The organism is Elusimicrobiota bacterium (assembly GCA_016721625.1).
Taxonomy (GTDB): domain Bacteria; phylum Elusimicrobiota; class Elusimicrobia; order FEN-1173; family FEN-1173; genus JADKHR01.
In genome coordinates, this window is sequence record JADKHR010000001.1 from 2,536,442 (window position 1) to 2,594,112 (window position 57,671).

A 57,671-nucleotide genomic window follows, 5' to 3' on the forward strand; every position below is an offset into this window, starting at 1 on the left:
TGTCCTTGGCGAAGAACCGGTAAACCACCCATTCGGCGACGTGGGCGGCGATGAAAAAAATTCCCAAAACGCGGAGAAGGGAGGGGGCCTCTCCCGCCAAGGCCAGGCCCAGAGGGTGGAGAAATCCTTCCCAGGCCATCCCATTCATGCCCCACAGGGTCCACATCGCCCCTGCCCCCGCGAGGCCGCTTCCCAAAAGGATCAAAGCCAGGGATTCCGTCCACCACGCCCGTTCCGGATGTTCTCGTGAGCCCAGGAAGTAAAGGAGACCGCCGGTGGGATTGTTTTGCCCCGGATTCTCCATCGGTTCGAGCCGCATCAACACCGGGTCGTATCGAAGCGGCCGAACGTTCTTCAGGTGGTTGACCAGGAGGGTTTGAAGTTTTTCAATCCGTTGTTTGTCCGATCCGCCGAAATCAAAACCGGCCTCCGTGCGAATCCCCCAGAGTTCATTTCCGGAACTCAACCCTTTTTCGGGGACATCGATAGGAAGCAAGCCGGCGTTTCCCAAAGCCTCCAGCGGGTAGCCCACGGCGTTGGCGACCAGGTCAATCAGTTCGCCGTCCGTCATTTTTTCAAAATGATCGTCGTAGACCTTAAACCGCGAAAGGCGCCATGGGTAACCCCGCTCTCTCGTCACCCTTTCAGCGGTGGGTTTGATTCGAGTGAGCGAGATAGGACGGGTCACCACGGCCACCCGGGGTTGGGGGTTTGAAGTCACGCGAGCGATGACCGGCTGGCTGTTGATGAAATTCAACTCGGTGTTTCGAGACCCTTCGGTTTCCTGGTGTAGGCGATCGGAGGGAATGCCCTCCCGCGTCAACACGTAACGGAGAAGGAAGGACTCTTCGATTTCATCCGCTGTCCGGGGCGGTGTTCGTCCCCCGGGGGGAACCATGGTCTTTAACTCACCAAGCAACTGTTCACCGCTGATATTGTAGTGGGCCAACACCCGCGCCAGAAGAGGCCGGGTTCCGCTCCCGCGACCGCCGGCCAAAACGATGGGCACGCCCGAATACGAATCGATATAGCGTTTGGCGAATTCCAGGAACGTTTTTAAATCGGGGTTCCCCAACAGGAGAAAGACATCGGGGCGCCCAACCAGAAAATCCGACCGGGAGATCTCTCGGTAAAAAGGGCTGAAACCCCGCCACAGGGCTTCGCGGGTTCTCCTGATGGCCAAAGGACGTCCCTGAAGGGTCTTCCTCTGGTCCGCGGCTTGAGGCGAAAGAGTCACGCGGGCAACGCTGGAGGATCCAAAAGAAAAGGGCAGTCGGTAATAACGGCCAAAATCCACCCGCAAGGGGAGAGACTCTTCGGCCCGATCATCCGCGTGGTTGCGATAAGAAAAAGAAGTTCTCAGTTCCTGCTCCCATTTATCCATCAAAGGCCCTGAACTTTGAGGTCTTTGGACAAGCCAATCTTGGGGAACCGCGACCCACGTGTGCTCAGCGCCTTTCTGCGGGTAAAAATCAAAGACGCGGATTTCGAAACGTCCGTCTTTGGTTTTGACCGCGAAAGAGAAATACCGTTCCCGGTTGTTGTTGTCCAAAATCTCAACGTTCTCGGCGTCTTTGAAAAGGGAGTTGAGTTCAAAAACCAGATTCCGTCTGGGGGATCGGTGGAAAACTCGCCGATAGGCGAGATACCCGCGGCGCGCTTGGCGCAAAAACGGATGCCGAAAATTGTTCCATACCCAATCCTCCCCGCCGGCTTGAGGGAAATTCTGCCCTTCCTCATATGAAAGATCCCGCCATTCCACGAGGAATGGAATTTGTTTTAAGTAGGAATAGGTTAACGCGAGCGCCAGAAAGGCTTCCTGGGGACTTTCGATGGGCTCACCCCGGGAGTCGCGCCGGGCCATGTTTCTCAGAGCGGGGTCGTCGTAATTGGTGGCAAAAAAAGTATGTTGGCCCTTTTTCGTTCCCAACTTCTCCAGGTGACGGTTGAGTTCCTCCAGCGCATGCGGGTCCCCCAACACGATCTTCTCCAACAGCTGATGTGGTTTCTCGTCATAAACGGACTCCATTGGAAAATGTTGCAGAAAGTCATCGCGCCAGTCGAAATGTTCATGTTCCCGGTAGGCCTCCATGAGAAAATGGAATTCAGCGCCTTTGGCCGCGGCGTAGGATTGGATTTCATGGATAAGGCTCGACCATGTTTTCCATTCCGGGTCGCGCTGGGGTGAAATCGCCAGGTGAGCCATGTCGACACGGACGCCATCGACGCCGGCGTCCACGAGACGTTGGAGGTATTCTTTAATGTGGTTTTGATAGTCGGGGTTGGCGAAATCAGGCTTGACCTGGTCCGCGCCGACGCCAAAATTGCCAACGAGAACCCGAACTTTTTTGTCCCCCTCGCTCCAACGCACAAGAGAGTGGCCCGGGTGGTTGAACAGAATCTCTTCGTCGGTCCGATTGGACTCTTCGTCCGGCACTCTCCATCGGCTCTCGGCCCAGGCCCAGTTTTTCGGGGTGATCGCGTCGGGGGACATCCATAACACCAAATCCATCTTGACTTTAATTCCCCAGCGATGCGCCTCCTCCGCAAAATCCTGAATTTCTTTCCAACGTTCACCGTTGTCTTTTCCATCGAAGACGTTCGGGTTTAATTCGGCGGGGTCGTATCGGGAGAAATTAGAACCCTTGGAGTCTTCCATGAGGATCCCTTCCTCGGTGACCATTCTCTTCGGTTGATAGCCGTGAACCAAGGACACGGCGTTTCCCGCGTATCGGAATCGCCATTGCCTGTCTTTCGTGGTATGGACTTCAATTCCCATTTGGCTCGGTGTGGAGACGCCATTGAACAAATAGACCTCCCCGATGCCCAACTCCCTCAGTTCCCTCAGACTCCGTTTCGCTTTCGGAATACCGCGCTTCGTGTTCAGATGGCCGCCATCCAGGTAGCTTCCCGCGTCCAGGACGTTGATAATGACGGTGGTGTGTTTGAACGCCGGTTCTTCGGAGGTTGGCGGGGCCGCCGTGGCGAGGGCGAAAGGGACCAGGCCCAGAGGGCCAATTTCGTTTATCAGGTCGAGGGAAACCCCAGTCAAAAAAACGTCGCCGAAGAGAATAAAAGGCGTGAGAAGGAGAAGCGTGCCTCCCGCCCAGGCGGCGGTTCGGCTCAGACGCGCCCCGCCGGTTTTATTGTCTTGGTGGGATCCGACGAATGTGGCGGCCATCGTCGTTCCGATGAGCGCCAAAGACGCCGCAAAGGCCGCCCCCCCGCGTTTGATTTGGCCGAGGATATTTTCACGGAGGCCCGGGGTCTTTGGATTAAGCGCCAGGGAGGCGTTGGTGATCCCGGATGCCGTTCCGGAAGCCTGCGCGAGGAAAACCGCCCCTCCGGCGGCCAGAGAAACGCTCACGGGTCCCGCGGTTGTCTCGCTCAGATGGGACAGGGCGCCGAGGCCGCCTAACGCGTGAAACGCGTCATTCAGATCCATGATTCCGGCGGTTTGCCCCAGGAGAACAAGCGCCAAAACCGTCACCACGGGTAATAGAATTTGCCGGACGGGAGGCGCTATCGGAGGCTGAGCGAGGAAAAGTTTTTCGCCTTTGAAAAGTTGGTCCAGCGGGGTTTTCTCCTGGGTGAAAACCGATAGATACGTGGAGCCCTGGGCGGTGTCCAATTTTTCTATTTTCGGGACGACGCTGAGGACGGTGGCGCCGGCTTGGGTGAGTTGGGCTGTCAGGCCCGGTGTGTGATATCCTCCCGTCACCAGGATCGACGGAGAGGGGGATTTTCCCTCTCGCATGGCTTTCAGCAGGTTGGCCGCCATGGCGCGGTCTCGGAAATCGGCTTCCCTGTAGAAGGCTTCGAAGACGGATAATTCCTTCATGTCACCGGACAGGGAACGGTATTCCTTCCACTCTTCCGGGGTGAGGCTGAAATCCACCAGTTTTCCCGCGAGATAAGCGAACCGGGCTTTTTGCACGACCGTCCTGGCTTCCGGAGTGTTGGCCAATTGAGCATAGGCGCTTCGTTCCAGCGACATCAAATCTTCAAGGAGGATTTCAGCGTCGATGCCATCGGCCAGAAGGACGTAACGGATGTATTCCCCCATGGCGGGAAACGACTCCAAAGAAAACCCCGCCTTGGAACAGACGTTTTTCAAGTAGCGGTAGAAGTCGGCGTAACTCATTTCGCCGGAACGGTAAGCCACGCTTTGGGCGGTCAAATCCTCCATTTCCAGGCGGTCCATTTTTTGGATCAATTGATGGATCAGGGCGGTGCGCTCGTTCTCCACTTGCCTAAAGTCCATGGTTTTTTCCAAGGACAAGGTTTGCTGGAACAAGCGAATGGAGGGCGGGAGGGGAAGGTGGAAGGAGGGATCGGCTAGAACTTCGACAAAAGCCCCAAAACCCAAACGGTTTTCGTGATAGGATTCAACAGCCGCATCAAAAACTTTAAGTTTGGTTGAGAATACGAGGTTCTTCTCTCGGGCCAGGGTGATTTTTCTCTTCGCCAAATCTTTTTTCAAGGGTTCAATCCGCGGCGCGGTTTGGCGATAGGCTTCCACGTTGGCGTTGTAATGGGCCGGGTCCTCGATCCCGATCAAAGGAGGAAGGAACCCGGTTCCGGTCAACGCCGCGTGGATGGGTCCGGAAATTTTGTTTTGTTTCAACAGGTAGTCGGCGCTCATTTCCACCGCTTTTCGATGGGTGAAGTCACGATAAGGCTGAAGTTGGATGTCCCCCCAGGTTCCCTCCAAGGCGATGAGACCGCTTTGTCGGGCGTCGACAAGGGATCCCACCAGGCGCCCGATATTTTTTTGCGCATCCAGGTTTTGGTGAACGTCTTGGATGTGGACGATCACGGGACTAAGCTTGGAGGGTTTGGGCCCCAGCGACACCTGACGCAGGGTGCCGTAGGCCGGGGAGATGGCCCGGAGGAGTTCCGCGTGGTCTTCCATGAAATTCTTTGGGACCGATCGGACCCTGCTTTGGGAGAACGAGGGAGCGATTTTATTCGGGGAAGGGAACTGGCCTCCCAGTGATTGGGCGGAACCCAGGTCGGGAAGGGAAGCCAAAAGTGTCGGGGCGGACCGCTGTTCCCGGCCCTTCCGCCGTTCCGCCCAAATATTCGTTTCAGGGGAATAGGCCCATAGACAGTTGGTGCTGAAAAAAAGGACCCCAATCGCGGCGGCCACGCATCGGGTGAGGTTGGTTCGGGAACCCATGGATGACAAATTAGCGAATTCGCTTGGAAAATGGCCTTAAAAAGTTGTAACAATTTTGTAACAGGATAAAAGATTTTAATAAGGCGGAGGGATTGGAAAACGTAAAATGCGCCTGTTTAGAGCCTGGCCCAGGGCGTCGGCACAGGAAATCCAGAGAGTGCACCCGGACAGGGAAAAATGAAATACGGGGAAGCCATGAAAAAATTAATCATCATCGGGCACCGCGGGGCCATGGGGCACGCGCCGGAGAACACCGGGGCGTCCTTCGAGGCCGGTCGGCGGCTGGGGGCGGACGCGGTGGAGTGCGATGTCCAATTCTCCAGAGATCGACGGCTCGTGGTGATCCACGACGATATATTGGACCGGACCACCGACGGCCGGGGCCCCGTGGCCCGGAAAATCTGGGCGGAACTCAAAACGTTGGACGCCGGCGGCTGGTTCGGCCATAAGTTTGCGGGGGAACGGTTGTGGCGGTTGGAGGACCTGCTCCGTTGGGCCAAAGTCCAAAGGAGCGCGGCGGGGACGCCGCTCCAGGTGATCGTGGAAATTAAAAACAAAAAATCCTCCTCCGTCCGGATGGCTCCCGGGGTCGTGTCCGCGGTTAAACGCGCGGGAATGGTCCGTCGATCTTTCGTTATTTCGTTTCACCACGGGGAGGTCGCCCGGGTGAAAAGACTTTGCCCGACTCTTCGGTCGGGACTGTTGTTCAGCGCGCCGCTTCGGGATCTTCTCCAACGCATGAGGCGGACCCGGGCGGACGCGATTTTTCCCCGGTTCCATTTGGTGACGAAGGCTTTGATGGAGGAGGCCCGTCGGCGCGGATGGTTTGTGGGAACCTGGACGGTCAACACCCCTGGCGACCTTCGGCGAGCGGCGGCCCTGGGGGTTCAGGCCATCGCGTCCAACTATCCGGAACGGCTCCTCCGGATCCTCGGGGGGCTTCCCCGGCGATGACGAGCGCAGCGGCGGAACGGGTGCGCGCGTTGGCCCAGGACCTCGGGTTTGACCGCGTGTCGTTCACGGGGGCGGAATCCGCGCTGGAAGACGGAGAGCGGTTGGATTCTTGGTCCCGGGAGGGCAAGGGCGCGGGCATGGCCTGGCTCACGCGGGATCCGACCCGGCGCGCGTCCCCGCGGGCGTTTTTAACGGAGGCTCGGTCGGTCATTTCCCTGGCGGTTTCTTATCGCGCGGGGCCCCTGCCTCCCGCCCCGGGCCAGGCCTACGGGCGGGTGGCCCGCTACGCCTGGGGGGCCGACTACCATCCGGTGATTGAAGCCCGTTTGGAGCGGTTCAAAGCGGCGTTGGTTCGGGAGTTCGGCGGCGTGGTCGCCCGACCCAGTGTGGACGCCCAGCCTTTCCTGGAGCGCGCCTTTGCCCGCCGATCGGGTCTCGGCTTCATTGGAAAAAACACCAACCTCATTATCCCCGGGGTTGGATCCGTCCTCTTCTTGGCCAATCTGGTGGTCAACCTGGAGCTCCCCTCGGAACCCGCCCAACCTCAAGGGTGCGGGTCTTGCGCCGCCTGCGCGGAGCGCTGTCCGACGGGGGCGCTGGACACCCCTTTTAGTTTAGATGCCCGCCTCTGCGTCGCCTACCACACCATCGAGAATCGAGGCTGGATCCCCCGGGAACTTCGGGCTCGGTTCGGGGATTGGGTTTTTGGGTGCGACGACTGTCAGGACGTTTGTCCCTTTAACGCGCGGCCCCTGGAGGCTCGATGGCCGGAATTTTCCTCGGATCAGGGGTCCGGTCCTTGGTTGGGTCTTAAGGACATCCTTCGGCTCCGGACCCCCGAGGCCTTTCGCTCCCGTTTCGCCGGCACGCCGTTGTGGAGGGCCAAGCGCGCGGGGCTTGTCCGGAACGCTTGTCTGGCGGCCGCCCATCGCGAGGCGTGGGAGAGTTTGAAGGACGACCTTCTCGGCGTTTTGCGTGAGGACCCCGAGCCCATGGTGCGGGGACATGCCGCCTGGTCTCTGGGGCAATCGCGTGAAGGCTGGGCGAGGGCCGCTCTGAAGTCGGCTCGGAGGAGCGAGACGGACGCTTTGGTTCTCCGGGAAATTGAACTGGGGGTGGAGGGAAAGCCGTGAGTTCCTTGGATGAAATCGTTCGGGCGGAGGTCCGCCGTCGGGGCCGGGTGACCTTTGCCGAATTCATGGGGTGGGCCCTCACCCATCCCACCCACGGTTACTACATGACGAAGATCCGCACGGGCCGCGGCGGTGATTTCGTCACCAACGTCCAGGCGGGCCCGCTTTTCGGGCGGCTTCTGGCGGAAAGTTTCGTTGAAATGTGGGACGCCTTGGGGTCGGAAAAATTCACCCTGGTGGAACTGGGCGGATCCGATGGATCGTTGGCGGAATCGGTTCTTCGGGCCTTGGAAGAAATGGGCCGGGACCGCCGGGTCACTCTTCATGTGGTGGAAGCCAGCCCCGTGGCGCGCCAGGCCGCCCGCCGACGGCTTTCCCGTTACGGTCGCGTTCAACTGCATGCCTGTTTGGAGGAAATGGAACACACGGCCGGGGTGGAAGGCTGTGTTTATTCCAATGAATTTTTTGACGCCCTCCCCTTTCACCGCGTCCGATGGAAAGAGGGCCGTTTGTGGGAACTTTGGGTCGAGGAAGCCGGAGGAAAGCTCTTCGAGCGGCCCGGTCCCCTTTCCCCGGGCGTGGCGGAGGCATTTAATGGGTCGGGCGTGACCTTGGGGGGAAGACCAGGAAGCGGAGGTCTCTCTGGCGATGGAGGACGCGGTGGAGGAAGTTTCCCGGGTTCTCTCTCGGGGTTTTGTTTTCACCGTCGATTATGGGGGAGCGGCCCTGGAACTGGCGGGGGACCTTCGGCCCCGCGGGACCCGGCGAACCTTCGCCCGCCACGACGTGGGGGACGATGCCTTTTCCGAAATCGGAGAGCGGGACATCACCGCCCACGTGGATTTCACCCGGCTGGCGCGGTTGGGGCAAGCGCGGGAGCTGATCCCCTTGGTCTACGCCCGGCAGGGGGCCTATTTTCTAGCGGCCGGGGAGCGGGTGTTGCGGACCGCCGTCGAGGAAGCGGACGAGGAAGAGCGGCCCCGGGTGGCGAAGCAGATTCAACAGTTGGTCCATCCGCACGCTTTCGGCGGCGCTTTCCAGGTTTTGATCCAGGGCAAAAATGCGGGGGGCGTCACGCTGTCCGGCTCACAGGTGAGCCGGGTTCAACGTCTCTTTTTAGAAAACGAGAAAACGGCACCTTTTGACTTTGGCCGGCGACTTTTTGGGGGCAGCCTTTTTGACGGGCGGCCGGGCGATCCAGTCCAAGATTTTTCCTTCGAGGTGCCCGTCGAAAAGCTGGGTGCCGTGGGCGCCCTGGGGGGTTCCCATCACCAGGGGTTTCCAGGTTAAGAGGTCGGGGGGCGCCAGGGTGCGAAGCCGCTCGCCGCTGGTGAAAGCGTAGAGGTCGGGTTCCGCGGCAATGAGGAGGGTGGGGGTGGCGAGCGCCGCCATGGGCCCCTCGGCGTTAATCCCCGCATACTCGAGCCCCGGAGAAAGAAGGACCAGAGCGCGGAAGCCCTTCACGCGCGCCGCCACGTCCAGGGCCACATTGGCTCCTAAACTCGCGCCGACCAATACGATTTGGCCCTGAGCCACCCCGGTCTTTTTTTCCAGGGCGGCAATCACCTGTTCCAGATCTCCCGGAAAAGTTTCCCAGAAGGCGGGGTTGCGTCCGTTTCGGGGTTCTTCGTAATCCACCGTTTTCCCGGCCAGGGTCGCTCGGCTTCGCCCGTGTCCGCGGAGGTCGAAGGCCAGGGCGCCCCACCCCCGGCCCGCGGCTTGGCGGACCAACGGGGCCCATTCGGCCCGGGTGCTCCCCACTCCGTGGATCATGACCAGGACGGGGGCTCCCGACGAGGCGGGCGCGGTGAAGTTTCCTTGTAAAATCAAGGGATCGCCCCGGGTGGGCCCCTCCACGGCGACATCAAAAGGTTCCGCTCCCCGCAGGGTCCATCCCCAAAACGCCAGTGCCGCCGTCCATAGGAATCGTTTCATCGCCGCCTCCTCCAGAGATAATAAATCAACGCGCCCATCACCGCTTCGGCGCTGAGCGCCCCCGCGACGATGGCCAGGGCCGGAGGCGTCGTCGGGGGGTGGAGCACCACCCACCAATTTCGGTCCGCCATGGGCAAGGTGAAATAGGCGTCGTACGCCGGCGTCCGGGCGCGGTCGGCAGGCGTCAGGGTGGAATAGATTTCCCGGCCCTGGCGCTCGTCGATAATGGCGTAGTGGAACCCAAGCCCGACCGACGGTTCGATCAGGTCCATGGCCACCCGCGCGATCTGGACGGGTCCTTCCACCAGGCCTCCCCAGAGGGCGCTCCGGAACACCGGGGCGTACACGAGGATTCCCGCGCCGCCTTGCAAGAGGCTCACCAGTCCCGATGCCGCGGGCCGACCCGTTTCGATGGATCGCTGGGCCGTGGCCGAAGCGTCCGAGTGGGTTTTCATCTCGGTTCCCAGGGTTCCTTGGGTGGCGGAAAAAGGGAACACCCATTCCCGGTTAAATTTTTCGTTTAGAAAGGTGACCGCGGAAAACATCGGGGCGTCCCGCAGAAACCTCACGGCTTTCTCCTGGAAACTGGTTTCGTCCAACCCCGCGTCCTGACCCAATCCCTCCGCCAGATCCCCGAGATTCCCCACCTGTCTTTCGAGGGATTCTTGCAGGCTCGAGTGCGCCCGTTGGGAAACCCCGGCCGAACGAAGAAGGAAGACGTTATTGACAGAGTCCCGAAGATAGCGGGCCGTGGCCGCCATCAACGTGATTACCGCCAGGGCCCAGGCGGAACTCAGCACCCAGCGAGTTCGCCGCTTCATGGACGGGCGGACGTCGGCGGGGGGGGCGTGTAGGGCCGCCGGATCAAGGCCTTCGCTTTGTCGTGCAGTTGCCACACATCGCGGCGTTTTAAGACGGCGCGGTAATCGGCCAGGGCGTCTTCCCGGCGACCCATCTGATCCAGCGCTTTTCCCCGGTTCAAATAGGTCAACGTAATCCAACGGTCCTCAAAGGCGAAATCCGCCAGGATGCGGCTGTAGAGAGCCAAAGCCCTTTCTGTTTCGCCCTTTCCCAAGTAACTGTTGGAAAGGGCGAAAAGACCCCGATGTTCAAAACGCGGGCCGTAATGGGGATGTTGATCATGAACGCGGGCGAGGAAATCCGTCGCCCCGGCTTCCAATCCGTTCCAGTCCCGCGCTTCTTCCAGGATGAGGAGTTCGATGAAATGGAAGAACGGGCTGTCCGGGAATTGTTTCCGCCCGTCGCGGATCAGAACCAGGGCGGCCGCCGGGTCCTTCTCGTTATTGGTGTAAATGTTCACCAGGAAGAGGAGCGCGGCGGTTTTAGAGAATCGGCCCTTGTTCATGGCCAACCGGATCTCCTCCAACCCCTGGGATTTGGAGCCGCCGAAAACCATGCGGGCGAACACCTTGACCGCCGAGGGAAGGACCGCCACGTAGTAATGGAAAATCCCCGGCCCAAGATAGGCGTCGTAAAGCTCGGGGTTGATACGGGCGGCTTCCGTTTGAAGGTCGTAGGCTTGTTTCCCGCTCCGGTAGGCGGCCAGCCAATGGCCTTGGATGGCGTCCCAACGGGCTTTGAGACCCAGGGAGCCTCCCAGGCAGAGGCGCCCCACGCCGGAAGGGTCGCCCCGCTTGACCATCGTTCGGGTCATCTCGATGGTCCGGTCGGCTTCGACCATGAACTCTTTTTCCAGGACGTCGTTCTTTTCGTCGTATTCGTTCGTCAGTTCCCACCAAAGGGCGGTGGTGAGTCCGTAGCGTCCGATGGGGTGGTCGGGATAGAGCTCGGACAATTTTTGGAAAGCGGCTTTGGATCCCGGGTAATCCAAATTGTAGAGGGCGACCAAAGCGTCGTCGATCATCCGGTTCATCCGTTCGTCCACGGTGGCCGGCGGCGCCGCGTGAAGGAGGGATCCCCCGACCATCCAACCGCTCATGAAGAGGGCCGTGATTTTTTTCATTTCTTTGGCCGGAACAATCCGAAACAGCTGGTGTATCCGTGCAGGTAGGTGGTCCCGCCCACGGGCCCGATTTCGCCGTTGCAAAAGAAGCCCCCCAGCGGGACCGGCCCCACGTTCTGACGGAAAAAACCGGAATCGTGGTTCGGCTCTCCGAAAAGCGCTTGCCCCCGCCCCACGCAGGAAAACAGCAGAGCGCCGCGGGTTTCCATTTTTGCCGTTCCGGCCTGATGAAACACGGCCCGGAGGTCCTCCGTGGAGCTCCGCGCGTCGCGCAGGTGGAACTGGACGGTCTGTCCTTGGCGGAGGGGCGATCCCACGGCCAGAGCGCCGGTTTCGTTGTCGACGCCGATGATGTTCCGGATCAGGAAATCTCCCGGCTTTAGTTGTTCTTGGGAGGAGGTCATGGCGATGCCGACAAAGAGCGCTTGTTTCATCAGCTGTCGGTCCCGATCGGGGAGTCCCTTGAAAAGGTCCTGCAGGATTTCCACCGGGGGTTTTCCTTCGACGGAAATCAGCGCGTTTTCTTTGCATTCCGTGATGTGGAGGGGTTTCCCGATGGGGCGGCAACCCTGGGCGACGATGGTTTCCACTTCCAGGTTCCCCGTCATGGCCACGCCCACGAGGCCAGATCTCAGGCAAAGGGTGTTCAGGTAGAGGGCATTCTTTCCCGGTTCCGTGGCTCCGGAGGCCGCTCCGCCCACCTTCGCGGCTTTGGGAAAGGCAAAATCCATTCCCGGAAGAAAATGGTCCAAGCGGATGGAAAAAGGGTCGGCGAGGAAAACGAACTGAGGGTTTTCCGCGGCGCGAACTCCCACCAATTTTTCCCAGGAGCGGGGCGAATCGTCGAGGTCCGGCAGGTCCTCGTCTTGAACGGAAAACGCGCGGAGTTTCACGTCCGGAAGCACGGCGGCGGTCAGGCTGACGCCAGGTTTGGATTCCAGTTCCCTCCCGTCGCCGATGACGCCGGCCGCGCTGGCCCCGATCAGGACCCGGGAGGGGAGGCGATCGGCCAACAGGGCGTTCGCCTCTTCATACCGGCCCGCAAAGGACCGGGAGACAAAAAGGGCCGCGAAGTCCGGCGCCGCCCCGCCCAGCTGTTGCTTGACGGTCGCCGCCGCTTCTTTGATGGCCGATTCCAACCGTCGCTCGGCCGAAAGAGCGGATGCCCATTTCATGGCCCGTCATGATACCACCTTGGGCGGGGCCTGGCCAGGTGCAAAAAGCCGGTTGTGGCTTGGGCTCGATTGCCGTATGATGAGGAAAAAGGGGGCGGGATGGTTCTTCTGGAATTCAGCATGTTTCCTATAGGTCAGGGCGAGAGCGTGGGAAAATACGTCGCGCGGTCTTTGGACATTGTGGATCGGAGCCGCGTTCCCTATCGGTTGAACGCCATGGGCACCGTTTTGGAGGGGGAATGGGATACGGTTTTCAAGGTCGTCAAGAAATGTTTTGAGAGAATGCGCCGGGATTGCCCCCGCCTGGCGGTCACCCTCAAGGTGGACTACCGTCGGGGCCGGCGGGGCGCCCTGGAGGGGAAGACCCGCGCGGTGGAGAAACGGCTCGGTCGGCGGCTCCGGACCGGTTGACGCCGTGGCCCACTTCGTCATCGATGGCTATAATGTGATTTGCCAGTCGGAGGTTCTGGCTTCCGGCGCGCTTCGGGACCGGCGGGAGAAACTTTTGCGTTTTATCGAAGACCGCCGTCCCCAGGGAAGCGCTTCCCACCGCGTCACGGTGGTTTTCGACGGTCGGGCCGACGTTTCCTCCCCGGGTTGGCCGGGAACCACGCGGGTGATCTTTTCGCCGGGCAAGGACGCGGACCAAGTGATCAAAGACTTGGTGGACGAACTGTCGAACCCCGCGGAGGCCGTGGTCGTCACCGACGATCGCGCCATCCAGCGCTGGGTGCGCGGGGTGGGCGCTCGGGTGTTGGCGGTGAAGGATTTCCTTTCCGCCGGGGCGGGCCCGTCCAAACCGCGCTCCGCCGGGCGGCTGGATCCCAAAGACGTGGACGCCATTAACGAGGAGTTGTGGAATCTGTGGAAGCTGAAATAGTTTTCTCGCCTTCGCTGGCGTTTGGGGTTCTCATTAAAAGGTACAAACGGTTCTTGGCCGATGTGCGCCTGGATTCCGGCCGGGTCATCACGGCGCACTGTCCGAACACCGGGAGCATGAAAAGTTGTTCCGAGCCCGGCCGGCCCGTGGCGCTCAGTTACCACCCCGACCCGGGACGAAAACACCGCTACACTTGGGAGATGATCCGGATGGACGCCGGCTGGGTAGGGGTGAATACGGGGATCCCGAACGGTCTGGCCGCTCGGGCGGCCCAATACGGGATGATCCCCGAGTTCATCAGCTATCCCACCGTGCGTCGCGAGGTTCGCACCGGGGTCCACAGCCGCTTGGATCTTTGTCTCGAGGGCCCCCCGGGCCGGTTGTGGGTGGAAATCAAAAGAGTGAGCTGGGCCGAGGGCGACGCCATCCGGTTCCCCGACGCGGTGTCGGAGCGGGGAACGAAACATTTAGAGGAACTGATCCGCGTGGCAGTAAAAGGCGACCGGGCGGCGCTCCTGTTCGTGGTCCAGCGGCCGGACGGAACAATTTTCCGGCCCGCCGACGACATCGACCCGGTTTATGGGGACACTCTCCGCCGGGCCGAAGAGCGGGGGGTTGAAATTTTGGTTTATCGAGCCATCGTCGCGCCCGACCGCGTCCGCTGGGGCGGTCCGGTCCCCAAAGATTTGTCGCCCATTACGAGGAAAGGATGAGCCATGTTTGAAAAAATGAAGCAGTTGATGGACATGCGCAAGATGGCCCAGGAGGCGGAACGGCGCTTGGGGGAAACCCGGGTGGAGAAGTCCGCTTTGGGTGGAAAACTTCGGATCGTGGTAGACGGGAACCACCGGGTCGAAAGCCTTTTCATTGATGACAGTTTATTAAACCCGGCCCAAAAAACGGTGGTCGAAAAGGCTCTGGCGGCCCTCCTCACCGAAACCGCCGAGGCCGTCAAGCGGGAGGCCGCTTCGAAAGCCATGGAAATGATGAAAGGGATGAAACTTCCCGGCATGTAGGAAAACCCGAAACGTCTTCGATCTCCGGAAGGTTTTCCGCTTGGCCGCGACCCTGAATCGGCACAATAAAAACTCTTGCATTTCTAGAGAACTCCCCTTATAGTTGATGGGAAATCCCTCCTTGGATCTTGCGGGGAGGGGGTGATGTTTTTGAGGGGCCCCGATCGCCGGGCTCCCGGGGATTTTCGAACGGGAAGAGCATCGCTCGGCCGAAAGGCGTGGCGGGTGGGGAGGGCGGTGTGAAGGGATTTTGGTCGAAGTTCATCAAGACGCCGGGCTGGGCGAATATGGGCGGTTGGGCCTCCTTGTTCCGAGGGAGAACGCTCAGCCGTCGCCTTCTGGCTCCTGTATTGCCCGCGGTGGTCGTGGTGACGGTTTTTCTCGGCGCTTTCAGTTACAGCTTGGTCCGTCGGCAGATCGTCAACAGTGTCCGCCAAGTCATCAAGGCTGAGGCCGAGAACACGGCCCGGACCCTCGAGGCTTTTTTTCAGCAACGCCTCAACGACCTCGACTCCGTTTCCGAAACGCCTCTCATCTCCGACTACAATAAAAACCGAGGGTTCGGTCTGGGGCAGGAAGCTGAAATTTGTCGCCGGGAGTTGGAACGGTATTTCAAGAGTTTTTCCCAGCGGTCCAAGGTCTATTACGACATTTCCTACATCGGTCCGGACGGCAAGCGGGTTTGTTCCCTCCGTTCCACGATTTCCCCCGAAAGTTACGGGGCCTCCTTTCCGGTGGCCTTCCTGGACCACCTCCGGCGGGGAAAAAGGTTCCCCCCGCTCCTCCAAAATGCCGTTGCCGGCGGGCGGCTGGTGATGCGCTACGCCAAGCCGGTTTTTGACGATTCCAATATTTTCTTGGGAGCCGTCATCACGGATTGCGATATGGAGGCCGTGGAAAATATTTTGCGGGGCGTCCAGGTGGGGAAAAACGGCGGCGCCTTCATCGAGGACTTCGACGGCCAACGCCTCCTGGGGCCGGCGCGGACTCGTTCCGGGTCCGTCATTCGGGGGGAGATGCCGATCCGCGAGGGGGAGGACGGGTGGCGCTGGCGGTTGGTGGTCACCGTGCCGGCGCGGGAGTTCTTGGCCCGTCCGTTGACCAACATCCTCTGGGCCACCATCCTTTTTTCCATCGCCGCCACCCTCTTTCTGATGGGACTGATCGTTCACCGGGTGTCGGACCTCATGGATCCCATCCGGGGCATGGTGGAAGGCACCAAACGTTTCGCTTCGGGAGATTTGACGTTTCGCTTCGCGAGTTTGAAAAGCGTGGAACTGGATGTTCTGGCCGCTTCCTTTAACCGCATGGCCGAGACCTTGGAGATCCGGAACAAAGAGCTGGAACAACGCCTCCGCCAGGCCACGGCGCTCCGCGACATGGAGGAGGCCGTGATCCAGCGGCAGGAGGAGGAAACCGTGCTCCGCACCTGCCTGGAAGCGGTGGCCCGGGGGTTCGGGTTCGATCGTACCGGCATGTACTGGGTGGACCACGTCCACAAAGAAATTGTGGGGCGTTATCTGTTCGGGTCCGACCCGGCCGGATTTTCCGAGATCGCCTTCAAAAAACGCCGCGTTTCCCTCGGGAGCGACGATATCCTGAACGAAGTCATCCGCCACCGCAAAGCCGTGGTGGTCAAGGAGCCTTCCCGGGACCCCCGCGTCAACCCCGTCTTTGTTTCCGAGGCCAAAACACACGAGTTCTGCATGGCGCCCATCTGCGGCAAGGACCGGGTTTTGGGGATCATCACCGCCGATAATTTTTCCACCAACCGCCCCTTTACCGATGCCGACCGGGATGGTCTGATGTTGTATGCCAACGCCGTCGGGTTGGCGCTGGAAAACGCGAACCTCTTCCAAAACTTGGCCGAGAGCGAATCAAAACTCCGCACCGTGTTGGAAAATTCCCCCGAGGCTGTGATCGGTTTGTCGCGCGAACATTGGGTGAGCACCTGGAACCGCGGCGCGGAAAAGATTTTCGGATTTTCGGCGGGAGACGCGCTGGGCAAGCCGCTCACGATCCTCTTCCCGAAAAATGCGGGGGTGGAGTTCAAGCGGCTCTTAAACCAGGTCATGGAAAAGGGGTCCGTGCGGGACTTCTCCATCCCGGGGCAGGGCAAAGACGGGCGGCCGCTGGATCTTTCGGTGTCCTGGGGCGGTCAGCACCAGGACTTTTGGATGAACAAAGAGTGGACCCTCGTGATTCGCGACGTCACGGAATCGCGCCGCCTCCAGCAACAGCTCATCCATTCCGAGAAGCTTTCCGCCGTTGGACAACTGATTTCCGGCATCGCCCACGAACTCAACAACCCCCTGCAGGCCGTGGTGGGCTATTCCGATATATTGAGCGACGACATGCGGGAACGGCTGGAGCGCGCCGACGGCTCCGCCGTGTTGGAGCCGAAGGATGTGTTGAACGATCTCCGGATCATCACGGAGAACGCCATGCGGTGCCAGAAAATTATCGAAAACCTTCTCCTGTTCGTGCGGCAGGGGGACATTGAAAAGCGGCCCGTGGATCTGGCCCACGTGGTCCAGTCTTCCCGGGAGCTCCTGCAATACAAACTGAAGAAAGCCGCCAACGTGGAGGTGGAGGTGGATATTTCGACGCGGGTTCCTCGAGTGCGGGGCAACCTTCAGCAGGTTCAGCAAGTGTTTGTGAATCTCATGAACAACGCCTGCGACGCCATGGGCGTGGGAGCGGGGAAAAAAACCATCCGCCTCTCGGCGCGGGAGCTCCCCACGGGTTTCGTCCGAGTGGAGGTGACGGACAACGGCCCCGGCGTCCCCGAGTCCGCTCGCGATCGGCTCTTCGAGCCTTTTTTTACCACCAAGGCCGAGGGCCGCGGAACGGGGTTGGGCCTTCCGGTGTGTCGTCAAATCGTGGAAGACCACGGGGGAAAAATCGGTTTTACAACAGAACTGGGGTGCGGCACGACGTTTTGGTTTGAACTCCCCGCGTCCCGGGAGGCGCTGGCCCCGGCCGCCGCGGCGGCGCCCCGGCTCCCCTCGGTCCGCGGCAAAGCCATCCTCTTGGTGGACGACGAGCCCGACGTCCTGGGTTTCTTGACCAAGGTGATCCAATCGGAGGGGAATCGTTTGGAGGTGGCCGGCTCGCTCAAAGACGCCATCAGCAAAGCGGCCCAAGCCTCCTTCGATTTGGTGGTCACCGATGTTCGTCTCGGGGAAGGGACCGGGTTTTCTCTCTACGAAAACTGGAGCCTGTGGACGAGTCATCCCCGGCCCGCTTTTCTCTTCATGACCGGAGACGTCCTGAACGGGACCATTGTTCAGGACATCGAGGCGCGCGGTCTCCATCTCTTGCACAAGCCCATCGACCTGGCCACCTTTCAAACCGCGATCCGCACCGCTTTGGGGCCGCCGCTGTCTTCAGGCGCATTGAACCGCCCCCCTCTAAAAAGCTAAAATAACCCCGTTCAACTGAAGCGCCTCGATTGATCGAGGCCGGGGATTTTATGATCATTTCGCTTTTTTTCCATTGATGTCGTCCTCTCTCCCCGGCCGTGTTCCGTCCCCAAGATGAAAAATGGATGCTCCAGGCGCTCGCTCTCAGCGAGCGCGGGAGGCTTCGCGCTCACCCAAATCCCCTCGTGGGGTGCGTGATCGTCCAAGGGGGACGGGTGGTGGGCGAGGGGTGGCACGATCGTTTTGGAGGGCCCCACGGGGAAGTGCGGGCGCTGGCCCAAGCCGGCGGGCGGGCGCGCGGGGCCACGATGTATGTGACGTTGGAACCTTGTCCCCATTGGGGTAAAACGCCGCCCTGCGCCCGATCCGTTATTCAGGCGGGCGTCGCGCGGGTGGTGGCGGGCGCCTCCGATCCCAACCCCCGCTTCCGCGGCCGGGGATTCGCGGCTTTGCGCCGAGCGGGAGTGCGGGTGGCTTCGGGGCTTTTGGCCCATCGGACGGAAGAGCTGAACCGCGGTTTTTTTTCCCGTCACCAGCGGGGCCGGCCCCACGTGATTTTAAAACTGGCCCAAACGTTGGACGGCAAGATCGCTTCTCGCACCGGCGCCTCCCGCTGGATCACGGGACCTCGGGCGCGGGCCTTGGGCCATCGCCTGCGGGCGGAGTCCGACGCGGTTCTGGTCGGGGGGGAAACCGTCCGCCGGGACGATCCCCGGTTGACCAGCCATGGGGCCGGGCCGGATCCGGTTCGGGTCGTTCTATCGGGTTCCCTTGATTTGTCGGGGAAAGCGAAAGTGTTCGGACCGGAATCCCCGACGTGGGTCTTGACCGGCCGGGGGACCTCCCCCGCGCGGGTTCGGAAGCTGGAACGGGCGGGGGCCCAGGTGATTTCCCTTCCCGGAAGGAAGCCGGGCGTCGATCCTGAGAGATTGCTCTCGGCGCTTTCCCGACGGGGGGTGGCGCAAATTCTGGTGGAGGGAGGCGGGGAGGTGGCCGCCCACTTTTTGTCCGCGGGTCTCGTGGACGAAGTTTACCTTTTCGTGGCCCCCCGTTTTTTGGGCGGCCGCCAGGCGCCCACTTCGTTGGAGGGGCGCGGCTGGGCCCTGCCGGCGGACGGACCGCGGCTGAAAAACGTCGAGGTGTCCTTCCTGGGGGAGGATTGGTTGATCCACGGTTTCCTGTCGTCGGTTTCTGGTGAATCCGATTTTTAAAATAAAAGGGTGCGACTCGGGTCAAGACGTGTCTCCCTCTCCCGCACGCGGGAGAGGGCCGGGGAGAGGGTGGGTTTTTATGACGGGGAACAAGCCGGAAATCTGAGTCGTTGCATTAAAAAAGAGAGATTCCATGTTCACAGGCATCATTCAATCCAAAGGGCGGGTAACGGGGCGAAAGGGTCTCCGTCTGGAAATCACGGCGCCGTTGGCTCGGGCGCGGGTGGGCGATTCCGTCGCGGTGAACGGCGTCTGCCTGACCATCGTTCGGTCTTCCGGCCCAACAAAATCACGGCGGCTGGCATTTGATTTGTCCCAAGAGACCTTGGACCGCACGACGATCGGCGGGTGGCGGCCGGGCCGACCGGTGAACCTGGAACCCGCGCTTCGGGCCGGGGACCCCCTGGGCGGCCATGTGGTGCAGGGTCATGTGGACGGGGTGGGACGGCTGGTGGCGCGCCGCGTGGAAAGCGGGTGGGGGTTGTTCACTTTCGCTTTTCCGCCCGCGATGAAGGATTTCTTTGTGGACAAGGGGTCGGTGGCCATCGACGGAATCAGCCTCACGCTGTTGAAACCGAAGAACGGCCGGTTCGGCGTGGCGGTCATTCCCCACACCGAGGCGGTTACCACGCTGGGCGAAGCCCGGCCCGGGGAGGAGGTCAACCTTGAAGCCGATGTGTTGGCCAAGCAGGTGGCGGCCCTGATGAAACGAGGGAGACGATCGTGACCTTTCAAACGGTGGTGGAAGCGCTACAGGATTTTCGGCGGGGGAAACCCGTGATCGTGGTGGACGACCCCGGGCGCGAGAACGAAGGCGACGTGGTGATCGCGGCCGAGAAAGCGACCCCGGCGACGATCAATTTCATGGCGAAAGAGGCGCGGGGCCTTATTTGCGTCCCTATGCTGGGCGAACAACTGGACCGCCTCCAAATCAATCCCATGGTGGAACGCGGAGAGCCGCGGGAGGCGGCGTTTACGATTTCGGTGGACGCCAAAAAAGACGTCACCACCGGCATCTCCGCCCAAGACCGGGCGCGCACGGTCCGCGCCTTGGCGGATCCCCGCACCCGCCCCGAGGACCTGCGTCGGCCGGGCCACATTTTTCCGCTCCGCTACAAAGAGGGTGGCGTGCTGGTCCGCTCGGGCCACACGGAGGCCGCCGTGGATATGGCGCGCTTGGCCGGGCTCACCCCCGCCGCCGTCATCTGTGAAATCATGAACGACGACGGCTCCATGAGCCGCCTGCCTTCGCTCCTAAAATTCGCGCGGCGCCACGGCCTTAAAATCGTCACCATCGAAAGCCTGATCGCCCATCGTCGGCGGCACGAAAAATTGGTCCGTCGCTTGGTTTCGGCCAATCTGCCCACGCGGTTCGGCCTATTTCAAATTCATCTCTACGAGGACGTTCCGACGGGGGAACACCACGCCGCGCTCGTGCGGGGGGAGGTGGCCGGGGCCAAGAACGTGTTGGTGCGGGTTCATTCCTCCTGTTTTACGGGGGACGTGCTTCATTCCCTCCGTTGCGATTGCGGGGAACAGCTGGAGAAGGCTTTCGAAAAAATCAACGACGAGGGGATCGGCGTCGTGCTCTACATGCACCAGGAAGGGCGCGGCATCGGGCTCATGAACAAACTCCACGCCTACGCGCTTCAAGAAACGGGGCTCGACACCGTCCAGGCCAATCGAAAACTTGGGTTCGCGCCGGACCTCCGGGAATATGGGATCGGCGCGCAGATCCTGGCCGATCTGGGGTTGACCAGTGTCCGGCTTCTCACCAACAACCCAAAGAAAATTGTGGGAATTGAGGGGCACGGCTTGCGGGTGACCCAGCGGGTTCCTTTGCAGGTTCCCGCCAACCGGCACAACCGCCGTTACTTGGCCACCAAGCGGACCAAAATGGGCCATCAGTTGGAGGGGGTATGAGGCTTTCCTCCGCGTTGGCCGGTCCCGAACTCTTGGAGGGGCGGGGTCGCCGCTTCGCGGTCCTTGTGGCCCGGTTCAACGGCGAAATCACGGAACGCTTGCGGGAGGCCTGCATCCGCACGTTGGAGTCCCACGGAGGATCGGCGCGGGTGGTCCATGTGCCGGGCGCCTTTGAATTGCCTTGGGCGGCCCGCCGCTTGGCCCGGTCCAAAAAATTTGACGCCGTGATCGCCCTGGGGTGCATCGTCCGGGGCCAGACGCCCCACGACCGCTACATCGCCATGGAGGTCGCGCGCGGTCTGGGCCAGGCGGCGCTGGAGACCGACGTTCCCGTCCTCTTCGGCGTTCTCACCCCTCTGAACGCCCGCCAAGCGAAGGCCCGGGCGGGCCACGGACCGACCAACAAGGGCGCCGAATGCGCCCTCGCCGCTCTCGAAATGGCGAACCTGGCGCGGGGTCTTTAGCATGGGCCTTCGACGCCAGTCCCGGGAGGCGGCCCTTCAGATTCTCTATTTGGCCGACATCGCGCGCCTCAAAGCCGACCGCGCGGCCGCGATCATTTGGGCCGGCGCCGACTATCCTCCCAAAGCCCAACATTTCGCCGACATCCTGGCTTCCGGGGCTCTGTCCCACCAGGCGGAAATCGACCTGCTGATCACCAAGTATGCGGACAACTGGGAGATCTCGCGCATGGCGGCCGTGGACCGGAACATTCTCCGTTTGGCGGCTTTCGAGATCCTGACCGAGTTGGACACGCCCATTTCCGTCGTGATCGACGAGGCGGTGGAAATCGCCAAAACATTTTCCACCGTGGATTCCGGGAAGTTCGTCAACGGTATTTTAGACCGGATCAAGGCGGACCGTCCCGCCCTACCCCCTGTCTCGTCCACCGACGGCCAGCGGGAGCTCTTTTAACGTTGAGCCGGAACGTTCCTTCCTTTCAAAAGCAGGCGGAGGCGCTTCGACGGGAGATTCGCCGCCATGACCGTTTGTATTATGCGGAGGCCCGGCCCGAGATTTCCGACGCCGAATACGACCGACTGCTCCGGAACCTGAAAGACATCGAAGCGGCTCACCCGGAGTGCCGTTCCCCTGATTCTCCCACCCAGCGCGTGGGCGGCGCCGCCGCCGCGGATTTCCGACCCGTTCCACATTCCGTTCCGATGTTGTCCTTGGACAACACCTACGATGCCGCGGACCTGTCCGATTGGCGGGACCGCGTGACGAAGGGGCTTCCGCCGGGGGAAGAGCCCCATTACGTGGTCGAACTCAAAATCGACGGCGTGGGTCTGGCTCTCCTCTACGAAGACGGCCTTTTGGTCCGCGCCGCCACCCGGGGCGACGGCGAAATCGGCGAAGACGTGACCGGAAACGCCAAGACCATCCGCGCCATTCCCCTGCGGTTAGATGGACATCCGCCCCGGCGACTGGAGGTTCGAGGCGAAGTTTATGTCACGAAGGATGATTTTCGGAATTTCAATCGTCGCGCCCAGGAGCAGGGGGCGGAAACGCCCTTCGCCAATCCGCGCAATTTCGCGGCGGGGAGCCTCCGCCAAAAAGATCCCCGCGTCACGGCGGAGCGCCCGCTCCGCGCTTTCGTTCATTCCTACGGAACGGTGGACGGGGCGCGTTTTGATTCGCACGGGGCGTTCCTCCAGGCCTGCCGTTCCTTCGGCCTGCCGGTGGACGGCCATACCGTGCGTTGTCAAACGTTTAAGGAGGCGCTGGCCGCCTGTCTGGGTTTTCAAAAAGACCGCGCCGTTTTCCCGTTCGAGGCGGACGGCGCGGTGGTGAAAGTGGATGACATCGGTCACCAACGGCGCCTGGGCTTCACCTTTAAGTCGCCCCGTTGGGCGGTGGCCTATAAGTTCCCCGCCGCCCAGGCGACGACGCGGGTCCATGCGGTGGACCTCTCCGTCGGCCGGACGGGAGCCATCACCCCGGTGGCTAAACTGGAGCCGGTGGAATGCGGGGGGGTCACCCTGTCCAGCGCGTCGCTTCACAACTTTGACGAGATCCAACGTCTGGGGCTCCGGGTCGGGGATTGGGTGCTGGTGGAGCGGGCGGGAGAAGTGATCCCCAAGGTGATCCAGGTCATTCTTTCCAAGCGTCCGGCCGAGACCCGGCCGGTGTTCGTGCCGACGGAATGCCCCGCCTGCGGCGGGAAGATCGTTCGGGCCAAAGAGGCCGAAGTCATTTATCGATGCGTGAACCCGGCCTGCCCCGCCCAAATAGAAAAAAGCCTTCTCCATTTCGCGAGTCGGGACGCCATGGACATTCGGGGCTTGGGGGAAGCGGTGGTGGGGGAACTGCTCCAAAAAAAACAGGTGGCCGACCTGGCGGACCTGTATCGCCTCCGGAAAGACCAACTCCTGACGTTGGAAGGGTTTAAAGAAAAGAAAGCGGAAAACCTGCTCCGGGGCATTCAGGATTCCCGCTCTCGCCCGCTGTCCCGGTTCCTGCATGGGTTGGGGATTCGCGACGTGGGGGAGAAGGGGGCTCTTTTATTGGCCGAACGTTTCGGCACGTTGGAAAAGCTGATGGGCGCCACGGAGGAGGACCTGCGGGGCATCCACGAGGTGGGGCCCGTCATGGCGGAATCGGTGGCGGGGTTTTTCCGCCAGCCCGTGGCGCGGCGGCTCATGGAGAAGTTTCGGGGGCTGGGGATCGATCCTGTGGAGGCTCCCCGCGCGGCCGGGCCTTTCACCGGGGCGACCGTGGTTTTTACCGGGGGGCTCACCCGTCTTTCCCGGCCCGAGGCGGAACGCCTCGTGCGGGAGCTGGGCGGGGCCGCCTCGTCTTCCGTGTCCAGCCAAACGTCGTTCGTGGTGGCGGGCGGCGACGCGGGGTCCAAATTGCGCCGGGCCCAGAAGTTGGGCGTCCCGGTCATCGACGAAAGCGAGTTCCTCCGCCGGGCGGGTCGGTGACAATTTGTTAGAATCAACTGGAAAGGCCATGGACCAAGCGCTTCGCCTCCTTAAGTTCAGGGCGCGGAGCGAACAGGAAATGGCCGAACGCCTCCAAAAAAAAGGCTTTTCGGCGGAATGGGCGCAACAGACGGTGGCGCGTTTGCGGGAGTTGAACCTTCTAAACGACGCGGCGCTGGCCCGGGACATGACGGAATCCCGTCGACGGGGGGGCCGCGGGGACCATCGAATCCGGCAGGAACTCCGGAAACGGGGTCTTCCCAAGGCGGTGGCGGATCAGGCCTTGGGCGGCGTTGCGGCGGAAAGCGGCGCCGAACGGGCGTGGGGCGCTTTGCAAAAGCGCGCGGCGCGTCTGAAGGGGCTGGATCGGGACGCGGCGTACCGCCGGTTGCACGGCCATTTGGTGCGGCAAGGGTTTGGCGTCGACGATGTTCGCGGCGCACTTAAACGATTCTTCTCGGGCGAGCCCGAAGGATGGGGGACTAACGAACCATGAAAAAAATCTGTGAAATCCGACGCGCTTTGATTTCCGTTTCGAGCAAAGACCATATCGTGGACTTCGCCCACGGTCTCTCTGAATTGGGTGTTGAAATTCTTTCCACCGGCGGGACGTCCAAAACTCTCCGCCAGGCGGAGATCCGGGTCCGGGACGTTTCCGATTTAACGGGTTTCCCCGAAATTCTCGACGGCCGAGTCAAAACCCTGCACCCCAAGGTGTTCGGGGGACTCCTTTCCCTTCGCGGCAAAGAGAGTCACACGAAAGACATGGAAAAGTACGACATTCCGCCCATCGATCTCGTGGTGGTGAACCTCTATCCCTTCGAATCCATTTGCGGGGACGCGAGCCTTCCAGAGTCGGAATTGCTGGAATACATCGACATCGGGGGGTCCGCGCTCCTCCGGGCGGCCTCCAAGAATTATCACGGTGTGGCCCCGCTTGTGGACCCGGAAGATTATGCCTCGGTTTTGGAGGAGCTGAAAGAACGCGGAAAGCTGTCCGTGGACACGCGCCGACGGCTCGCCGCCAAGGCCTTCGGCCACACGGCCCACTACGACGCCGTGATCGCCTCGGTCTTTCGTCAAAAAGCCAAAACCCAGGAATTTCCCGTGGAGTTCGCCCCCGGCCTTCGGAAAAAAGCCGACCTCCGCTACGGGGAAAACCCCCACCAAAAAGCCGCCCTCTATCAGGAGTCCGGCACCCGGGCCTGGGGCGTGGTCGGCGCCAAGGTTCTGCAGGGCAAACAGGTGTCGTTCAATAATTACATGGACTGCGATGCGGCGTGGCGGCTGGTGTCGTCTTTCTCCAGCCCCGCCGCGGTCATCATCAAACACAACAATCCCTGCGGGGTGGCCGAAGGCGAGAGTTTGGGGGATGCTTTCCGCCAGGCCTACGCGGCCGATTCGGTTTCGGCCTTCGGCGGGGTCGTGGGGTTTAACCGCGCGGTGGACGGCGAGGCGGCCCAGGAAATGTCCAAACTCTTTTTAGAGTGCGTGATCGCCCCGGGTTTTCATCCGGAAGCCCGGGACATTTTGGGCAAGAAAACGAACCTTCGATTGTTGGAACAGCCCACTCTATTAGCCGACCCCTACGAGTGGGACATCCGCCGAATCTCCGGCGGGTTCCTTGTTCAAGAACAGGACGCCCCTCGCCCGGTGGACATGAAAGTCGTCTCGCGGCGGGCGCCGTCGCCCGAAGAGTTGATGTCGTTGGCCTTCGCCTGGCAGGTGGGCAAACACGTGAAGTCGAACGCCATTGTCCTGGCCCGGGGACGCGTGACGGTCGGAATCGGCGCCGGCCAAATGTCCCGAATCGACTCCCTTAAAGTCGCCCACATGAAGCTTCGCGTTCCCGGCCTGGAGGTGAAACGGCCCTTGCCTCTGGTGATGGCTTCGGACGGATTCTTCCCCTTTCGGGACACGGTGGATGAAGCGGCCAAAATCGGCGTCTCGGCGATCATCCAACCCGGCGGCAGTGTCCGGGACGAGGAAAGCGTGACCGCGGCCAACGAACACGGCCTGGCCATGGTCATTACTTCGGTCCGGCATTTCCGTCATTGAGCCCATGTTGACCGGAAATCAGGTTCGCGCGAAGTTCCTGTCTTACTTCGAAACCGGCGAGCGGCGGCACTCCCGCGTGCCCTCGGACAGCCTGATCCCGGCTTCCGACCCCACTCTGCTTTTCACCAGCGCGGGGATGGTGCAATTCAAACCCTATTTCCTCGGGCAAAAAGTTCTGCCGGGCGGCCGCGCCTGTTCCTCCCAAAAGTGCCTTCGGACCACCGACATCGAACGGGTGGGATTTACGGCGCGGCACCTCACCTTCTTTGAAATGCTGGGCAACTTTTCTTTCGGCGATTACTTTAAGAAGGAAGCGATCGCCTGGGGATGGGAATTCCTGACCAAAGAGATGGGGATCAACCAAAACCGCCTGATCTCGACGATCTTCAAAGAAGACGACGAGGCCTTTGCGCTCTGGAAACCCCTCCAGCCCGAATCCCGGATCGTGCGCATGGGGGCGGACACGAACTTTTGGAACATGGGCCCCACGGGCCCCTGCGGCCCCTGCTCGGAAATTCTTTTCGACAAGGGAGCGGACGCCTGCACCTGCGGGGCCGGCGCCTCCTGCCGGCCGGAGAACGATTGCGACCGTTGGATGGAAGTGTGGAACCTGGTGTTCACCCAATTCGATCGGCAAGAGGACGGGTCGCTCAAACCCCTTCCGAAAAAGAACATCGACACGGGCATGGGGCTCGAACGCTTAACGGCCGTGGTCCAGGGGAAACGCACCAATTTCGAAACGGATCTTTTCACTCCCTATATCGAAAAAACAGAGGAACTGTTGGGGAAGTCTTCCAAGGGGTTGACGGGGAAGGACCTGGCCCCTTTCCGCCTGATCCCGGACCACGCCCGGGCCTCGGTCTTCATGATGGCCGACGGAATTATTCCCTCCAACGAGGGGCGCGGCTACGTCCTGCGGCGGCTCATCCGGCGGGCGGTCCGTCACGGGCGGCTGTTGGGCCGCACCGATCCTTTCCTCCACGCCATCGCCGACGTGGTCGTGAGGGAAATGTCGGGCGCCTATCCCGAACTGGCCGCGAAACGGCCAAGCCTCCTTTCGATCCTCCGCCAGGAGGAAGAGCGATTTTTCGAAACACTGGAAAGCGGCACGGTGCGCCTGGAGGAGATGGTTCGTGCGGCCAAATCCAACAAGGCCAAAACCTTGCCGGGGGTCGACGTCTTTCGGCTCTACGACACCTACGGGTTCCCTCCGGACATGACGCGCGACATGCTGGCTGAGCGGGGAGTCTCTTTTGACGAAAAAGAATTTGAGGACGCCCAACGCCAGGCCCAGGAAACCGCCCGGGGCGCCTGGAAAGGGTCCGGCCAGGAAGACGCGGGTTTTTATTCGTCTTTGGCCAGGGACCTGGGGCCGGTGACTTTTTGCGGCTACGAAACCCATGCGGTTGAAAAGACGTCCGTGCTGGCGGTTCTGAAGGACGGGAAATCCGTGGGGAATCTCTACGCCGGCGAGGAGGGGGAGGTTGTTTTAAAAGAAACGCCGTTCTATCCGGAAGGGGGCGGTCCCGTGGGCGACACGGGGACCATCGGCCACGCTCAAGGAATGGCGGACGTCCTGGACACCCAACGGCCCGTGGAGAATTTCATCGTGCATCGGGTGCGGGTTCGGGAAGGGCGGTTTTCGAAAGGCCTGGAGGTCGGGGCCGCTGTGGATCTTTCCCGGCGCGCCGCCATTCAACGGCATCACACCGCGACCCATCTTTTGCATGCCGCGCTTCATCGGGTGCTGGGGACCCATGTCACCCAGGCGGGATCCATCGTGACCCCGGAGAAGCTTCGCTTCGATTACACGCATACCGGCACGCCGACGGCGGAAGAATTGCGCCGGATCGAGGCGGACGCCAACCGGAACGGGTTGGCGGATATCGCCCGTCCGGAGAAAACGCCGGAAATGTCGTTGGTCGAAGCCCAGAAGGTCGGGGCCAAGGCTTTTTTCGGCGAAAAATACGGCGACAAGGTGCGCGTCGTGAAATTCGGCGAGGCCACCACGGAAGTCTGCGGCGGCCTTCACGTTCTGCGCACGGGCGAGGTGGGGCTGATCAAGATCACCGCCGAATCCTCCATCGGCGCCGGGGTGCGGAGGATCGAAGCGGTGGCGGGATTCCCCGCGCTGGAGTATCTGCGCGGGCTGGAAGAAACCGTGGCCAAGATTTCCGAAAAGATGAAGGCTTCTCCTTCCGAGATCGAAGAACGGATCGATCGCTTTCTCCTGCGGCAACGCCAGCTGGAAAAGGAAGTGGAGGACCTCCGGGTGAAAGTGGCCCAGGGCGGGGGAGCCGCGGCGGGACCGGCGGTCCAAGAGGTCGGCGGCGCCCGTTGGATCGTCCAGAGCGCGGCCGGGTTGGACGAAAAATCCCTCCGTTCTTTCTCGGACAAGTTGAAAGAAAAAGCGGCGGACGCCGGGATCTTGGTGGCCACCGGGAGCGAGGAAAAAATCTCCTTTGTCGTCTCCCTTCCGCCCACCTTGAACCAGGCCGGGTGGAACGCCGGAAAAATCGCCCAGGCCATCGCCGCCCGCATCGGCGGCCGCGGCGGGGGAAGGCCCGATTTTGCCCAAGGGGGAGGCAAAGCCTCGGTCCCGTTGGATAAACTCTTCGAGGATCTGCCCACTCTCTTGAAGAAATAGTAAAATTCCGGCTTTCCCAGTTTTGTGCCTGTAGCTCAATTGTGACCGAGCCATGGGAGGCGAGGAAATGGTTGAAGCGCGATAGCGCTGAAACCAGATGTTCCTTAAAATTTTGTGCCTGTAGCTCAATTGTGACCGAGCCATGGGAGGCGAGGAAATGGTTGAAGCGCGATAGCGCTGAAACCAGATGTTCCTTAAAATTTTGTGCCTGTAGCTCAATTGTGACCGAGCCATGGGAGGCGAGGAAATGGTTGAAGCGCGATAGCGCTGAAACCAGATGTTCCTTAAAATTTTGTGCCTGTAGCTCAATTGTGACCGAGCCATGGGAGGCGAGGAAATGGTTGAAGCGCGATAGCGCTGAAACCAGATGTTCCTTAAAATTTTGTGCCTGTAGCTCAATTGGATAGAGCGTTGGCCTCCGGAGCCAAAGGCTGAGGGTTCAAGTCCCCCCAGGCACGATTTTTTTTTAAGAAATAGCGGGACTTGAAGGCGACCCGAGCGCCGCCGGGCGGCGGGCCCAGGGCTAAAACTCAATCCTCTAACCGTCCAGGACGAAATCCCTTGATAAATCGTCGAATCTCCCATACACTGAGGTCCATGAAAGAACTTCTTCCCCGCCTCGTTTCCCGTCGAGGCGGAATTTTTTTCGCCGCCTTTTTTACGACCAGCGTGGTGTTGGGTTACGCCCTGTGGAAGACCCATGGGGCTCCTCTTGTTTCTTGGGCCCCGGCGGCGCCCGCATTTTCCCTTCGGCTGGAATCCGACAAAGAAACTTATTTCCACGATGACCTGGTGGAAATGCGCCTCCGTCCCGGATCGGAGGAGGTGTTGCAGACCCTTCGATCATCGACCTCGCCCTTGACGGCCTGGGTGGAACGGGACGGCGTTCCCGTGATGACCGTGGGAGAGACGGAAAAAGTTCCGCTTCTTTTTGAAAAAACCCGGGGGCTTTGGCGGGCCCGCTGGCCTATCCCCTGGAATGCGCGGGAGGGAGACTATGCCCTTCGCCTCGCCACGGCGTCCCTGCCGACGGGTTTGGCGGCCATCCAGGAGGGAACTTTTCAGGTGGCGGCGCGGCCTTTTGAAGCGGTACCCGCGGGGTACGGCGTTCTCACACTGGAAGGGTTGGGAGCCCTCCAAAGGTTTGTGGGCCCGGAGGGGGGAGAACCTCACACGGCGGCCATGGCGGAGTGGGCGGACTTCATTGGGGCGGACGCGGTCCTGGTCCAGGGCGCTGAATCCAGCGGTTACTCCGCCAAACTGCCCGCTTCCTTCCCATGGCAGATGAGGTCCACGGGACCCGTGGCCGCGCTGGCTCGGGCCTGCCACGACCGCGGTTTGAAGTTCGGGGTCTATGTCCTCTGCTACATGGTGGGCGGACCGCCCGCTTTTTCGCCGGACTATCGGTATGGATGGCACTACCAAGGCGGCGGGCCTGTTCATGGGTTGAATCTCCCTGTGAGGCGGGGCGTTTCCATTCAGGAGGAAAAAAGGCCGGGCGATATCGTCAAGGTGTTGGACCGATGGGCCTCCGTGGGCGGAGTTGATTTCTTGGGCTTGGATTATATCCGGCCCGTTTTCGGAAGCTACGAACTGGTGGATGATTTTGTAAACGACATGCCCGGCGTTCAGAAACCGGAGGGTTACGACGGGTGGTCCCAGGAGAAAAAAATGTCCTGGATCGCGCGCGGACGCTACATCGCCCCCACCGCCGCCCTCCGCAAAGAAACAAAATTCCGCACCACCGATCAGTGGTTTTGGTATCGGGCCCACCGCACGGCGGGCGTTGTCCGAAAAATCGTGGAGGGGTTCGGAGGGAAAAAACCGCTCTGGGCCTTCACCCTCTCCTGGCAGAAGGGATGGGAACACGGCCAGGATCCCGCCATGATGCGGGACGCCGGCATCGACATGAACGCCATCATGCTCTATGAGGCGGACGCCCAACAGTACCGGGGTTTGGTGAGCCAGTGGAACGCCTACACGCGGGATGCGAACTTCAATCTCGTGGTCGGGAACACGTTTGATTGGCGTCTCCACCAAAAACCCTCAACCCCTCGGGTCCGGAGGAAATGGTTCGGCGAATGATGTTGGCTGTGGAGAAGTTTCAAAACGGCCGGCCTGTTCGGGGCATTTTTGTTCACGACCTCCAGCGGGCCCTGCGGGGGAACTTGGGCCCCTATTCGCCCAAGGAGTGGCTCCTGGCCGCGGGAGGCGCTTTGACACGGGTGCGGGAAATTCACCAGCGGACTCCCTATCGTTTCACCCTCACGGTGCCCGACGAAAGCGCGCCCGGCGCCGCTCGGTTGGGGACCGTCGCTTGGGTTCCAGGGACCTCGGAGGGTCCCGTCACCGTTCAACTCTTTTCTTCGCCGGATGTGGAACTCTCGACCCGGACCGTGGAGTTGACCCCGACGGTTTCTTCCGCCACCTTCGTCCTGCGCTGGATGCCCAACGAGCGGTCGCCTCTCCGGGGGAATCGCGCTTTTGTCGCCGCCCGATCCGCGCGAGCCGACCGCCCTCGGGAACGATGCCAGATCCGCATGGCCTACATCCAAGGCATCCCGAAGGAGGCGCCTCCTTCCGACCCTCTGGTCCTCCATGGCGCCGCCGAACCTTCTCTTCCCCAAAAGGAAAAAGACAAAACCCCATGAGCGCTCTCTCCTCTTTTCGCGTCCGCGGTTGGATCCTCTTCAGCGCTTACATGTCCCTCATCGCCCTGACCCTGTGGCGCGCGGGCGGCCCGGGATCCTCCGCTCCGGCGCCGGGATCGGGCTCGAAAAGGAACGCTCTGGTCGAACCCTTTGGAGAGGAGGGGGCCATCGCCGTTTTGGAAATTCAGGGACCCATCGCGCTCTCCATGGGAGGGTTCGGTCGGGACGGCGGAGCCGACGGGATTCTTCACCGTCTGCGCGAACTCCGGGAAGACCGGAACGTGAAAGCGGTGATCCTTCGCATCAACTCCCCCGGGGGGACGGTGGCCTCCGTCCAAGAAATTTATGACGCGGTCCGAGCCCTTCAAAAAAGCGGAAAGAAAATTGTCGCTTCTTTTGAAGACGTCGCCGCTTCCGGCGGCTATTACATCGCGGCCCCCTGCGACCGCATCGTGGCGAACCCGGGCTCTCTGGTGGGTTCCATCGGCGTTATCTTTCACCTGAACAATATCGAGGAGCTGGCCAAGAAGGTTGGCGTCAAGTCCGAGGTCATTAAATCCGGGAAGATGAAAGACCTCGGTTCCGCCACCCGGCCCCTCACCGCGGAGGAGCGGAAAGTTTTTGAAGGACTTGTCCAAAGCGCCTACGGGCAGTTCCTGACGGCGGTTTCCCAAGGAAGAAAAATGCCGGAGGAGAAGCTCCGCCCACTGGCCGACGGCCGCGTCTTCACGGGGGAGCAGGCCCTGGCGGCGGGGTTGGTGGACGTCCTGGGCGGGTTCGACCAGGCGGTGGAGGAAGCCCGTAAAGCCGCCGGCATTCGAAACGCGAAACCCCGACTCATTCTAACGGAACGGCCCTGGGGAAAACTTTTGCAACTCCTCCAAAACCATTCATCCGGCCCCTGGGACCGATGGGTTCGCTGGGCCGAGCCCCGGGCGTCTCTTGAATATGTTTGGGAATAATCCCGACCGCGGCGACGCGCCTCGTCCGGGCGATTGGTTGGACGTTCTGGGCCGTTTGTCGGCTGAACCCGCCGCCGCGCTGGAGGAAATTGCCCGGAAACCCCATTTGATTTCCGGGGCTTTGGTGACGGGTCTGGCCGTGATCGGAAGGGTAATCACGGAGAATCTTCCCTGGGAGTTGGGTCCCTTCCCCGTGCTCCGTCGATTCCTCTCTTTGTTCCTGGGCGGCTTCCTGTGGTGGGTGGGGCCGGCCGTCGTTCTTCACGGGCTCTCGGCGTTGTTCAAAAAGAAAGGGTCCCTGGCCTCCTATTTGGCTGTCACAGGGTGGGCGGGGGCGACGCTTTGGCCGGCTCTCGCCTTTCGTTTGGTCGGCGGCCTGGTGCCCGGGGCGATGTTTCTAGCGGCGGGCCCAGAACTCGTTTTTCGGGCGCTCTATTGGGCGATCTGGTGGTGGGGCCTTCAACGCCTTTACGGATGGTCCAAGGGGAGGGCCCTCCTCCTTCTGGTTCTGCCGCTCTTCGCCTTCGGCGCCATCGGTTTCGTGACGCGCCTCTTGGCTGGACTGGTCGGCATGGGCCGAGCGCTCACCGCCCCGTCCCTCCTCCCTTGAAAATGTTCCATTTCTCCGCCATACTGGGGCGAAGGAATTCCCTAAGACTGGAGGCGATATGATTCCCGTGGCGATCTTTCTGGTGGTGGCGGGGGGGGCGGTCTGTCTTTTTTACGCGGTTTCTCTCTACAACGGATTGGTGCGGCTGAAAAACAACGCCTCGAAAGCCTGGGCGAACATCGACGTCCTCCTCAAACAGCGCCACGACGAACTGCCGAAGCTCATCGAGACCTGCAAGCAATACATGAAATACGAATCCGGCACCCTGGAGAAAATCATGCAGGCGCGGGCCGCGGTCTATTCGGCCCGGGAGTCCGGCAATGTCCAAGCCCTCGGCGCGGCCGAAGGCCAATTGCGCGGGCTGACGGGAAGTTTGTTCGCCGTGGCGGAGAACTACCCGGACCTCAAATCCAACCAAACCTTCCAGAACCTCCAATCGCGCATTTCTTCCCTGGAAAGCGCCCTGTCCGATCGGCGCGAACTCTACAACGAAAGCGCGAACTTAAACAACGCGCGCCGGGAAATGTTTCCGGATTCTATTGTGGCTTCCTATGGGAACTTTCCAGCGTTCCAACTCCTGAGCTTTGACCCGGCCGAGACGAAAGACGTCGACGTTCGGGCCGCCTTCAATTCCTGACTTGGGTCCGTCCGTGAGGGGGGGGGCCTTCGCCTCCTTTGCACATTTCCAAACAATGGGGCTCTTGCTGACCCTCCTTGCCCCATCGGCCCACGCCTCCGGATCTTCCCGGGATCAGGATTCGTGGCAGGCGATTCTGTTTTTCGCCGGGTTCTCGGTCGCTTCTTTCATTCAGTTGTGGCGAAACCTCCGCCGCGCCCGCGCCGTTGAAGACACCCCCACCGCGAAGGTGGCCTCGGCTCCCCAGGGCGGCGTGGAACTGGCTGGGCAAGCGGTGCCCATTGAAAAAAAGACAGCGGTCTGTCCGCTGACCGGAGCCTCTTGTCTTTGGTATTTTTTCAAGGTCGAGCGGTATGAGCGCCGCGGCAAGAGTTCCAGCTGGGTGACCATTTCCAGCGGGCGTTCCTCCGACGTGTTTGGGCTGGAAGACCGGACCGGCATGGCCCTGGTGGCTCCTTTCGGAGCCGAAGTGACCCCCCACCATACCCGGCAATGGCGAGGGTCCTCTCCGACTCCTTCCGCGGGTCCCGAATCCGGCGGATTTTTCAGCGGTTTCGGTTCCTACCGCTACACCGAGGAACTCATCTTGCCGGGCGATTTCGTTTACGTTCTGGGCTGGTTCGAGACCATTCACGGGGCGTCGGCGGCGGTGTCGGACCTGAACGAAAAACTCCGGGCGCTCAAACAGAACCCCCGGGAGCTGTTGGCTCGTTTCGATACCAACAAAGACGGCGAGATCAGCGTGGAGGAATGGGACGCGGCCCGGGCGGTCGTGGCCGACGAAATCCGGCGGGTGGCCATGAGCCTTCCCGCCGTGCCCGACGTGCACACCGTGGTTTCTCCACAGGATTCTGATTTGCCATTTCTCATTTCAACCGTTTCCCAGGAGGAACTGGCCGGGAGATACAAACGGCGCGCGGTTCTGGGTTTGGCGGGCTTTTTGGGGTTCGGCGGCGCCGCCGTCTGGGCTCTTTCGCTGGCGTGGAAAGGGCTATAATTAAAGAAATGAATAACGGTTCTCCCACCGATCCCGCCGCGACTTCCGCGGAAGACGTCCACGCCTATCAACGCGAGGAACTTCTAGAACTCCTGCGACGGTTGTCGCGGGAGAACGAACCGCTGATCGTTCATGGAAACGAGCGCCTCACGTCCGACGACGCTGTTCGAATCCTTCAAAAAATCCGCCATGGGTTCGGCTTTTCCCGCCGGGAAAGAACGGCGCTCACAGACGCGGGATTTGACTTGGATTCCGTTTTCCCCCGAATGTAAATGCCAAGTTCCCTGGTTGTTGACGCGCGCTCCGCTATCGAGGAAAAACTGGCCTCTTCTTTCGGGCGAAAACACTGCGTTCTGACCAACCGCGGCACCACGTCCTTAGCGGCGGCGTTTTACGCCCTGGACCGCCCGAAAGGGACGCGGGCGCTTTTCCCCGCCGCCATGTGCTCGATTCCGGTTTTCGCCGCGGGCTTCGCGGGTTGGACGCCCGCCTTCGCCGACGTCAATTTGTCCGACGCCAACTTCGATCTGGGCGACGTGGAACGGGTTTTGAAATCGGGCGGCGCGGGCGCGGTGGTCCCGGTTCACATGTTCGGAAAACCCGATGACGCGGACCGCCTTGAAGAACTTTGCCGGCGTTACGGGGCCGACCTGGTGGAAGACGCGGCTCTCTCCATGGGCGCCGTCTACCGGGGGCGGCCCGTTGGGTCCTTGGGCCGGATCTCCTGCTTGAGTTTTGTGCGAAAAATGTTGCCCTTGGAAATGGGCGGAGCGGTTTTGACCGATGAGTCGGGCCTCGCCGCGCGCGTCCGGGCGTTCGTGGCCGGCCTCCCTCCCGAGCGGTCCTCTCGGCGGGAGGAGGTGTCGGCGGCCATGAAGGCTTTCCACTCGGTCACGGGGTTCGTGGCGGCGGGGGATTGGGCTCGCCGGGATCTTCTGGCCCCCTACGGGGATGAATTTCGTCGGCTCCTCCTGAACTCGACCTCGGAAGAGGATTGGCGGGATTCCATCGTTTTGGAGGAACTGGCGGCGTTGCCCGAGGCGCTTCAAGCCCGTCGGGCGCGGGCGGAGGTCTTCGAGGACGGGTTGGGGGAGGCCCTGATTCAACCCTTGGACCGCGGGGGATCCAGCCTCTTCGCCTACCCGGTTCGCCTCCCCGGGGTGAGCGTCGAAGATTTTATGGCATTTTCCTCAAATCGAGGGTATACTTTCAAACGGATCGCTTATCCCGACATCCATCCCGTTTTCGGGCTCCGCCAGCGGTTCCCGAACGCTGAAACAGTGGAGCGGGAGGTCATCGGGTTGCCCCTGGACGACGATCAACCGGTGTCGGCTTTCTGGGAATACGCCTCGGACTTTCGGACGGCGGTCGAGGACTATGCGAAGAGCGCGCCGTCTCGCCGGCCTTTTGATTTTAGAGGGAAATTGGAACTGAGAATGGGAGGTGGGTGATGAAGGAAAAAATCGCAGACGCCTTCCTTCCGGTTGCGGCATTCTTTGGGACGGTTTCCCCGTCCTGCGAAGGATTACGGCTCTAAAATAGAGAAGGAGAATCCCATGAACCTGACCACCTACAAATACGACAGCCAAAGACTCGTCACTCTCATAGGTTATTTCGCGACGCCCTTCGCGCTCTTTCTGGGAGGGTTGGCGGTCCTGTTCGCGGATGCGGGAGGAGCGCCGAAAACGATTTCCGTCGGTCTCATGGGGTTTTCGGCGTTTTTCAACGTCGTTTTCCCGCGTTTTCTGAAGGAACAGGATACGACCAAGAAAGGGTGGAACGTCAAGTTCCGCCTTTATCTAAACCTGGGGGTCAATACCGGGATTGTTTTCCTCCTGGGAGACGAATTCCCCCCGCTCTGGCTCCTTTTAGCCTTGACGCCCCTCGCCACGGCCATTTATGGGAACCAGCGGAGGACGCTGATCAACGCGGGGACGGCGTCGGTCATCCTGCTCGTCATTCAGGCCCTTCGCCCGGACACGGGCTTGAAGGATTGGGCCGTTCTGTCCGTGGAGGTGGCCTTCATCGTTCTGATCAGCCTGTTGATCAACGGCGTCTCCCGCCTGGCCGTTCATCCCGAAAAAGCGGCGCAGATCCCCCAATAGCGCGGCTTTTTTTCGATTTTCATCCCTCCCCCCCCCGAGGCGAACGCGCCCTTGACGGCGGGGGAAAAAAGGGCGACAATTTTTCAGTGGACATCGACGAAAACCCGAACGGACCGCTGAACGCCCAACTGGACCTTTTCGCCCAACCCCAACAAAACAAGATCACGCGCATCATCAAACGCGACGGCCGCTTGGTGGCCTTCAACAAGCTGAAGATCACCAACGCCATCTATCGGGCCGCCGCCTCTCTGGGAGGCCGGGACCGGGACCGCGCGGAATCCCTGGCCGATCAGGTGGTTCAGCGCATCCACGCCACCTACCCCGCCGGCGCCACTCCGTCCGTCGAAGACATCCAAGATTCCGTGGAAAAAGTTCTAGTGGACAACGGCCACGCCAAAACCGCCAAGGCGTTCATCCTCTACCGGTTCCAACGCGCTCGAACCAGGGAGCAAAAACCCGAAGTGGCGGGTGTGCAGGACCACGTTCCCTACAAGGTTCTCTGGCGCGTGTTGTCCTGGAACGTGGACCATGGGTGCCACACGGTGGACTCTTTGAACCGGCAAGCGCGCGACGGCGGATGGAAAAAACTGATCCGCGAGGCGGAGCGGGCCTACCACGACGAAATTCAGCACGTCGCCGGGCTCATCGTGAAACGCCTGCCGGACCTGCGCTTGGTGATCGTGGCGGGGCCCTCCAGTTCGGGCAAGACCACCACGACGACCAAAATCAGCGAGCGTCTGAAGGCCCGGGGCCACAGCTTTCTGTTGATGAACTTGGACAACTATTTCAAAGAGCTTTCGCACCAGCCCAAAGACGAATACGGCGATTACGATTTTGAGATGCCCGCCGCCCTGGACTTGGATTTGATCAACGAGCACCTGGGGCTCTTGCTGGACGGAAAACCCATCCGCATGCCCCTCTATAATTTCAAAACCGGCGGGCGGGAGAAGGAAACCCGCGAGTTTCGGCTGAAAGACAAAGAGATCCTCCTGATCGACAGCCTTCACGGGCTCTATGAGGGGATGACGCGGAACATCGCTCCGGAAAGCGCGTTTCGTTTCTATATCGAAGCGCTTTGTCAGATCAAAGACGACGACGGTGAATTCGTCCGCTGGGCGGACCTCCGCATGATGCGCCGCATGGTGCGGGACAGCTGGCACCGCAGTTACGACCCGGCCATGACGGTGGGCCACTGGCATTACGTGCGGAAGAGCGAACTTCGATACATCGTCCCCTACATCCAATCCGTGGACTACATTTTCAACGGGTCCCTGCCCTATGAGCTTCCCTACCACCGGGCCCGGCTTGGGGTTGATGCCGGACATTGTCCAGCGGTTCAAAGGCGATCCCAAAAAGGCCGACGCTTTTCTCCGCGCCCAACGGGTGGAACGGCTCCTCGCCTCCCTGGCCCCCGGGGTCCCAGACGAAGACGTGCCGAAAGATTCGTTGCTTCGGGAGTTCATTGGCGGGGGGGACTATCGATATTGATGGGAGAAATGCAAAAGCCGAGACAAAAATGTAGAATCACCCCGTGGCCGCCGTGAGCCTCCATCGCGCGTCATCGGCCGGAAGGCCGGAGACCATCGACTCTTCCCGGCGAGATTTTGGGTGGCGGACGATTTTATTTAATTGCGACTGTCACAGTTTTCAGCAGGTGGCTTTTCAGTTGGTGAAGGCGATCCGTTGCGATTTTCAACGGGGTTTGGCCTTGGCCAACGTCGTTCATCTCACCGGAAGCGCGACCGTTTTTAAAGGGTCTCGCGAACGGTGCGAGGCGGTGAGCGAAGTGTTGGGAGCGATCGGCTTAAGGGTCACGGTCGATCAATAAAAAGAAAGGGCCGGTCCCGGCGGGTCAACGAAGTCCCTCCGAGATGGGCTCTCAAGGGAGGCAACAAATGATTGCGAAAAAAACAATGGTTCGGAAAAAGCGCGTGAGCGCGGTAAAAGCCGACCCGGCGGCGTCGAAAGTTGTGGCATCGTCATCGAAAACGGAAGCCCCCGGCAAGAACTATGTGGGGATTGACTTTCCCCAGGAAGGGGAAATCCTAACGAGCGGCCAATACACCCTCCGCATTTCCACGAGCGCCACCGAAGGGGTGGAGGTTTCCATCGATGGAAAAGGGTGGGAGCCCTGCCGCGAATGCGTCGGGTTTTGGTGGTACGACTGGTCGGGTTTCGGCGCCGGGGCCCACACGGTGGTCGCGAAGATTTCCGTTGGGAAACGTTCCATGAAGTCCAAGGCGCGTTCCCTCACGGCCATTATTTAACTGAATTGACGGACGTTTTTACCGTCCTCCCGCGGCTCATCGCCGGCGGCGCGTCCTGTCCCATCGACCCGGCCCATTTGGGGGACGCCCTAAATAAATTAACTTGTCCCTTAAGGAAAGGAGCCTACGTGGCTTTGAGGTCTTGGGGGGGTCTGACGCCCATGCCACTCTCTCCTGTGGGGCGTCTTTATTCCACGGCCCCCTCCGGGTTTTCTGGGGATACGGATAGTCCCTCGCTTTGCTCCTCCAAAGTGACGGATCCATGATCTCCGAGATGACCGGAGATGGATCGAATGCTCCGATCCGCCGGTTTTAAACGTGATTGGATTTTGGCAATGGCGGCACGGTTCTTTTTCTTTAGGTCCCAATCCAGAACACTCGCCCGATTGAAGACGTTCAAGAGGGTTCAACGGATTCGGTTCTTCCCACTCGCCCAAGCTCCTCGATGAAGGCTTCAACCGTTTTTTGGTTCTCATCCTTTAGAAAATGCGCCACGTGTTGTTCAACGGCCGCCCCCGCCATTTCGCGACCCCCAGGAGGAATTCTCCTTGAAGATCAGGGTCCTCCGTTCTCCGCCATGTTTTTAGCTGGGGGGGCCGCACCGTTATTGTTAAGCGGCCAATTTAATGAACAGCCCGGCGTCGAATACGGGCGGTCCGTGGAAATCCTGTCCGTTTAAACTATAATCCTTGGGATGGGGAATGAGAGCGAATCTCGGTCCATTTTAGCGTCTAAACGAAAAGTTTCTGCGTCCTATCCATCCGAACCATAAAAGCGGGCGGGACGTGGGTGTCCTTCCTATCTCGGGGAAACGAAAGGAATTTTGAATGATGAGAAGGGTGTTTTTTTGGAGAATTTCCGTCGTTCTTTTTTTGTCGTCCGTGACCATGGCCAGGGCGGAAATGGCCGTTGGTCTCGGGTACCCCACGGTCAGTTTAAAATATGATTTTCTTGAAAACGTTGCGGCGGAGTTGAAATACGCCGACACCGGGGAAGGCATCCGGGTGTTCGCGACCAGAGGTTCTTGGAAATTTAATCCCAAGGGAAAATACGAGACGTTTGCGGGGGCTGAAATTGGCCAGATTAAATTCGACTACGAGGACACCCAGGGGGATGGACTTGAGTTCTCTTTGTTTATCGGCAAAGAATACAGGATCCGATCCTGGCTTGGGTTCGCGTTTGATATTGCCCCCACCCTGATTCGTTTAAACTCGAGCGGGAAAAACAATACGGGTTTCGAGTTGGTGGCAAATGTCGGTTTTTATTGGTATGTGTTTTGAGGTTCTCATTCCAACATGGAAATAGCCGTATGAAAACGAAGTGGTCCTGGTTTGCTTTTTGATTTCTATTTTCCAGGACCCAGGGTTTTTTCCGGTTTCAACGTGGGCGTTATCAGCGCGACGAAAAATCAGGTGGAGGACTTAAAAGAGGATATTGCAAAAGATTCACAAACGGTTCAGCCGGTCGATGTCGTCCTGTGGGTAAAGAGCATCGACCTCTTGAGGTCCGTTGGCAAAAATGTAGGGGGACCGGTTTTCGTAACGGGGTATTACGTGTCCGGCGATGGCGGCGGCTCCCTGTTTTATTGCGATCCGACCGACGTGGTGAGTTCCGATAATGGAGGGTCGGTTATCGTGGCGAATGACGGCGGGCGTTGGAAAGTTATTCACCAGGGGTTCCTCACCGCTCGCCAATGGGGGGCCCATGCCGATAACCATTCGGATGATGCCCCCTATTTTCAAGCCGGGATGGCGTGGTGCGGCGCCAAAGGCCTCCCGTTCAAAATAACAGCCGGACAATATGTTCTGGGCAGTCGGATCACCGTGGTCGGGCCCATTCAAATCGCGTCGGACGAATCCGCCCTCATTCGGTTCACCGATCCCAATTCGTGCGGGTTCCTTTTCGATAACTCCGCGGGCGTGGAACAGTTGGCCAGCCTCCAGTTCCCCAGCCTGTTATCCCCGGCCGTCAACAGCTCTTTCTCCATTCCGGGTTATGGACCCACCACCTACACCTACGACCTAAATTCGCGGACCGGCCAGGCCATCGAGTTGCGCGGGAATTGCAATAGGCTCGCCGTTCGTCTGTTTTACGCGGCGGGATGGGAGTCGGGCATAAAAATTAACGCCACAAACACCGTTATGGCGAACCTGGACATTTCCGCCAACACCTTGGACTTTTGCAAATTTGGGGTTTGGTTGACAGGGACGGCTGGTGGCGTGATCAGCGGCGTTTCGTTTATCGCCAACACTCTGTGGGCTCAGTTTCCCTTCTACCTGGACAGCACGAACATCCTCGTCAACCAATCCAAGTTCGAGGTGACGGGGGGCGCCTACGTCAATGAAGAATTCGGCGCCGGTGTGTATGGCGCCGCGACCAATAACCAGGTCGATACCTGCAAGTTCATCATTCGTTGGTTGTATGCCGGCCATGCCGTCGACAGCACCGTCGGCGTCCCGGCCACCCTTCAGGTCCCCTACCTTGCCGGGGCCGGGACGTCCAACGGGCAATTAACGGATGGAAATGCGACGGTCGGATACTGGACGGGGACCTTCTGTGAATTTGACATCGGCGCGGTGCTGGGCGTGCCGGGGGGGAGGGGCGGACAACTCCCCGTGGCGGGGGATGTCATACGGGTGAGGGATGCCGGGGGATACAACACCGTTCGTATCGCGCACGCCGACAACGTGGCGGCCGTGCCGATTCCGGTGTCGGCCGTGGTTGGAGAATCCAATTACAATGGGGGCGTGGGGGCGGCCCCGTTTAGCAAGGCCGTGCTATGTTCGGCGGCGATTGGCGCTTTGCCCCCTGGGACGTCGGCCGTTTTTTACATGTACCACCAATGCCTCTCGTCGGCCAATGATAAACCGATCGGAGTGACGGATATTGGGAACGGATTGAACGCGCAAGGAATATTGGCCGCGGCCCGCTGGCAGGGCTCCGCGAATAACCGCCAGATAGCGATTACCTTCACGAACCCAAGCACAGTGAAAACGACAGCGGCCGCCACCTATTTCTTTTGGGTTGAACTGTAGTGCCCAAGATCAGGGGACGCCCTAAATAATTAAACCTTTCCGGTTGAATGAGAAAGAAGACGGCGGGGCAGAGGTTCGTGGAGGAGCTTGCCGGAGGCTGGCGTTCGACGGTAAATTTTAAACAATAAATTTTTCTTGACCTTCGTGGATGGATATCCTAAACTCTCGCCCATGTTCGCAGCACATACCAAATTTCCCAAGTCTTCCGAAGTCGTCCGCCGCTGGCATTTGGTGGACGCCGACGGCGTGTCTCTCGGGCGACTGGCGGCGCTGAGCGCCGGCCTGTTGCGCGGCAAAGGCAAGACTACTTTTTCTTCCCATGTGGATCAAGGGGACGGCGTGGTGGTCGTCAACGCCTCCAAGGTTGTTTTGACCGGGGACAAGAAAGTTCAAAAAATGGATTTCCGGGCCTCCGGTTTTCGCGGGGGGCAGACCCTCACCCCGTACGGACGTCTTTTGGAACAGAAACCCGAGCGTGCCGTTGAATTGGCGGTGAGCGGGATGCTCCCTAAGAACCGCCTCCGGTCCCGTTTCATGCGACGCTTGAAAGTTTTTCGCGCGGGAGACGGGGCGGTTCATTACCCGACCGCCGTGGCCGTGGACACGAAAAACCCGAAAATTAAATCCGGCGGCCCCTACGTTTTGGCCGCCGTTAAATAACCCCTTCTAAAAGGCTCCTCCGATGACTGAAGACACGCTCGAAATCACCCGTCAAAAGCCCCTGTGGGCCACCGGCCGACGCAAAACAGCGGTGGCCCGCGTGCGCGTTGTTCCTGGGGAAGGTCGCCTGGTGGTGAACGGCAAAACCGTCGAGGGGTTCTTCGGCGGGAACGAGCGGCAGAAAGCGTCCGTTTTGGCCCCTTTCCACATTGCCAAGACCCTGGCGGCTTTCGACCTTTTTATCAGCACCTCCGGCGGCGGCCTCACGGGCCAAGCCGAGGCCATTCGGCTCGGAATCTCCCGCGCCATGGTCGAGATGGACCCAAAACTTCGCACCGCGCTCCGCGCCAAGGGGTTTCTCACCCGCGATCCGCGCGAAGTGGAGCGAAAGAAATCCGGGCAACCCAAAGCTCGGAAGCGCTACCAGCACTCGAAGCGCTGATCGAATTCCGGCTCCTTTGGCCGGATCTCCCTTCATCCCATGTCCGCGTTGACCCTTCTATCGAGGGCGGAATCTTTATTGGCCAAGGACCAGTGGGCCGGGGCCCATTCTCTTCTGGTTCGCGTCCTCCCGCTGTCCACCGACCCTTTCCTGAAAGCGGAGATCCTTCAAAAAGACGCCGAGGCTCTTCGGGCCTTGGGGCGGTTTCGGGAGGCTCTGGTGGGTTACCGACGGGCCGCAAACCTATACCGAAAGCTCAACATCCCCTCTGAACGGCTCCAAACCATTTTTGGGATCAGCGCCTGTCTCCGTATTTTGGGCCGATATGAAGAAGCGGAAAGCTTGTGGGCCCCATTTGAACGGGAAACATTTTCGCGCTCCGCCCTTTCCGAGATCGAACTGGAGCGAGCCCTGGTGGCCCGCGGCCAAGGCCATTTTTTGGAGGCGCGGCGACGGATGGGCCGGGCGGTTCTCCACCTGGCCCAGCGGAAAGAGTGGGGACCCCTTCAACACGCCTATTGGATTTTGGGCGGGCTCGAACGTTTTTCAGGCCACTTCCCGGAGGCTTTGAAGGCCTTCGACCAGGCGGTCCGCCTGGCGCGGCGAACAAAGGATCTTTCCTCCGAAGCGTTCGCGCTCTGCGGCCTGGCCGGCGTGCAACGGGTGGTGGGGCGGGACCAGGCTTCGCTCGCCAACTACGCCGAAGCCCACAGGCTCCTGACAAAAATCGGCGATCCCTTCGGCCAAGCTTACGGGCTTTGCGGGCGGGCCAACGCTCACCGGGTTTTTGGGGACGCGGCCAAAACATTGCCCCTTTATCGTCAATCCGCCGCCCTGTATCGCCGGTTAGGGGACGCCAGCAGCGAAGGCTTCGCCTTCTGGGGGCTGGGGGGAAGTTTGCGGAGATTGCAACGTTTGCCTGAATCGCTCTCCGCTTATCGCCGCGCTCTGGCCCTTTTCATAAAATCCAAGGACGATCGGGGGGTGGTGATGGCCCATCTGGGCCTGGCCCGGTGGGCGGAGGCTGGCGGCCGGGAGGGAGACGCGCTTTTATCGGCGGGACGCGGTTTGTCCGAGGCCCGACGGGCGCGGCTCCCCTACGAAACCGCTCTGGCCCGCTACGAAATCGGCCGGATCCGGCGGCCCACCCGTCCGCCCTACGCTCTTCTGCGCCCATTTGGCATCTCCCCCGCCGTCCTCCGCCGATGGCGGGACATTCCATAAGGAATCCCTCTGCCCCCGGCGGATCTTTTCCTGGGTGTGGGGGGAAGGGGCGATTCAACAAGCCACTCCTTGCCGGGCTCAAAAACCACCCCTCCCTGACCCTCCCCTTGGCCAGGGGAGGGAAAATAGAAACCGAGATCGACGTCTTCATTCTTCGGGGGGCGGCGGGGGGATTGATGTATTAGTTAAACTTATGTAGAATTATTCCTCTATTTATGAAAAAAATGTACACTTACCAGGTCTTGGATGCAGATTGAGACGCTGAAGCTCTTTTGCGACGTGGCCCGTCTGGGCAGTTTTTCCCGCTCGGCTGAAATCCACAAAGTGACGCAGTCCTCGGCCAGCCAGGCCGTTCACGGCCTGGAGGCGGGGCTGGGCGTTTCCCTGATCGACCGGTCGCGCCGCCCCTGGCGGCTGACGGCGGCCGGACGGGTTTTCTACGACGGCTGTCGGGACGTGGTGGAGCGTTACGAGGGGCTGGAACGGCGGGTTCGGCGGTCGGAGGGGTCGGCCGAAGTGCGCGTGGCGGCCATCTATTCCGCGGGTCTCCGCCACTTAAGAGAATTCGTCGACACCTTTTTAAAAGAGCATCCGGGGGCGCGGGTTCATCTGGATTATCTCCATCCGGACCGCGTTCTGGAAGCGGTTCGCGAGGGGGGGGCGGATCTGGGTCTGGTCTCTTTTCCTCGGGCGGGCCGCGACGTGGACGTGATCGCCTGGCGGGAAGAGCCCATGGTTCTGGTCTGCTCCTCGTCCCATCCTTTGGCGAAAAGTCGGGACGTCGACCCCGCTCGGCTGGACGGACAGTCCTTTGTGGCATTTGATCGCGGGCTGGTGATGCGGCGGGGAGTGGACCGGTTTTTGAAGAAGCGCGGTGTGGGGGTGCGGGTGGCTTTGGAGTTCGATAATATCGAGGCCATCAAGCAGGCCGTGGAGATCGGATCGGGCGTTTCCATACTCCCCGAGCCGACGGTGGACCGTGAGGTCCGGGCCGGGACGTTGGCGGCGGTTCCTCTCAAAGGGGGACGTTTTTTCCGCCCCCTGGGTATTCTTCGGCGGCGCGGGCGCCCGGCGCCGCCCATGGTGAAAGAATTCGAGCGTTGTCTCAGGCTGGATGGCATGAAACGGTTTGCAGGTCCGAAAGGAAAGGGGACGCCACGGTGAACATACGAAACGCAGTTCCTCAAAAACAGGGGTTATACGATCCCGCCTTTGAACACGACGCCTGCGGCATCGGGTTCGTCGTTAACATCAAAGGAAAAAAATCCCACCAAATCGTCGCCCAATCCCTGGAGGTTCTGAACAATTTAAACCACCGCGGCGCCTGCGGGTGTGAAGCCAACACGGGCGACGGCGCGGGCATCCTGATTCAGCTCCCCCACGCGTTTTTGGTCAAGGCGGCCGCCGCCGATAAAATCGTTCTTCCCTCGCCCGGCCATTACGGCGTCGGCATGATATTTTTCCCCCGGGACGAGAAAGCCCGGAAAGAGGCCGAGGCGCGGTTTGAGAAAATCGTGGCCGAGGAGGGTCAGGTCTTTTTGGGATGGCGCACGGTTCCCACGAATAATGCCGCCCTGGGCCGGACGGCCCAAGCCGGGGAGCCTTTCATCCGGCAGGCGTTCCTAGGACGGGCCAAGTCGGTCAAAGACGAGGCGGCCTTCGAGCGCGCGCTCTACCTGATCCGGAAACGCGCCGAGCACGGCATTCAATTTCCGAACGAGGCCGGGTCCAACCGGTTTTACATTCCCAGCCTCAGCTCCCGCACCATCGTTTACAAAGGGATGCTGTTGGCCAGCCAGATGGAGGAGTATTACCCGGAGCTGAAGGACCCCTCCTTGACGTCCGCTTTGGCGCTTGTTCACTCCCGCTTTTCCACCAACACGTTCCCCAACTGGAACCGGGCGCACCCCTACCGATACATCATCCATAACGGCGAGATCAACACTCTCCGCGGCAACATCAACTGGATGCACGCCCGCCAGTCGATGATGAAGTCCGAGGTTTTCGGCGATGACTTGAAAAGGCTCCTTCCCGTGATCGATACGGACGGGTCCGACTCCGCCATGTTCTACAACTGCTTGGAGTTTTTAGTATTGGCCGGGCGGAGTTTGCCCCACGCCATGATGATGATGATCCCCGAACCCTGGGCGAACCACGAAAGCATGTCCGAGGAGAAAAAGGCGTTCTACGAATACCACGCCTGCTTGATGGAGCCCTGGGACGGGCCCGCCTCCATCGGGTTCACCGACGGGGTCCGCGTCGGCGCCGTGCTCGACCGCAACGGCCTGCGCCCGTCCCGATATGTCGTGACCAAGGACGACGTGGTGGTGTTGGCCAGCGAAGTGGGGGTGTTGGACATCGCCCCCGAACGTGTGCTCCAAAAAGGTCGCCTTCAGCCCGGCCGGATGCTGTTGATCGATACGGAACAGGGCCGCATCATTTCCGACGACGAGATTAAGAAAACCGTGGCGTCCGAGCATCCCTACCGGGAATGGCTCGAAAAAAACAGGATCGCCTTGGAAGATCTTCTGGACCAGGACAAACCGGTCCATGAGGAGCATAGCACGGCGTTCTCCAGCGGCAACAGGCCTTCGGGTACAGCTACGAGGACCTGCGGGTCGTGATGGAGCCCATGGCCCGGAACGGGGTGGAGCCCGTGGGCGCCATGGGGACGGACACGCCCCTGGCCGTCCTTTCCGACAAGCCCCAACTTCTGCCCAACTATTTCAAACAGCTTTTCGCCCAGGTGACAAACCCGCCCATCGATTGCATCCGGGAAGAGATCGTCACCTCGGCCGCCACCGCCATCGGCGGCGAGCGGAACATTCTCCAACCGACCCCCGAGAGTTGCCGGTTGATCGAACTGAAAAGCCCGATCCTCACCAACGAGCAGTTGGAAAAACTCCGTCACGTGAAAGAGCCGGGGTTCCGGGCCGTGACTTTGCCGATCCTGTTCGATCCCCTGGGCGGGGGCCCCGCCTTGAAGAAGGCCTTGGACGACCTTTTCGCCGATGCGGATAAAGCGGTGGCGGGTGGGGTGAACATCCTTGTGCTGTCGGACCGGGGCATTGGTCCGAAGAAGGCGCCGATCCCGGCGCTCCTGGCCGTGGCCGGGTTACACCACGACATGATCCGGAAGGGCACCCGCATGAAAGTGGGGCTTGTTCTGGAGTCCGGGGAGCCGCGGGAAACCCACCATTTCGCCGTGCTGTTGGGCTACGGAATGGGGGCCGTCAACCCCTATCTGGCCTACGAGACCATCGACGACATGATCCGCCAGGGGATGTTGTTGGACATCGACCACAAAACCGCCGTCAAAAATTACGTCAAGGCGGCCACCAAAGGTGTGGTCAAAACTATTTCCAAGATGGGGATTTCCACCATCCAAAGTTACGGCGGGGCCCAAATTTTCGAGGCCGTGGGGTTGAATCAGGAGGTGGTGGACCGTTATTTCACCGGGACTCCCTCCCGCGTCGCCGGGGTCGGGTTGGACGTGATCGCCGAGGAGGCCCGTCGAAGGCACCACCGCGCCTTCCCGAATATTCAAACGGACGGGCAGGCCCTGGACGTGGGCGGAAATTACCAGTGGCGGAAAGAAGGCGAGAATCATCTTTTCAACCCCGAGTCCATCCATCGGCTCCAGACCGCCTGCCGGACCAACCGCTACGATATGTACCAGAGCTACGCCGCTCTGATCAACGACCAGTCGAAGACCCATTACACGCTCCGGGGACTCCTGGATCTCAAGCCGGCCGGACGGCCGATCCCGATCGACGAGTGGAATCGGTCGACGCGATTTTGAAACGGTTCAAGACCGGCGCCATGAGTTACGGGTCGATCTCCCAAGAGGCCCACGAGTCCCTGGCCATCGCCATGAACCGCGTGGGGGGGAAGTCCAATACCGGGGAAGGGGGCGAGGATCCCGAGCGATACAAGCTTCTTCCCAACGGCGACTCCAAAAACAGCGCCATCAAACAAGTGGCGTCCGGTCGGTTCGGCGTGACGAGCTTGTATTTGGTCAACGCCAAGGAAATCCAAATCAAGATGGCCCAGGGCGCCAAGCCCGGGGAAGGCGGCCAGTTGCCGGGAACCAAGGTTTACCCCTGGGTGGCCCGCACCCGCCACACGACGGCGGGCGTCGGTTTGATTTCGCCCCCGCCGCACCATGACATCTATTCCATCGAGGATTTGGCGGAGTTGATCCACGATTTAAAAAACGCCAACACCGCCGCCCGCATCAGCGTCAAACTGGTGGCGGAGGTGGGTGTCGGCACCGTGGCCGCCGGGGTGGCCAAGGCCCACGCGGACGTCGTTTTGATTTCCGGGTTCGACGGCGGGACGGGGGCTTCCCCCCAATCCTCCATCAAACACGCGGGTTTGCCCTGGGAATTGGGGTTGGCGGAAACCCACCAAACCCTCGTGTTGAACAATCTGCGGAGTCGAATCACGGTGGAGACGGACGGGCAGTTGAAGACCGGTCGGGACATGGTGATCGCCGCGCTCCTGGGGGCGGAAGAGTTCGGGTTCGCCACCGCCCCTCTGGTGGTATTGGGGTGCGTCATGATGCGGGTGTGCCATTTGAACACCTGCCCGGTGGGGGTCGCCACCCAGGATCCAAAACTGCGAAAAAAATTCACGGGCGATCCGGCCCATGTGGTGAACTTCATGCGGTTCGTCGCCCAGGAGGCCCGGGAGCTCATGGCGCAAATGGGGTTCCGAACGATCAACGAGATGGTGGGCCGGGTGGACCGCTTGGAGGCCCGGAAGGCCGTGGACCACTGGAAAGCCAAGGGGCTGGATTTTTCCAATATCCTCTTCGCTCCGGTGGCGGGGCCCGAGGTCGGCCGTTATCGGCAAATGGACCAGGACCACGGTTTGGACGATTCCCTGGATCGGAAGGTTCTCATGGAACTTTGCAAACCGGCCCTGGAGCGCGGGGAGAAGGTCAAAGCCCGGGTGCCTGTTCGGAATCGAAACCGGGTGGTGGGCACCCAGGTGGGAAGCGAACTGACCAGGCGGCACGGCGCCAAGGGGTTGCCCGACGATACCATTGAGCTCACGTTTCATGGGTCCGCCGGCCAAAGCTTTGGCGCCTTCATTCCGCGGGGAATGACCCTGACGCTGGAAGGGGACGCCAACGATTATTTCGGCAAAGGGCTTTCGGGCGGGAAACTGATCCTCACGCCCCCGCTCGCGGCGGGATACGTGCCCGAAGAGAACATCATCGTCGGCAACGTGGCGTTTTATGGGGCCACGTCGGGCGAAGCCTACATCCGTGGTTTGGCGGGGGAGCGGTTCGCCGTTCGAAACTCCGGTGTGCACGCGGTGGTCGAAGGGGTGGGCGACCACGCTTGCGAATACATGACGGGCGGGCGCGTGGTCGTTTTGGGGCCCACGGGGCGCAACTTCGGCGCCGGGATGACCGGCGGCGTGGCGTACGTGTGGGACGCGGCCGGCGATTTCAAAAAGAAGGTCAACAAAGAGATGGTGGAGATCGAGCCCATGGAGGAAGAGGACGTTCAGGAAGTCCACGGGCTATTGGTCAAACATCTTCTCCACACCACGAGCACCGTGGCCAAGCAAATTTTGGAGGAAGGGCCCTCTTTGATCCGGACCTTCGTCAAGATTATGCCCAAGGACTACAAGCGCATGATTTCCACGATCAAAAAGATGCATCAGGCCGGCATGACGGGGGAACAGGCTATCATGGCTGCCTTCGAAGAAAATGCCCGCGACACGTCCCGCGTGGGAGGAAATTAAATGAGCGCCTCAAAGACGGGCAGAAGCCGAAATCGCTGGGGGTCGCCAAACCCACGGGTTTCATGCGGTTCCAGCGGGAACTTCCGAAAGACGCGGACCCCGCGGAACGCATTCGCCATTGGGACGAATTTCACGAGCCTATGGCGGAAGAATCCCTCCGCCAACAGGGCGCCCGGTGCATGGACTGCGGCGTGCCCTTCTGCCACACCGGGAGCTTAATCGCCGGGATGGCCTCGGGCTGTCCGATCAACAATCTGATCCCAGAATGGAACGACCTGGTGTTCCGGGGGCTCTGGAAAGAGGCGCTGGAGCGCCTTCACAAGACCAACAACTTTCCGGAGTTCACGGGCCGGGTGTGCCCCGCGCCCTGCGAAGGGTCCTGCGTGCTGGGAATGTCGGAGCCCGCCGTGACGATCAAAAATATCGAAGCCTCCATCATCGATCGGGGTTTCGCCGAGGGATGGGTGAGGGCCGAACCGCCGAAGAAGCGAACGGGAAAGAAGGTGGCGGTGGTGGGATCGGGACCGGCCGGATTGTCCGCCGCGGCCCAATTGAATCGGGCGGGCCACGCCGTGACGGTGTTCGAGCGGGCGGACCGGGTCGGGGGCCTTCTGATGTACGGCATCCCCAACATGAAATTGGACAAGGACGTGGTTCAGCGTCGCGTGGATCTGATGGCCAAGGAAGGCGTCACGTTCCGCACGGGGACCGAAGTCGGAAAGGATTACCCGGCGGAGAAACTTCGCACGGAATTCGACGCCGTGGTTTTGGCCACGGGCGCCACCGTTCCCCGGAATCTCCCCGTTCCAGGGCGCGAGTTTACGGGAATTCATTTCGCCATGGAGTTTCTCCAGGCGAACACGAAAAGCCTGTTGGATTCCCATCACAAAGATTCTAAATTCATCTCGGCCGCGGGGAAAGACGTGATCGTGATCGGCGGGGGCGACACGGGAACGGATTGCGTGGGCACCGCGCTTCGCCAGGGGGCGAAAAGCATCGTTCAATTCGAAATCCTTCCCCGTTCTCCCGACAAGCGCGCCCCGGACAATCCCTGGCCCCAGTGGCCAAAGATCCACCGAACGGACTACGGGCAAGAGGAGGCGGCGGCGGTGTTCGGCGAAGACCCGCGCCAGTTCCTGATCTCCACCACGCGTTTCCTTCGCGGGGAAAATTCGTCCCACGTGAAGGAAGTCCACACGGTTCAGATCCAATGGGCTAAAAATGAAAAGGGGGCCTTCGTCCCCGTGCCCGTGCCGGGAACGGAAAGGGCGTGGCCCGCCCAACTGGTTCTTTTGGCGATGGGGTTTCTGGGACCGGAAGAGGGGCTTTTGACATCTCTTCAGGTGGACCGGGATGAGCGCTCCAACATCAAAGCCCAGCACGGGCGTTTCTCCACCAATATCCCCGGCGTCTTCGCGGCGGGGGACGCCCGCCGAGGCCAGAGCCTGGTGGTTTGGGCCATCAACGAGGGCCGCGGGGCCGCCCGCGAAGCGGATCGTTTCCTCATGGGGCATACCGATCTCCCCTAAACGAACGGCCGACGGAAACGTTTTTCGGCCGTGGCGCTCTGTTTTTTCCTTTCCAAAAAATGACTGAACCGATCCCTTCCGAAAAAGCCGGCCCCCTCACGGCGGCGGACTTTGAAACCCTCCTGGAGGCCAGCCGCGCTTTGTCGGGCACCCTGGAATTGTCGGCCCTGCTCCGGACGGTGATGGAACTGGCCGCGCGCGTTGTGCGGGCCGAGTCCGGTTCCCTCCTCCTCAAGGACGAAAAAACCGGGGAACTTTATTTCGACGTGGCGCTGGGGACCGCCGGGGAAAAAGTCAAAACCGTGCGTTTAAACCCCGGCGAAGGCTTGGCTGGGTGGGTGGCCTCGCACCAAATTCCGCTCATCGTCAACGACGTTCAAAGCGATCCGCGCTGGACCCCTCGGGTGGACGACCGTAGCGATTTCGTCACCCGGCAAGTGGTGGCGGTCCCCCTTCTTCGCCAAGGGCGGCTCTTGGGGGTGGTGGAAGGGATCAACAAAACCGGCGCGCCCGGATTCACGTCGGTGGATCGGCGAGCTTTAGAAATTTTTTCAGCCCAAGCCGCCGTCGCCATCGAAAACGCCCGCCTCTTCGCCCGGCTCCAGGGAGAAAAAGAGACCTTGGGCCGGTTGGTGAACGAGATGTCGGATGGCGCGCTTTTGGCGGACGAAGCGGGGGCGGTGACCTTGGTGAACCCCGCCGGGGCGCGCCTCTTGGGTGTTGAACCCGACCAAGCGCCCGGGCGGCCGTTGGCCGAGGTGGGCCGTTCCTTTGAACCGCGGCCCGGCTGGAAACAAGCCCTTTCCTCCCGCGAAACCGTTTCCATGGAACTCGTGCGGGATATGGGGAAAAAATTGGTCCTGCGGGGGACCCTTCAGCCCTTGCAGGAGGGAGCGGGATGGCTTTTCCTCTTCCGCGACGTGACCGACGCCCGCCGCGAAGAACGGCTGAAACAAAACTTCCTTTCCGTCATTTCCCACAAATTGAAGACGCCGCTCGTGGCCATCACGGGATTCGCGCCGCTTCTATTAGAGGACAAGTCTCTCACCCCGATCCAACGCCAGGGCCTGAGCGCGATCCGGGATCAGGGGGCAAAACTGGCCCAACTGGTGGAGAAACTGCTCAACTTTGCCACCGTGGAAGCCGAAACCGTGGCATTGACCAGGCGCCGCATGCGGGTGTTTCCGGTGCTGGAAAAGACGGTGGCCTCGATGGCGCCCGACTTGACGCGCCGGGGAGCCCAAGTGGCGTTGGACAACGGGTTGGATGCCCTACCGGCCATTTCCGCCGATCCCGATCGCTTCGGCGAGGTCATGCGGAACCTTATTGAAAACGCGGCCAAGTTCGATCACAAGCCTCAAAAACTCATCCGCGTCTTCGGGCGGGTGGAGAACGGGGAAGCGCTCATTTCCGTTGAAGACGAGGGCGCCGGCATTCCCTCTGAAGAGATCCCCCGGATTTTCCAAAAGTTCTACCAGGTGGAGGAGTCTTTCACCGGACAAGTGGACGGCGTGGGGCTGGGGTTGGCCTTGTCGAAACGGATCGTGGAAGCCCACGGCGGGACCCTCCGCGTGCGGTCCGTGGTGGGTCGAGGGTCCGTGTTCACCACCAGCTGGCACACGGAAGATTGATGGCCAGGGCGCGCTGGGGAGAACTTGGGCGCGCGGCCGAAGGACTGGAAATCTACGTCGAGGAGTCCCGGCGGCGGACGCTTCGCTGGGAGGATGGTCGGCTGGAAGAGGCGGTGGACGCTTCCGACGCGGGAATCGGTCTGCGGGCTTTGGCTGGAAACGTTCGTTTCGCTTCCCTGGACGCCCGCCGGCCCCTGTCTCAGGGCCCGACGAGCGAGGAGGCCCGCACGTTTCACGCCCTCGCCCAAACCTTGGTCCAGCGGAAGGCCGCGGTTTCTCGGCGTCCGCTTTTGGCCTTCGCTCCTCCCACCGTCAAACCCGATGAAGCCCCCGCTCAGGAAAAGGTCCGCTGGTTGGCCCGGGCCGACCGAGCCGCGCGGCGGGACCGCCGGATCCGACAGGTTCGCCTAACGTTGGGGGAACTCTCCAAAAACGTGGCCGGGGTGACGGCGGAAGGCCGGGCCTTTTCCGAGAGCCGGTCTTACGTGACGCTGGTGGCGCAGGTGACGGCGGCGGATGGACGACAGCGCCAAAGCGGGTACGAGGTGACCGCGATTCAAGGGGGCTGGAACGATTTGCTCCGAGCGAACCCCTCGGCCCTCGCGGCCCGAGCCGCCCGGCGGGCCCTGGCCAAACTGGCGGCGCCGGCCGCGCCGCTCGGGGAGATGGCCGTGGTGATCGCGGCCCAGGCCGGCGGCACGCTGATCCACGAAGCGGTGGGCCATTCCCTCGAGGCCGACAGCATTGAAGACGGGAGCTCGCCCCACTACGCCGGCAAAATCGGGCGCGTGGTGGCGGGAGAAAAAATCTCTGTTTTGGACGACCCCACCCTTCCCGGCCAAAGGGGCTCCTTCGGGGTGGACGACGAAGGAACCCCTTCGGAACGGACCGTCCTGATCGAAAACGGCGTTCTGCGGACCTACCTCTATGATCGCCGCACCGCCGGCGCCGCGGGGCGTCTCTCCAACGGTCACGGGCGGCGGGAATCCTACGCTCATCGGCCCATTCCCCGCATGTCCAACACCTTCATCGCCCCGGGGCCGGACGATCCCCGGCGGATCCTCCAGGAATTGAAACGGGGCCTTTTCGTCACCCGGCTGGGCGGTGGGCAGGTGAATACGGCCACGGGGGATTTTGTTTTTGAGGTGGAGGAGGGGTTTTGGGTGGAGGGGGGGCGGGTGAAGAACCCGGTCCGCGGGGCGAACCTGTTGGGCAACGGGCCGGACGTTCTTCGTTCCATCGACCGCGTCGGTTGGGATCTGGGGTGGTCGGTGGGAACCTGCGGCAAGGAGGGGCAGAACGTTCCCGTTTCCGACGGGCTTCCCACCCTCCGGATTCCCCGCGTGGTGGTGGGAGGCGCGGCGTGAGGTCCAGCTACTCCCGCATCGGCAGTTACGGGTTCTGTCCAAAAAAATATGAATACCGCTATGTCCTGGAAACCCCCGCTCCGGCCAAACCGGAATTGGCCTTCGGCGTGGCCATCCATGAATCTCTCGAACACAATTTCATGCAGAAAATCGAGTCCCGAGTGGATTTACCGGCCCGGGAGGTGGGGGATTTCTTCCGCCGTGTTTTGGACGAACGCCTGGCTTCGGTTCCTGAAGAATTCCTTCGGGGCCCGTCAGATCCCCACTACCTCCGCGCTCTGGGAGAGCATTTCCTGGAACGTTTCCTAATCGAGCGGGCGCCCTCGCTTCAACCCGCGCCTCGCGGCGTGGAATGTTCGTTCCGCCTGCCCCTGCCGGGGGACCATGAACTGACCGGGCAGTTCGACCTGTTGGACACCGACTGGGTCCTGCACGATTTCAAGACGTCCAACAAACCCTACGATCCCAAACGCGCGGACAAGACCCAGCTGGTCCTCTACGCCTGGGCCTGCGAACGGATGTTCGGGCGGCCCCCCCAGGCCCTCTGTTTCGACGTTTTCGTGAAAGGGGACGGGGCGGAAGGGGCGGCGGGACTCCAGGCGCCCGTGTTTTTTCCAGCGCCCTCGGCCGCCGACATGGCGCAAGTCTCGCGCCGATTATCGGCCATGGTCGAACGGCTCCGGCAGGCGGAAGAAAAAAAAGAGTTTCCCCGCTCTTTTGAGCCTCTCCGCTGTCATTGGTGCGAGTATCAACCGATTTGCCGCCGGGAATGGGACTTGGAGGGGCAACCCCGTCCGGTCCGGATCACGCTCGAGTCTTTGGTGGGTTAACCCGGAAAATTCAGTTGCCCACGGGATTCGACGTAAAATCTGACCCTTTTTACTTCACAAAAAAGTTCGACCGTAGTCCCAGCTACGCCCTCACTTTTTTGTTTCGTAAAAAGGGTCATCTTTTCCATCTCGGTCCTCGCGTGCAACTGAATTTTCCGGGTTAAGCGGGAGATCTACTGTGGTTTTCGGAGGGGAATGCGGGCGTTTTCGTTGAAGAAGGGCAGTTTAGATAGAATTTTTGGCATCACCTTTTCCGCCTGTTCCTCCCCCACCTTGATGATGTCCGCCGCCCGATGGAATTCCAGCCAGGCGAAATCCGAAAGGTCCGGGGCGATGACGACGTCGGCCTCGTTGGCTCCCGCCTGGGCGATCCCATACTGCATGGTGTAAAGGGTCTTGGCCATGACCTTAAAAATGTGGGGGCCATGAAGCGGGTTGAAAACCGAGGGGCGCCTGGCCCGCTGGCCCGGGAGGCGTTTGACCGAAGGGGCGGTGGTGATGTTCACGGAAAGGGTGATGTCGGCGCCCATGGCTTGGATGATGGAGGTGGGCACGGGGTTCACCAAGCCGCCGTCCACCAGGTATCGGCCCTGCCAAAAGAATGGTTCGAAAAAGAACGGAAGGGAAAGGGACCCTCTCACCGCTTCGGCCACGGCCCCGTGGCGCAAAACCCTTTCTACTCCCGTGTTGATGTCCGTCGCCACGCAGGCGAAGGGCAGGCGCAACTGGTCGAAGCTGACGTCTCCGATGACGGATTTCAAAAATTGCAAAACGCCGTTGCCCACGACGACGCCTTTCCAGGGAAGAGCGAGGTCCGCCATGGACCACAGCCGGCTTTTGGTGATGCTGAGAGCGATCTCCTCCAGTTCGGGCACCGTTTTTCCCGCCGCGTAAAAACTTCCGATCAAGGCCCCCATGGAGGTGCCGGCCAAAAGGTCCGGAAAGATGCCGTTCCGTTCCAGGGCCCGCAAAATCCCGATGATGGAATAGCCCAGGGCCGCCCCGGATCCCATGGCAAAACCGATCCGGAGCCCCACCAAATGACGGGCCATGCGGTCCAGCCCTTGTTGGGCGGTGGCGTTTTCAGAGGATAAGAAAAGTCCGTTGTGGGCGGTTCCCCAGGGGATATAGTAACGGCCGGGCCGGTTCCGGCGGGGAAGAGAAATTTTCTGCAATTCCACCAGGTCCAACCGGGGGGCCGGGACGACGCTTTCCATTTCGCGCCACAGCGGTCCGCCTCGCTCGGCGGATTCTTCGCGCACATAGAGGGTCCGGTCCGCCTCTTCCCAAAGGGCTCGGGCCGCCCGGGAGGATCGGGCCGGTAGCGAGATAAACACAAAATCCCAATCCCGCCGGGCCGTTGTCACCAACGGATAGAGCCCGCCGAAAAGACGCCCGCCGAGCAGAGGTTCCGATATGGAAATGACATCCAGGCCCGACGCGTGCGCGAGCGCAATGGATCGAAGGCCCTCGGGCGTTTGGAAGTCTTGAAGATCCATGTCGCGCGGGGCCGAGCGGCCTTCAGGGCCTAACCGGGAAATAGCTGATACGCTTTCTTCCTCCACCACCTCGACCAAAAGGACGCGCCGCCGGGACTGTTGCAGGGCGGAAAGGGCCAGGTTCAGGACAAACGAGAGTCGTTTTTTCGGCGGGAGCGACCCGACCAAAGCGAAAACGCGCCCCGGCGTCGGCGACGCCGGCGGACGGTGGACCGCCTGCATCAGCCGTTGGGATAAATATCGCGTGACCGCCAAGGCCAAGGTCGGGTTTTTTCGAAGAACGGCCTCGAATTCTTCCCGACGGAGTTCCAGCAGTTCGCTGGGGCGGACGGCCGATGCTGTTCCGGGACGGTTTTCGCCTCCGAGCAGGGCCATCTCGCCCACCAGGTCTCCTCGACGCCCCAGCGTGGCGATCAGGCGGTCGCGCCCGTCCAGCCGCTGCACCACCTCGATCTGGCCGGAAAGGAGGACATGAAGCGCCCCGCCTTCGTCCCCCTGACGGAAAAGGGTCTCGCCGGGTTTTAAGGTGATCGAATGGAAGATCGGGTGCAGGCGGGCCATGTCCTCCTCGCGGAATTGAGCGAGGAGGGGAATCTTGCGGAGCAAAGGTGTCCATTCCGGTGTGTGTGCCATTTTGTACCCCCGTGCCCGGGGTCCCCTTTAAGTGAACACCCAGAGGACGGCTTTGTCAAGGTCAGATTTTGTCGGTGATGCGTTTTTGTGGGGAAATTCTCATGGGGCCCTTTCGGCTGGTTCAGGGGAGATTTTCCAACTGACTAGACGTCCTCAAGTTTCCCTTTCGTCGAACACATAACCGATGTTTTTTATCGATCGAAGGCGCTCTCCGAACGGACCCAGTTTGGCCCGGACGCGGGCCAACGTGGTGTCGATGGTCCGGGTACTCCCGAAATATTGGTTGCCCCAGACGCTCTCGGTGAGGAAAGCCCGCGTGAGAACATGGCCCGGGCGTTTTAAGAACGCATGGAGAAGATCAAATTCCTTCGGTCTCAGTTCC

At 60.9% G+C, this 57,671-nt stretch carries 46 protein-coding genes, 1 tRNA gene and 1 pseudogene (2 of these 48 running past the window's edge); 41 read left to right on the forward strand and 7 right to left on the reverse strand.

Annotated features, from left to right (window positions below):
* On the reverse strand, window positions 1–5,182 hold the start of the coding sequence (locus IPP35_11130; GenBank protein ID MBL0059630.1) for a 4-alpha-glucanotransferase. It extends 9,125 nt beyond the left edge of the window; the window shows 5,182 of its 14,307 coding nt (coding positions 1–5,182); the start codon lies at window positions 5,180–5,182; its stop codon lies off the left edge, out of view.
* Window positions 5,183–5,377: 195 nt separating this feature from the next.
* On the opposite strand from IPP35_11130, the gene IPP35_11135 reads away from it, so the two are divergent.
* The 3 genes from IPP35_11135 to IPP35_11145 are packed head-to-tail and all read left to right on the forward strand — an operon-like array spanning window position 5,378 to window position 8,414.
* Complete coding sequence (locus tag IPP35_11135; GenBank protein MBL0059631.1) at window positions 5,378–6,136, forward strand: hypothetical protein; 759 nt, start codon at window positions 5,378–5,380, stop codon at window positions 6,134–6,136.
* Entirely contained in the window at window positions 6,133–7,269 is a 1,137-nt protein-coding gene (gene queG, locus IPP35_11140; GenBank protein MBL0059632.1) for a tRNA epoxyqueuosine(34) reductase QueG, read from the forward strand. The genes IPP35_11135 and queG overlap by 4 nt, the downstream gene beginning before the upstream one ends.
* Window positions 7,266–8,414 (forward strand): SAM-dependent methyltransferase, encoded by a 1,149-nt coding sequence (locus IPP35_11145; GenBank protein ID MBL0059633.1) that lies wholly within the window; start codon window positions 7,266–7,268, stop codon window positions 8,412–8,414. Before queG ends, IPP35_11145 begins: the two co-directional genes overlap by 4 nt.
* Here IPP35_11145 and IPP35_11150 read toward each other — a convergent pair.
* Genes IPP35_11150 through IPP35_11165 form a run of 4 tightly spaced genes read right to left on the reverse strand, consistent with a single transcriptional unit; the run spans window position 8,386 to window position 12,363 of the window.
* Window positions 8,386–9,204: an alpha/beta fold hydrolase gene (locus IPP35_11150; GenBank protein ID MBL0059634.1), complete on the reverse strand. Its 819-nt coding sequence runs from the start codon at window positions 9,202–9,204 to the stop codon at window positions 8,386–8,388. The genes IPP35_11145 and IPP35_11150 overlap by 29 nt on opposite strands.
* Complete coding sequence (locus tag IPP35_11155) at window positions 9,201–10,025, reverse strand: CHASE domain-containing protein (protein ID MBL0059635.1); 825 nt, start codon at window positions 10,023–10,025, stop codon at window positions 9,201–9,203. The genes IPP35_11150 and IPP35_11155 overlap by 4 nt, the downstream gene beginning before the upstream one ends.
* Window positions 10,022–11,188 (reverse strand): hypothetical protein, encoded by a 1,167-nt coding sequence (locus IPP35_11160; GenBank protein MBL0059636.1) that lies wholly within the window; start codon window positions 11,186–11,188, stop codon window positions 10,022–10,024. Before IPP35_11160 ends, IPP35_11155 begins: the two co-directional genes overlap by 4 nt.
* A complete protein-coding gene (locus IPP35_11165; GenBank protein MBL0059637.1) occupies window positions 11,185–12,363 on the reverse strand; it encodes an FIST C-terminal domain-containing protein in 1,179 nt (392 codons plus the stop codon). The genes IPP35_11160 and IPP35_11165 overlap by 4 nt, the downstream gene beginning before the upstream one ends.
* Before the next feature lie 99 nt (window positions 12,364–12,462).
* Here IPP35_11165 and IPP35_11170 point away from each other — a divergent pair, with 99 nt between their 5' ends.
* From IPP35_11170 to IPP35_11355, 38 genes and pseudogenes are all read left to right on the forward strand, one after another.
* On the forward strand, window positions 12,463–12,774 hold the full coding sequence (locus IPP35_11170; protein MBL0059638.1) for an MTH1187 family thiamine-binding protein: 312 nt from the start codon (window positions 12,463–12,465) through the stop codon (window positions 12,772–12,774).
* A 4-nt stretch (window positions 12,775–12,778) separates the two neighbouring features.
* Window positions 12,779–13,243, forward strand: a complete 465-nt coding sequence (locus tag IPP35_11175) for an NYN domain-containing protein (GenBank protein ID MBL0059639.1) — start codon at window positions 12,779–12,781, stop codon at window positions 13,241–13,243.
* Window positions 13,240–13,956, forward strand: coding sequence for a DNA/RNA nuclease SfsA (gene sfsA, locus IPP35_11180; protein MBL0059640.1), 717 nt, complete (start codon window positions 13,240–13,242; stop codon window positions 13,954–13,956). Before IPP35_11175 ends, sfsA begins: the two co-directional genes overlap by 4 nt.
* Window positions 13,957–13,959: 3 nt before the next feature.
* On the forward strand, window positions 13,960–14,259 hold the full coding sequence (locus tag IPP35_11185; GenBank protein MBL0059641.1) for a YbaB/EbfC family nucleoid-associated protein: 300 nt from the start codon (window positions 13,960–13,962) through the stop codon (window positions 14,257–14,259).
* Between the two features lie 239 nt (window positions 14,260–14,498).
* A complete protein-coding gene (locus IPP35_11190) occupies window positions 14,499–17,684 on the forward strand; it encodes a GAF domain-containing protein (GenBank protein MBL0059642.1) in 3,186 nt (1,061 codons plus the stop codon).
* Between the two features lie 125 nt (window positions 17,685–17,809).
* Window positions 17,810–18,895, forward strand: a complete 1,086-nt coding sequence (gene ribD / locus IPP35_11195; protein MBL0059643.1) for a bifunctional diaminohydroxyphosphoribosylaminopyrimidine deaminase/5-amino-6-(5-phosphoribosylamino)uracil reductase RibD — start codon at window positions 17,810–17,812, stop codon at window positions 18,893–18,895.
* A gap of 133 nt (window positions 18,896–19,028) precedes the next feature.
* Window positions 19,029–19,622 (forward strand): riboflavin synthase, encoded by a 594-nt coding sequence (locus IPP35_11200; protein MBL0059644.1) that lies wholly within the window; start codon window positions 19,029–19,031, stop codon window positions 19,620–19,622.
* Window positions 19,619–20,818: a bifunctional 3,4-dihydroxy-2-butanone-4-phosphate synthase/GTP cyclohydrolase II gene (locus IPP35_11205; GenBank protein MBL0059645.1), complete on the forward strand. Its 1,200-nt coding sequence runs from the start codon at window positions 19,619–19,621 to the stop codon at window positions 20,816–20,818. The genes IPP35_11200 and IPP35_11205 overlap by 4 nt, the downstream gene beginning before the upstream one ends.
* Window positions 20,815–21,282, forward strand: coding sequence for a 6,7-dimethyl-8-ribityllumazine synthase (locus tag IPP35_11210; GenBank protein MBL0059646.1), 468 nt, complete (start codon window positions 20,815–20,817; stop codon window positions 21,280–21,282). Before IPP35_11205 ends, IPP35_11210 begins: the two co-directional genes overlap by 4 nt.
* 1 nt (window position 21,283) lies before the next feature.
* Window positions 21,284–21,733, forward strand: coding sequence for a transcription antitermination factor NusB (nusB, locus tag IPP35_11215; GenBank protein ID MBL0059647.1), 450 nt, complete (start codon window positions 21,284–21,286; stop codon window positions 21,731–21,733).
* Window positions 21,734–21,735: 2 nt separating this feature from the next.
* Window positions 21,736–23,745, forward strand: coding sequence for an NAD-dependent DNA ligase LigA (ligA, locus tag IPP35_11220; GenBank protein MBL0059648.1), 2,010 nt, complete (start codon window positions 21,736–21,738; stop codon window positions 23,743–23,745).
* A gap of 28 nt (window positions 23,746–23,773) precedes the next feature.
* Window positions 23,774–24,241: a regulatory protein RecX gene (locus tag IPP35_11225; protein ID MBL0059649.1), complete on the forward strand. Its 468-nt coding sequence runs from the start codon at window positions 23,774–23,776 to the stop codon at window positions 24,239–24,241.
* Window positions 24,238–25,803 (forward strand): bifunctional phosphoribosylaminoimidazolecarboxamide formyltransferase/IMP cyclohydrolase, encoded by a 1,566-nt coding sequence (gene purH / locus IPP35_11230; GenBank protein MBL0059650.1) that lies wholly within the window; start codon window positions 24,238–24,240, stop codon window positions 25,801–25,803. The genes IPP35_11225 and purH overlap by 4 nt, the downstream gene beginning before the upstream one ends.
* Before the next feature lie 4 nt (window positions 25,804–25,807).
* Window positions 25,808–28,450: an alanine--tRNA ligase gene (gene alaS, locus IPP35_11235; GenBank protein MBL0059651.1), complete on the forward strand. Its 2,643-nt coding sequence runs from the start codon at window positions 25,808–25,810 to the stop codon at window positions 28,448–28,450.
* A gap of 384 nt (window positions 28,451–28,834) precedes the next feature.
* Window positions 28,835–28,908 (forward strand) — tRNA-Arg (locus tag IPP35_11240).
* 139 nt (window positions 28,909–29,047) lie between these two features.
* Window positions 29,048–30,535 carry a hypothetical protein gene (locus tag IPP35_11245; GenBank protein ID MBL0059652.1) on the forward strand — a complete coding sequence of 496 codons (1,488 nt, stop codon included), beginning with the start codon at window positions 29,048–29,050 and terminating at the stop codon, window positions 30,533–30,535.
* Complete coding sequence (locus IPP35_11250) at window positions 30,532–31,101, forward strand: hypothetical protein (GenBank protein ID MBL0059653.1); 570 nt, start codon at window positions 30,532–30,534, stop codon at window positions 31,099–31,101. Before IPP35_11245 ends, IPP35_11250 begins: the two co-directional genes overlap by 4 nt.
* Window positions 31,098–32,063, forward strand: a complete 966-nt coding sequence (sppA, locus tag IPP35_11255; GenBank protein ID MBL0059654.1) for a signal peptide peptidase SppA — start codon at window positions 31,098–31,100, stop codon at window positions 32,061–32,063. Before IPP35_11250 ends, sppA begins: the two co-directional genes overlap by 4 nt.
* Window positions 32,050–32,673, forward strand: a complete 624-nt coding sequence (locus IPP35_11260; protein MBL0059655.1) for a hypothetical protein — start codon at window positions 32,050–32,052, stop codon at window positions 32,671–32,673. The genes sppA and IPP35_11260 overlap by 14 nt, the downstream gene beginning before the upstream one ends.
* 58 nt (window positions 32,674–32,731) lie before the next feature.
* The gene (locus IPP35_11265) at window positions 32,732–33,310 is read left to right on the forward strand and encodes a LemA family protein (protein ID MBL0059656.1); all 579 of its coding nucleotides are present in this window, start codon (window positions 32,732–32,734) and stop codon (window positions 33,308–33,310) included.
* A gap of 64 nt (window positions 33,311–33,374) precedes the next feature.
* The gene (locus tag IPP35_11270; protein MBL0059657.1) at window positions 33,375–34,307 is read left to right on the forward strand and encodes a hypothetical protein; all 933 of its coding nucleotides are present in this window, start codon (window positions 33,375–33,377) and stop codon (window positions 34,305–34,307) included.
* Between the two features lie 8 nt (window positions 34,308–34,315).
* The gene (locus IPP35_11275; protein ID MBL0059658.1) at window positions 34,316–34,579 is read left to right on the forward strand and encodes a hypothetical protein; all 264 of its coding nucleotides are present in this window, start codon (window positions 34,316–34,318) and stop codon (window positions 34,577–34,579) included.
* Window positions 34,580–35,758: a DegT/DnrJ/EryC1/StrS family aminotransferase gene (locus IPP35_11280; GenBank protein MBL0059659.1), complete on the forward strand. Its 1,179-nt coding sequence runs from the start codon at window positions 34,580–34,582 to the stop codon at window positions 35,756–35,758.
* Between the two features lie 105 nt (window positions 35,759–35,863).
* The gene (locus IPP35_11285; GenBank protein MBL0059660.1) at window positions 35,864–36,412 is read left to right on the forward strand and encodes a hypothetical protein; all 549 of its coding nucleotides are present in this window, start codon (window positions 35,864–35,866) and stop codon (window positions 36,410–36,412) included.
* A gap of 86 nt (window positions 36,413–36,498) precedes the next feature.
* Entirely contained in the window at window positions 36,499–37,956 is a 1,458-nt protein-coding gene (locus tag IPP35_11290; GenBank protein ID MBL0059661.1) for an ATP/GTP-binding protein, read from the forward strand.
* On the forward strand, window positions 37,944–38,240 hold the full coding sequence (locus tag IPP35_11295; protein MBL0059662.1) for an ATP-dependent Clp protease adaptor ClpS: 297 nt from the start codon (window positions 37,944–37,946) through the stop codon (window positions 38,238–38,240). The genes IPP35_11290 and IPP35_11295 overlap by 13 nt, the downstream gene beginning before the upstream one ends.
* A 67-nt stretch (window positions 38,241–38,307) precedes the next feature.
* Entirely contained in the window at window positions 38,308–38,679 is a 372-nt protein-coding gene (locus tag IPP35_11300; protein ID MBL0059663.1) for a hypothetical protein, read from the forward strand.
* 827 nt (window positions 38,680–39,506) lie between these two features.
* Entirely contained in the window at window positions 39,507–39,959 is a 453-nt protein-coding gene (locus tag IPP35_11305; GenBank protein MBL0059664.1) for a hypothetical protein, read from the forward strand.
* Window positions 39,960–40,061: 102 nt separating this feature from the next.
* Complete coding sequence (locus IPP35_11310; protein MBL0059665.1) at window positions 40,062–41,714, forward strand: hypothetical protein; 1,653 nt, start codon at window positions 40,062–40,064, stop codon at window positions 41,712–41,714.
* A gap of 171 nt (window positions 41,715–41,885) precedes the next feature.
* Window positions 41,886–42,374, forward strand: a complete 489-nt coding sequence (gene rplM / locus IPP35_11315) for a 50S ribosomal protein L13 (GenBank protein ID MBL0059666.1) — start codon at window positions 41,886–41,888, stop codon at window positions 42,372–42,374.
* Window positions 42,375–42,396: 22 nt separating this feature from the next.
* Complete coding sequence (gene rpsI, locus IPP35_11320; GenBank protein ID MBL0059667.1) at window positions 42,397–42,816, forward strand: 30S ribosomal protein S9; 420 nt, start codon at window positions 42,397–42,399, stop codon at window positions 42,814–42,816.
* A gap of 39 nt (window positions 42,817–42,855) precedes the next feature.
* Window positions 42,856–44,040: a hypothetical protein gene (locus IPP35_11325; protein ID MBL0059668.1), complete on the forward strand. Its 1,185-nt coding sequence runs from the start codon at window positions 42,856–42,858 to the stop codon at window positions 44,038–44,040.
* Window positions 44,041–44,286: 246 nt separating this feature from the next.
* Window positions 44,287–45,204 carry a LysR family transcriptional regulator gene (locus IPP35_11330; protein MBL0059669.1) on the forward strand — a complete coding sequence of 306 codons (918 nt, stop codon included), beginning with the start codon at window positions 44,287–44,289 and terminating at the stop codon, window positions 45,202–45,204.
* 2 nt (window positions 45,205–45,206) lie between these two features.
* Window positions 45,207–49,800 (forward strand): annotated as a pseudogene (gene gltB / locus IPP35_11335) (glutamate synthase large subunit).
* Window positions 49,801–49,862: 62 nt separating this feature from the next.
* Complete coding sequence (locus IPP35_11340; GenBank protein MBL0059670.1) at window positions 49,863–51,329, forward strand: glutamate synthase subunit beta; 1,467 nt, start codon at window positions 49,863–49,865, stop codon at window positions 51,327–51,329.
* Window positions 51,330–51,388: 59 nt separating this feature from the next.
* Window positions 51,389–52,960, forward strand: a complete 1,572-nt coding sequence (locus IPP35_11345) for a GAF domain-containing protein (GenBank protein ID MBL0059671.1) — start codon at window positions 51,389–51,391, stop codon at window positions 52,958–52,960.
* Window positions 52,960–54,327: a TldD/PmbA family protein gene (locus tag IPP35_11350; GenBank protein MBL0059672.1), complete on the forward strand. Its 1,368-nt coding sequence runs from the start codon at window positions 52,960–52,962 to the stop codon at window positions 54,325–54,327. Before IPP35_11345 ends, IPP35_11350 begins: the two co-directional genes overlap by 1 nt.
* Complete coding sequence (locus IPP35_11355) at window positions 54,324–55,157, forward strand: PD-(D/E)XK nuclease family protein (GenBank protein MBL0059673.1); 834 nt, start codon at window positions 54,324–54,326, stop codon at window positions 55,155–55,157. Before IPP35_11350 ends, IPP35_11355 begins: the two co-directional genes overlap by 4 nt.
* Before the next feature lie 173 nt (window positions 55,158–55,330).
* On the opposite strand, the gene IPP35_11360 is transcribed toward IPP35_11355, so the two are convergent.
* Window positions 55,331–57,289 (reverse strand): patatin-like phospholipase family protein, encoded by a 1,959-nt coding sequence (locus IPP35_11360; protein MBL0059674.1) that lies wholly within the window; start codon window positions 57,287–57,289, stop codon window positions 55,331–55,333.
* Window positions 57,290–57,442: 153 nt separating this feature from the next.
* On the reverse strand, window positions 57,443–57,671 hold the end of the coding sequence (locus tag IPP35_11365) for a response regulator transcription factor (protein MBL0059675.1). 467 nt of this gene lie beyond the right edge of the window; the window shows 229 of its 696 coding nt (coding positions 468–696); its start codon lies off the right edge, out of view; the stop codon is at window positions 57,443–57,445.

Excerpts from the sequence above, each read along its gene's own strand:
- IPP35_11135 (MBL0059631.1), top strand. The coding sequence starts at position 5,378 with ATGAAAAAATTAATCATCATCGGGCACCGCGGGGCCATGGGGCACGCG.
- queG (MBL0059632.1), top strand. The coding sequence starts at position 6,133 with ATGACGAGCGCAGCGGCGGAACGGGTGCGCGCGTTGGCCCAGGACCTC.
- IPP35_11150 (MBL0059634.1), bottom strand. The coding sequence starts at position 9,204 with ATGAAACGATTCCTATGGACGGCGGCACTGGCGTTTTGGGGATGGACC.
- IPP35_11155 (MBL0059635.1), bottom strand. The coding sequence starts at position 10,025 with ATGAAGCGGCGAACTCGCTGGGTGCTGAGTTCCGCCTGGGCCCTGGCG.
- IPP35_11160 (MBL0059636.1), bottom strand. The coding sequence starts at position 11,188 with ATGAAAAAAATCACGGCCCTCTTCATGAGCGGTTGGATGGTCGGGGGA.
- IPP35_11165 (MBL0059637.1), bottom strand. The coding sequence starts at position 12,363 with ATGAAATGGGCATCCGCTCTTTCGGCCGAGCGACGGTTGGAATCGGCC.
- IPP35_11170 (MBL0059638.1), top strand. The coding sequence starts at position 12,463 with ATGGTTCTTCTGGAATTCAGCATGTTTCCTATAGGTCAGGGCGAGAGC.
- IPP35_11185 (MBL0059641.1), top strand. The coding sequence starts at position 13,960 with ATGTTTGAAAAAATGAAGCAGTTGATGGACATGCGCAAGATGGCCCAG.
- ribD (MBL0059643.1), top strand. The coding sequence starts at position 17,810 with ATGCTCCAGGCGCTCGCTCTCAGCGAGCGCGGGAGGCTTCGCGCTCAC.
- IPP35_11200 (MBL0059644.1), top strand. The coding sequence starts at position 19,029 with ATGTTCACAGGCATCATTCAATCCAAAGGGCGGGTAACGGGGCGAAAG.
- IPP35_11210 (MBL0059646.1), top strand. The coding sequence starts at position 20,815 with ATGAGGCTTTCCTCCGCGTTGGCCGGTCCCGAACTCTTGGAGGGGCGG.
- nusB (MBL0059647.1), top strand. The coding sequence starts at position 21,284 with ATGGGCCTTCGACGCCAGTCCCGGGAGGCGGCCCTTCAGATTCTCTAT.
- IPP35_11225 (MBL0059649.1), top strand. The coding sequence starts at position 23,774 with ATGGACCAAGCGCTTCGCCTCCTTAAGTTCAGGGCGCGGAGCGAACAG.
- purH (MBL0059650.1), top strand. The coding sequence starts at position 24,238 with ATGAAAAAAATCTGTGAAATCCGACGCGCTTTGATTTCCGTTTCGAGC.
- alaS (MBL0059651.1), top strand. The coding sequence starts at position 25,808 with ATGTTGACCGGAAATCAGGTTCGCGCGAAGTTCCTGTCTTACTTCGAA.
- IPP35_11245 (MBL0059652.1), top strand. The coding sequence starts at position 29,048 with ATGAAAGAACTTCTTCCCCGCCTCGTTTCCCGTCGAGGCGGAATTTTT.
- IPP35_11250 (MBL0059653.1), top strand. The coding sequence starts at position 30,532 with ATGATGTTGGCTGTGGAGAAGTTTCAAAACGGCCGGCCTGTTCGGGGC.
- sppA (MBL0059654.1), top strand. The coding sequence starts at position 31,098 with ATGAGCGCTCTCTCCTCTTTTCGCGTCCGCGGTTGGATCCTCTTCAGC.
- IPP35_11260 (MBL0059655.1), top strand. The coding sequence starts at position 32,050 with ATGTTTGGGAATAATCCCGACCGCGGCGACGCGCCTCGTCCGGGCGAT.
- IPP35_11265 (MBL0059656.1), top strand. The coding sequence starts at position 32,732 with ATGATTCCCGTGGCGATCTTTCTGGTGGTGGCGGGGGGGGCGGTCTGT.
- IPP35_11275 (MBL0059658.1), top strand. The coding sequence starts at position 34,316 with ATGAATAACGGTTCTCCCACCGATCCCGCCGCGACTTCCGCGGAAGAC.
- IPP35_11280 (MBL0059659.1), top strand. The coding sequence starts at position 34,580 with ATGCCAAGTTCCCTGGTTGTTGACGCGCGCTCCGCTATCGAGGAAAAA.
- IPP35_11285 (MBL0059660.1), top strand. The coding sequence starts at position 35,864 with ATGAACCTGACCACCTACAAATACGACAGCCAAAGACTCGTCACTCTC.
- IPP35_11300 (MBL0059663.1), top strand. The coding sequence starts at position 38,308 with ATGATTGCGAAAAAAACAATGGTTCGGAAAAAGCGCGTGAGCGCGGTA.
- IPP35_11305 (MBL0059664.1), top strand. The coding sequence starts at position 39,507 with ATGATGAGAAGGGTGTTTTTTTGGAGAATTTCCGTCGTTCTTTTTTTG.
- rplM (MBL0059666.1), top strand. The coding sequence starts at position 41,886 with ATGTTCGCAGCACATACCAAATTTCCCAAGTCTTCCGAAGTCGTCCGC.
- rpsI (MBL0059667.1), top strand. The coding sequence starts at position 42,397 with ATGACTGAAGACACGCTCGAAATCACCCGTCAAAAGCCCCTGTGGGCC.
- IPP35_11325 (MBL0059668.1), top strand. The coding sequence starts at position 42,856 with ATGTCCGCGTTGACCCTTCTATCGAGGGCGGAATCTTTATTGGCCAAG.
- IPP35_11330 (MBL0059669.1), top strand. The coding sequence starts at position 44,287 with ATGCAGATTGAGACGCTGAAGCTCTTTTGCGACGTGGCCCGTCTGGGC.
- IPP35_11340 (MBL0059670.1), top strand. The coding sequence starts at position 49,863 with ATGCGGTTCCAGCGGGAACTTCCGAAAGACGCGGACCCCGCGGAACGC.
- IPP35_11345 (MBL0059671.1), top strand. The coding sequence starts at position 51,389 with ATGACTGAACCGATCCCTTCCGAAAAAGCCGGCCCCCTCACGGCGGCG.
- IPP35_11350 (MBL0059672.1), top strand. The coding sequence starts at position 52,960 with ATGGCCAGGGCGCGCTGGGGAGAACTTGGGCGCGCGGCCGAAGGACTG.
- IPP35_11360 (MBL0059674.1), bottom strand. The coding sequence starts at position 57,289 with ATGGCACACACACCGGAATGGACACCTTTGCTCCGCAAGATTCCCCTC.